Below are 57,409 nucleotides of genomic sequence, written 5' to 3'. Positions count from 1 at the left end.
CAGGCCGCTGACCGAGTCCTTGTAGACGCGCGCATCGGCGAGGAATTGCTGCTCGCGCTGGGCCAGGTCGATCAGGTGCTGCTGCGCAGCTGCCCGGTTGCCGCGCACCACGTGGCGCGTATAGCTGGGAATGGCGACTGCAGCGAGGATACCGACAATGGCGACGGTGATCATCACTTCAATCAGGGTAAAACCACGGTGGCTGGGGAGTTTCATCCTGGCTTCCGTTATGTGCATTATTAGTGAGTTTATTCTAGGTTTCGTGTTTCTGTGAGTCAACATTTAACTCGCTACTCTTCGTTACATTTGCGCCACAAAAAAAAGACGGGCCCCATGCAGCTTTGCATGGGGCCCGTCTTAGTGCTAGCGGAGGGGCGGCTTACTCGGCGGTAGCAGCCAGTGCCTCGCTTGGCGCCGCCTGGACTGGCGGATTCAGCGGGGATGGATTGGCCAGTTCACGCTGCAGGGTGTCCATGTCCAGTTCGCCTTCCCACTTGGCGACCACCAGGGTTGCCACGCCGTTGCCCACGAAGTTGGTCAGGGCGCGGCATTCGCTCATGAAGCGGTCGATGCCGAGGATCAGGGCCATGCCTGCCACCGGGATGCTCGGTACCACGGCCAGGGTTGCGGCCAAGGTGATGAAGCCGGCGCCGGTGATGCCGGAGGCGCCTTTGGAGGTCAGCATGGCAACGCCCAGGATGGTCAGTTGCTGCCACAGCGTCAGGTCGGTGTTGGTGGCCTGCGCTACGAACAGGGCGGCCATGGTCATGTAGATATTGGTGCCGTCCAGGTTGAAGGAGTAACCGGTCGGTACCACCAGGCCAACCACCGGCTTGGAGGCGCCCAGCTTTTCCAGCTTGCGCATCAGGGAAGGCAGGGCGCTTTCCGAGGACGAGGTGCCCAGCACGATCAGCAGCTCTTCCTTGATGTAGGAGATGAAGCGTGAGATCGAGAAGCCGGTGTACTTGGCGATCAGGCCGAGCACGATGAACACGAACAGGAAGCAGGTCAGGTAGAACGAACCCATCAGCTTGGCCAGCGGCAGCAGGGAAGCGATGCCGTATTTGCCGATGGTGAAAGCCATGGCGCCGAAGGCACCGATCGGGGCGGCCTTCATGATGATGTTGACCATGCCGAAGAAGGCATGCGATACCTCGTCGATCAGCTTGGTGACCGGACGGCCACGCTCACCCAGCAGGGACAGCGCAAAGCCGAACAGCACGGCAACCAGCAGCACCTGCAGGATGTCGCCCTTGGCAAAGGCGTCGAACACCGTGTTAGGGATGATGTTCAGCAGGAAGTCGGTGGTGGTCAGTGCCTTGGTTTTTTCCGTGTACTGGGCGATCGACTTGGTGTCCAGCGTATGCGGGTCGGCGTTGAAGCCGGCGCCAGGCTGCATGAAGTTGGCAACGGCCAGGCCGATCACCAGGGCGAAGGTGGAAACGATTTCGAAGTAGATCAGGGCTTTGCCGCCGACGCGGCCGATCTTCTTGACGTCCTGCATGCCGGCGATGCCGCTCACCACGGTACAGAAGATGACCGGGGCAATGATCATTTTGATCAGTTTGATGAAACCGTCGCCAAGCGGTTTCATGGCTACCGCGTCGGTCGGCAGGTAGGTGCCGAGCATGACGCCGCAGAAAATGGCGAACAGTACCTGAACGTACAGTACTTTATAGAAGGGTTTCTTTTCCATGATGAGGGGGCCTCGTTTGTCTCCGAATATCCCCATCATGGCAAACGGGTTGTCTTGCCGCTATTGTGTCTATCCCCATTGTGGAAAACCACAATCGGGTGGCTGCCGCAGCGCCGCAAGCCATATAATCCTGGCATGACCCTGCAATCCTACCTCGACACCTTCCCCCAACTGGCAGACGGCGTGTTCGTCCACCCGTCCGCGCAAATCATCGGCGACGTCAGCATTGGCCGCGATGCCTCGATCTGGTGCAATGCCGTGCTGCGCGGCGACGTCAACCGTATCACGATCGGCGCAGGCAGCAATGTGCAGGACTTTGCCATGTGCCACGTGTCGCACCGCTCGGCGGCCAAGCCTGAAGGCGCCGCCCTGACGATCGGCAAGCACGTGACGATCGCCCATTCGGTGCTGCTACATGGCTGCACCATCGGCGACGAATGCCTGATCGGCATGGGCGCGATCATCATGGACGACGTGGTGATCGAAAAGCATGTGATGGTGGGGGCGGGCAGCCTGGTCGCGCCCGGAAAAGTGCTGAAGAGCGGCGGGCTGTATGTCGGCCGGCCCGCGATGCGCATCCGCGAGCTGACCGAACAGGAGATCGCGCATTTCAAGTACTCGGCCGAGCACTATATGCGCCTGAAGAACAACTACCTGGCGCAGCAGGACTGATTACTGGGCGACCCAGCCGCCATCCATATTCCAGGCCACGCCGCGCATCTGCCGGGCCGCAGCCGAGCACAGGAAGACCGCCATCGCGCCCAGCTCGTCGGGCGTGACGAATTCGCCGGACGGCTGTTTTTCTGCCAGCAGTGCCGCTTTGGCAGCCTCGTTGGACAAGCCTTCTTTCTCGGCCCGCGCATCGACCTGCTTTTGCACCAGGGGCGTCAATACCCAGCCCGGGCAAATCGCGTTGCAGGTGATGCCGGTCTTGGCGGTTTCCAGCGCGGTGGCCTTGGTGAAGCCCACCAGGCCATGCTTGGCGGCGACATAGGCCGACTTGCCGGCCGAAGCCACCAGGCCGTGCACCGAAGCGAGGTTGATGATGCGGCCCCAGTTGCGCGCCTTCATGTGCGGCAGCGCCAGGCGGGTGGTATGGAAGGCGGAGGTCAGGTTGATGGCGATGATCGCGTCCCAGCGCTCGGCCGGGAAGTCTTCGATATTGGCCACGTGCTGGATGCCGGCGTTATTCACCAGCACGTCGACGCCGCCGAACTTGTCGGCGGCATAGGTCATCATGGCTTCGATGTCGGCCGGCTTGCTCATGTCGGCGCCGTGATAGCCTACCTGTACCCCGAATTCGGCAGCCAGCGATTCCTGCAGCCTGGCGATTTCACCCGCGTCGCCAAAGCCGTTCAAGATGATGTTGGCACCTTCCGTTGCCAGGCTGCGCGCGATGCCCAGGCCGATGCCGGAAGTCGAGCCGGTAACGAGCGCGGTTTTGCCGCGCAAAGTCGTGCTGACCATTTGGTCCCCTATAATTAGTTAGCCAATGTAGAATGTAGCGCAAAAACCAATAGTACGGGGAGCGAGGAACCGAATGCCAGAAGCTAAAATCAAGTCCGTTCAGTGTTTCTCCATGTCTGGCCTGCACCAGATGGCGTACAAGGAATGGGGCGAAGAAGACAACCCGAACGTGCTGGTTTGCGTGCACGGTGTGACCCGTGTTTCGGACGATTTTGACAATCTCGCACAGTCACTGTGCAAGGATTACCGTGTGGTTTGCCCCGACGTGGTGGGCCGCGGCCGCTCCGGCAGCCTGGTCAACCCGCAGCTTTACCGGCTTCCCCAATACGTGAGCGATATGGTGACCTTGCTGGCGCGCGTGCTGGCCAATGGCGAGCGCCAGACGGTCGACTGGTTCGGTACCTCAATGGGTGGCCTGATCGGCATGGGCCTGGCTTCGCTGCCGGACAGCCCGGTCAGCAAGCTGGTATTGAACGATATCGGCCCCACCTTGGACTCGGTGGCGATCCAGCGCATCGGCGACTACATTGCGCAGGAAGTGCGCTTCCCGACCTTCAAGGCTGGCGCCGAATTCGTGAAGATGGTGTCCACCACATTCGGCCAGCACACCGACGCGGAATGGCATAAGCTGGCCGCCGACGTACTGCGCCAGGACAGGGACGGCTCGTGGGTGCGCCATTACGATATGGGCCTGGCCTTGCCGTTCCAGTCGGTGACGCCGGAATCGGCCAAGGCCGACGAAGCGATGCTGTGGGCCGCCTACGATGCGATCCGCTGCCCGACCTTGCTGGTGCGCGGCGCTAATTCGGACCTGCTGTCGCGCGAGACGGCGCAAGCGATGACCCAGCGCGGCCCGCAAGCCAAGCTGGTGGAAATCCCGGACGTCGGACATGCGCCGACCTTCCTGCACGACGACCAGATCGCGATCGCCAAGGATTTTTTGTTGAACCACTAAGAAGGCAATATGGAAATCAATCGTTTTCACGTAGGTAAGCGCCTGTCCGAAATGGCAGTGCACAATGGCACCATCTACCTGGCAGGCATGGTTCCCGCAGTCGGCGGCGACATCCAGGCCCAGACCAAGGACGTGCTGGCCCAGATCGACAAGCTGCTGGCCGAAGCAGGCAGCGACAAGTCGCGTATCCTGATGGCGCAAATCTACATCACTGACCTGGCCAATTTCCCCGGCATGAACGAAGTGTGGGATGCCTGGGTCGTCGAAGGCAACACCCCTCCACGCGCAACCGTAGTGGCGCAACTCGCCCGTCCCGAATGGCTGCTGGAAATCGTGGTGACGGCCGCACAAAACTAAGCTGTATGAGGTAAGAAGTAATGGTTTCAATCGCGGCTCTCAATAGCGCAACGTCGGACCAGTTGGTGCAAGGCTTGTCCGGCGATGATGGGGCGCGCGTTCTGGCTGCGCTCGACCACGCCAGCCAGGCGTATAGCGGCCGTATCGCCGGCCACGGGCAGGATGCCCTGGAATTCGCCATCGGGGTGGCCAGCACACTGGCCATCCTGCGCACCGATGCGGAAACCCGCATCGCGGCACTGATGTTCGAGCTGACCCTGCTCGACGCCGATACCGCGCCATCCATCGAGCCGCGCTACGGCCAGGAAGTCAACGACCTGGTGGCCGGTGTGCGCCAGCTGATCCGCTTGCGCGAACTGACGCTGGCGTCCTCCGGCAGTGCTGCGCGCTCCAAGACTGCGGCGCAGCAGGCTGTCGCCCAGGTCGAGTCGCTGCGCAAGATGCTGCTGGCGATGGCCACCGATATGCGCGTGGTGCTGGTGCGGCTGGCTTCCTGCTGCACCACCTTGCGCTACTTCTCCGATATCAAGCGCTTTGATGAAGTCACCCGCGCTTACGGCCGCGAGACGCTGGACCTTTACGCGCCGCTGGCCAACCGCCTCGGCATCTGGCAGATCAAGTGGGAGCTGGAAGACTTGTCGTTCCGCTTCATCGAGCCCGATACCTACAAGCGCATTGCCAAGATGCTGGAAGAGAAGCGCATGGCGCGCGAGAGCTTCGTCACGTCTTCCATTGCGCGCCTGCAGTCCGAACTGGCCTCCGCAGGCATCAAGGCTGAAGTGTTCGGCCGGCCCAAGCACATCTACTCCATCTGGAACAAGATGAAGGGAAAGGACCTGGACTTCTCGGAACTGTACGATGTGCGCGCCTTCCGCGTGATCGTCGACGACGTGAAGACCTGCTATACGGTGCTCGGCGTGGTCCACAATATCTGGACCCCGATCCCGAAAGAATTCGACGATTACATTTCCCGCCCCAAGCCGAATGGCTACCAGTCGCTACACACCGTGGTGACGGCGGACGACGGACGTCCCCTCGAAGTGCAGATCCGCACCCAGGAAATGCACAACTTCGCCGAATACGGCGTGGCGGCGCACTGGCGCTACAAGGAGGAGGGCGGTTCCAATTTCAAAGGCCAGCAGTACGATGAGAAGATCGCCTGGCTGCGCCAGCTGCTGGCCTGGAAGACCGAGGTGGCCGATGCGGTGGTCAATAACGAAGACCAGCAGCGCGAGTGGGTGGAGAAACTCAAGTCCACCACGCTGGACGACCGCATCTTCGTGCTGACGCCGCAGGCGCGCGTGATCGAGTTGCCGGTCGGCGCCACGCCGATCGATTTCGCCTACCATCTGCACAGCGATGTGGGCCACCGTTGCCGCGGTGCGCGGGTGGACGGCCAGATGGTGCCGCTGAATACGCCGTTGAAAAGCGGGCAAACTTGCGAAGTCATTACCGCCAAAGGCGCGCCGGGCACGGCTGGCCCGTCGCGCGACTGGCTGAGCCCAGGCTATACCGTATCGAACCGTACCCGCACCAAGGTACGGGCTTGGTTCCACGCCATCGACGTGCAGGAAACTGTCGCCAATGGCCGCTCCCTGGTTGAGAAATCGCTGCAGCGGGAAGGCAAGACTGCTGTGAACCTGGAAGCGTTGGCGCAAAAGCTGGGCTTTGGCAAAGTCGATGACCTGTTCCTGGCGGTTGGCAAGGATGAGTTTTCCCTACGTCACGTCGAGGCCGCCTTGCGCGACCCGGCCGAGGAAGAAGATTCCACCGACCAGGTGGCGGTCAACAAGAGCCGTAATTCGAGCGTCGATTCGGGCGCCAAATCGGGCGTATTGGTGGTTGGTACCGATGGCCTGATGACGCAATTGGCCAAATGCTGCAAACCGGCGCCGCCCGATCCCATCGTTGGTTTTGTCACGCGCGGCAAAGGCGTTTCGATTCACCGCGCCTCGTGCAAAAACTTTGCCGAAATGCGCGCCAAGGCGCCGGAACGCGTAATCGTGACCGCGTGGGGCGCTGCCCGATCCGATACGGTATTCCCGGTCGATTTATTTGTATTGGCTGCGGACCGCCAGGGATTATTGCGCGACATTTCCGAAATTTTCTCGCGCGAGAAAATCAACGTCACCGGCGTAAATACCCAATCGGCAAAAGGCCAGGCCCGTATGACATTTACGGTCGAAATCGGCGCTACCAGCCAGTTGCAAAAAGCGCTGGCCGCGATCAGCGAAGTCACCGGCATCCTCGAAGCACGCCGCGCCTGAGGGGGAGCGGATCACCTCCCACTGAGCTCTTGCCCGCAACGTGCCAAGGCTTGGCGCGTTGCTGCCAGAAGCTAGCGTGCAGCGGTGCTGAACAGTTCTGCCAGCAGGTCGGCAGTGCGGCGCACGCGCTGCGATTTGCGGACCTCGTCGTGAATTACCATCCAGAGTTCGCGCTGCACCGGGCAGATAATGTCGGGGATAATCAGGCCGGCCGCAAGATAATCGGGCAAGGCTGCAATGCCTGCACCGAAACGCACCGCCGCCGCAATTGAGCCCAAATCGTTGCTGCTGAATACGAACGGCCGTCCTGCCGCAAATGCGTTTAGCCATTCCTGCTGCGGGGTTTCAGCCAGGCTCTCGTCGTAGCCGATAAACTCCCATTCGTCGGCGCTGCGTGAAGCAATATATTCCGGCGCCGCACACAGATGATACTGGACTGTCGCGACCACCCTTACCGCCAAATCGGGCGTTTGCGGTCGGCGAAAACGGATCGCAATATCGGCCTCGCGCCGCGATAGATCCACCAGGGCGGGCTCAGCGCCCAATTCGATTTGAATACCAGCCAATTGCATGCGCAAAGCGGGCAGGCGCGGCGCTATCCATTGCGCGGCAATTGCCGGCGGCGCCGAGATGCGCACAGTGCCGCCGCCAGCACCCACGCCCTGTGCCTGCCGCAACAGGCGTTGAATTTCTTCCTCCACGCGCCGGGCTTGGGGCAGCAGGCCTTCACCAGCCTCCGTCAACAACCAGCCGCGTGCGAAGCGGTCAAACAGCCGTAGGCCAAGGACGTTCTCCAGCGTCTCGATGCGCCGCGAAACCGTCGTGTGCTCGACGCCTAGCGAGCGCGCAGCCGCTGACAGCGAGCCGGCGGTGGTGACGGCGAGGAAATAGCGAAGGTCATTCCAGTCAGGGGTATCCATCGGTGCAATTATGCACATGTAACGCGAATTTTTTGCAATTTTGCTCCGCTGGCAAGCTGGCTATCCTTTGTTGCATGTCCAACGGAGGGAGGTTTGCAATGAGGAAGTTTGTTTTGGCTGCGTTAGCGTGGTGCGGTGCGGCGGCAGGCGCCGATATGCCTGCCACTACGGCGGGCTTGTCCGGCCCCTGGGAGCTGATTGGCGCCTATCGCGAGCATCGCGACGGCAGTCGAAGCGAGGACTACGGCGCAACGCCGAGCGGCACTCTGAGCATCGCACCCGATGGGCGCTATGCGCTTCAGATCTATCACGCCGAAAGGCCGCCGTTCGCAGGCGAATTCCGGGCGGCCGAAGCCCAGGAATACAAACGCCTGTTGCTTACCATGAGCGCACACTTCGGCATGGTTGCGGTGGAGGAGGGCCGGCTCGTCTTCCGCATCGCCGCCGCATCGAATCCCCAGTGGGATGGCAGCGTTCAACGCCGCGCGTATACGCTGAAGGGAGAGGTTCTTGAATGGCGCGTGCCGCCCAGGCCCGATGGTGATGTCCCTATTTCAGTTTGGCGGCGGCTGCGCTAGTCCCTCATGATTGTTGCGTCGGTTCGGCTTGCAGGGTGATGTGATCGATCTTGTGCTTCAAGAGGAGCATGGCTTTCACGTTGTGCAGGATTTGCGGCCATTCCTGCAGGTCGTTGATTTCGAGGTGGCCGATCAGGGCCGGCTGGCCTGGCGACATTTCCCACACGTGCAGGTCGTGCACCGACAGTACACCGGGCACTTCGGCCAGGTCCGCGCCGATCCGGGCGTAATCGGCGTTGTCGGGCACGCCTTCCATCAAATGGTGGAAAGATTCACGCAGCACGCCGATGGTCGATTTCAGGATCAGCAGTGAAACAAGCAAAGAGAGGATGGGGTCAATCTGCATCCAGCCGGTTGCCATGATCACGCCACCCGCGATCAGGGCAGCGACAGAGCCGAGCAAGTCGCCCATCACGTGCACCAGCGCCGCGCGGGTATTCATGCTTTCCTTGTCGCGCGACAGGCTCCAGGCCACGAGCAGGTTAACAGCGAGGCCGATGCCGGCGACCACCAGCACCGTGCCGCCTTGCACCGGCTCCGGCGATGCAAAGCGTTGCACTGCCTCGAACACAATCCAGCCCACCACCAGCAGCATGGCGAGCCCGTTGACGAAAGCCGCCAGCGCCTCGGCGCGGCCAAAGCCGAAGGAGTAGCGTGCGGAAGGGCGGCGCTTGGCAATCAATTGCGCCAGCAGCGCCAGGCCAAGTGCCGCGGCATCGGTCACCATATGTCCTGCGTCGGAAATCAGGGCCAGCGAATTGGCCATGAAACCGGCCGCCACTTCGACCACGGCAAAGCCTAAAGTCAGTGCCAATGCGGCTGCAAGCGCTGCCTGGCTGCGGTGTTCGTTGAAGTGGGCGTGTTGCGCGTCGCCGTCTAAATGCGCGTGAAGGTGCGTGGAATCGTGGTTTTGCATAGGCTCTGAATATAGCAGCAATGTTTTCTTCGGAAAACACTTGTCACAGAGGGAAGTGCTCTCTATAATGCTGGCTCTCGGGCGGTTAGTTCAGCTGGTTAGAATACTTGGTCGACATCCAAGGGGTCGGGGATTCGAATTCCTCACCGCCCACCAGAACATTTTTATGTAGTACCATTGCAAAAGACACGGGCGGTTAGTTCAGCTGGTTAGAATACTTGGTCGACATCCAAGGGGTCGGGGATTCGAATTCCTCACCGCCCACCAGACATTTTGTAAGAGCGAGAAAGGCACACCGGTTATGACACCGCGAACTACCATCAAGGTTGGTGAGTGACGCTAGTCGATCGGCTTTCTTTTGCTTGTTCAATTGAAGAAAAACGCGGCTAGCCCGCGTTTTTTTTCGTCCATTTTTTCCAGCATTACCTTTTTCTTCCGGAGATCCATGATGGTTTCAGTCCGACTGCCCGACGGTTCCGTCCGTCAATACGATGCCCCGCTGACCGTGGCACAAGTTGCGTCCAATATCAGCACCAGCCTGGGCAAGGCAGCCCTGGCAGGCAAGGTTGATGGCAAGGTCGTTGACACTTCCTTCCTGATCGAGAGGGACTCCGACGTCGCCATCGTGACCGACAGGGATCCGGAAGGCCTGGACGTCATTCGCCACTCGACCGCCCACTTGCTGGCTTACGCTGTCAAGGAGCTGTTCCCTGATGCGCAAGTGACCATCGGTCCAGTCATCGAAAACGGCTTCTACTACGACTTCTCGTACAAGCGCCCGTTCACCCCGGACGACCTGGTGGCGATCGAGAAGAAGATGGCGGAGCTGGCGAAAAAAGACGAGCAGGTGACCCGCAAGGTCCTGCCGCGCGACGAGGCCGTGGCTTACTTCAAGTCCATCAACGAGCACTACAAGGCCGAGATCATCGCGTCGATCCCGTCCAACGAGGACGTGTCGCTGTACACCGAAGGCAATTTCACCGACTTGTGCCGCGGCCCGCACGTGCCATCGACCGGCAAGCTGAAGGTCTTCAAGCTGATGAAGCTGGCCGGCGCTTACTGGCGCGGCGACAGCAAGAACGAGATGCTGCAGCGCGTATACGGTACCGCCTGGACCAAGAAGGAAGACCAGGAGCAGTACCTGTTCCAGCTGGAAGAGGCGGAAAAGCGCGACCACCGCAAGCTGGGCAAGCAGCTGGACTTCTTCCACTTCCAGGATGAGGCGCCGGGCCTGGTGTTCTGGCACCCGAAAGGCTGGACCATCTGGCAGCAAGTGGAGCAGTACATGCGCCGCAAGTACCAGGAAAACGGCTACCAGGAAGTGAAGGCGCCGCAGATCCTGGACGCATCGCTGTGGGGCAAGACCGGCCACTGGGAAAACTACCGCGAGAACATGTTCGTGACCGAATCCGAAAACCGTTCCTACGCACTGAAGCCGATGAACTGCCCGGGCCACGTGCAGATCTTCAACAGCGACCTGCGGTCCTACCGCGACCTGCCGCTGCGCTACGGTGAATTCGGCCAGTGCCACCGCAACGAACCGTCCGGCGCGCTGCACGGCATCATGCGCGTGCGCGGCTTCACCCAGGACGATGGCCACATCTTCTGTACCAACGACCAGATCGAGCCGGAAGTGGTGGCCTTCCACCAGCAGGCGATGGAAGTCTATAAAGATTTCCATTTCGAGAACATCGACGTCAAGCTGGCGCTGCGCCCTGATAACCGCATCGGCGACGACGAGGTGTGGGACAAGGCGGAAGAGGCGCTGCGCTCCGGCCTGCGCGCTTGCGGCGTGACCTGGACCGAGCTGCCGGGCGAGGGGGCTTTCTACGGTCCGAAGATCGAGTACCACCTGAAGGACTCGCTGGGCCGCCCATGGCAGGTCGGCACCATGCAGGTCGACTTCTTCATGCCGGGCCGCCTGGGCGCTGAATATGTTGCGGATGACAACACCCGCAAGACCCCGGTCATGCTGCACCGTGCTATCGTGGGCTCGCTGGAACGCTTCATCGGCATCCTGATCGAGAACTATGCCGGCGCGCTGCCGATGTGGCTTGCGCCTCAGCAAGTATCGATTCTCAATATCAGCGATGCACAGGCCGATTACTGCAAAGCGCTTGAATCCAGGTTGCGCAAACTGGGCTTCCGCGTTGCCGCCGATTTGCGCAACGAGAAGATTACGTATAAAATCCGCGAACATTCCGTCCAAAAAGTGCCTTTCATCCTCGTGGTGGGCGACAAAGAGCGGGATGCCAATACCGTGGCCGTGCGTGCCCGGGGTAATATCGATCTGGGCGTCATGTCGATCGATGCCCTGGTGGAGCGACTTGAGAAGGACGTCGCTACCAAAGCCTGATGCGTGAAACACCGCAACCGGCCGACTAACCAAAATTGAAGGAAACACCATAGCTACTGACAAGTCTTCCCATCGCATCAATGGCGAGATCAACCACCCTGAAATGCGTCTGTCGGGTGTGGATAATGAACCGCTGGGCATCGTAAGCCTGGCCGAAGCCTTCCGCTTGGCGGAAGAGGCCGATGTCGACCTGGTCGAGATCGCGCCGAACGCGACCCCACCAGTCTGCCGACTGATGGATTACGGCAAGTTCAAGTATTCGGAACAGAAGAAGGCGCACGAAGCCAAGTTGAAGCAGAAGGTGATCTCGGTGAAGGAAGTCAAATTCCGTCCGGGCACCGATGATGGTGACTACAACATCAAGCTGCGCAACCTGATCAAGTTCCTGGAAGAGGGCGACAAGACCAAGATCACCCTGCGTTTCCGCGGCCGTGAAATGGCCCACCAGGACATCGGCATGCGCATGCTCGAGCGTCTGAAAATGGACCTGGAGCCGCATGGCCAGGTCGAGCAGTTTCCTAAGATGGAAGGCCGCCAGATGATCATGGTGCTGGCGCCTAAGAAAAAGAAGTAATTGCCGCTTTGGCAAAGAAGGCAGACGTCAGTCTGCCTTTTTTATTTCCTGGACAGACATTGATGCCTTCCATTCGTCTTCCGCCTGCCGTGCTGGTGGCGACTTGTTGCCAGTTCGCTGATGCTGTCGTGATTACAGATACTGCCGGCTATGTCGCGGCGCTGGAGCGGGGCTCCCAGGAGATCAAGCGGGCGGAGGGTGACCCGGCGTATCCCGCGTGGAAACTGTTGCGCTCCTATTCCAGTGTCATGAGTATGGCGACGCTTGCCGGGCGCCCGGCCCAGGCCGTCGAGCTGGGGCGCCGCCAGGTGGTCCTCGCCGAGCGCAAAGGCAATGTGTCGGATCGCAATTCTGCCCTGCGTGAACTGGTTGAGGTGCTGTTGTGGTCGGGGGCTGCCGCCGAGGCGGTCGAGCCTGGTCGCCGGGCCCTGGCCTTGTCGGAACTGGAATACGGCCTGGCCGGGCCGCGGACTTTGCTTAACCTGGGTAATTTGGTGAAAGTCTATGTTGCGCTGGGCCGGCTGGACGATGCGGCGCCCCTGATGCGCCAGGGTCTGCAGGTGGCTGACGACATTCCTGCTCCAGCCTATGCAAAGAGCGAGTTCTACGACGTGGCCGTTAGCTATTATCGCGCCAGGGGCGAAACGGCAGCGGCTGAAAAAGTGCTTGCGAATGCGCCAAAAGAACGCCATGCGTTCGGCAGCACCCTCGTGCTGGATCCGCCAAGCCGGATGCCGGTGCCGGTCGATGGGGCGTGCAAACAGGTTTATCCGGACGAGGCCAAGGCCTACGGTCTCGAGGGCGAGGTCCAGGCTGATATCCATGTCGCGCGAGACGGGGCTGTGAAAGGCGTGGCACTGTCCCGCAGCAGTGGATGGGCCGTGCTGGACAAGGCGGCCGTGGCCGGTTTTGCCAAATGCCGATTTGTTCCGGCGGAGCGGGATGGGCTGCGGGTTGCCGAGAGTATGGCGATGAAGCATCGTTGGGTATCCGAGCGTCCCGCGCGCGCGATTCTTATTCCGGGCACCTGCGCCTGGGGCGAGTCCTTCGTTGCCGTTGATGCGGGGCGGCCGGCGGCGATACGAATTCGATTCAAGGTTGGTGCGAAAGGCAAGGTTGCCGAGCCGGTCATCGAGTACTCGCAAGCTCCGGACCGGGTCAGTGCGCAGGCGCTGCGCCTGCTGAAGGCGTGCCGCTACAAGGCGGCGGGCGCGGGCAGTGCCTGGCTGGACTGGAAAGGATAGGCAAGTTAGTTGCCCCGCGCCCGAGTTGTGCTATACTCCCGGGTTCCCGTGAGAGTAGGCGCCAAAAGTGCAGCGAAGTGCTGCCACCTACAATCCGGCATATTTGGAGCATTCACATGCCAAAAATGAAAACTAAGAGCAGCGCGAAGAAACGTTTCCGCGTTCGCCCAGGTGGTACCGTTAAATCCGGTATGGCTTTCAAGCGTCACATCCTGACCAAGAAGACCACCAAAAACAAGCGTCAACTGCGCGGCACCCGTAACATCAATGCGTCGGACGTGACTAGCGTTCTGCGTATGATGCCATCCGCTTAATCTCACACTCATTATTTAAGGAGCTACTATGCCTCGAGTAAAACGTGGGGTTACTGCACGTGCCCGTCATAAAAAAGTACTGAACCTGGCCAAGGGTTACCGCGGTCGTCGCAGCAAAGTATTCCGTATTGCCAAGCAAGCAGTGATGCGCGCTGGCCAGTACGCATACCGCGACCGTCGTAACAAGAAGCGCGTCTTCCGCGCCCTGTGGATCACCCGTATCAACGCGGCTGCCCGCGAACACGGCGTGACCTACAGCGTGTTCATGAACGGTCTGAAGAAGGCCGCTATTGAACTGGACCGTAAGGTCCTGGCTGATATGGCTGTGATGGACAAGCCTGCGTTTGCAGCGATTGTCAACGTCGTCAAAGCCAAGATCGCTGCTTAATTGCCAGTGATGTGCGCTGTCTCCGGGCAGCGTTCATAAGAAGCGGGACATGGCTTAGCTATGTCCCGTTTTTAATTTCCAAAACAGGAAAAAAGTCGGATGAACTCGCTCGAACAACTCGTCGTCTCCGCGCAGGCTGACTTCCTCGCCGCCGTAGACGCTGCAGCACTTGAAAACGCCAAAGCCAAGTACCTTGGCAAGACTGGCCAGATCACCGAAATGATGAAGGGCCTGGGCAAGCTGGACCCTGAAGAGAAGAAGGCGCAGGGCGCCCTGATCAACGCCGCCAAGGTGCAGATCGAGTCCGCGCTGACCGCGCGCCGCGATGCCCTGGCCGAAGCGCAACTGCAACTGCGCCTGAATGCTGAAGCGATCGACGTCTCGCTGCCGGGCCGTGGCCGTTCCAAAGGCGGCATCCATCCTGTGATGCGCACCTGGGAGCGCGTGGAAGAGATCTTCCGCTCGATCGGCTTCGACGTCGCCGCCGGCCCTGAAATCGAAACCGACTGGACCAACTTCACCGCACTGAATTCGCCCGAGAACCATCCTGCGCGTTCGATGCAGGACACCTTCTACGTTGAAGGCAACGACAGCACCGGCAAGCCGCTGCTGCTGCGTACCCACACCTCGCCGATGCAGGTGCGCTACGCCCGCAACAACAAGCCGCCAATCAAGGTGATCGCGCCGGGCCGCACCTATCGCGTCGACTCCGATGCGACCCACTCGCCGATGTTCCACCAGGTTGAAGGCCTGTGGATCGCGGAAGACATTTCCTTCGCCGACCTGAAGGGCGTGTACCTGAATTTTGTTAAAGCTTTCTTTGAGACGGACGACCTGCAAGTGCGCTTCCGTCCCTCGTATTTCCCGTTCACCGAACCTTCGGCGGAGATCGACATCGCCTTCGGCAGCGGCCCGCTGAAGGGCCGCTGGCTGGAAGTGTCCGGCTCCGGCCAGGTGCATCCGAACGTGGTGCGCAACTTTGGGCTCGATCCCGAGAAGTACATTGGCTTCGCGTTCGGCTCCGGCCTTGAGCGCTTGACCATGCTGCGCTATGGAGTCAATGACTTGCGCCTGTTCTACGAAGGCGACCTGCGCTTCCTGAAACAGTTCAACTAAAGAATACGAAGGCACAAGAACATGCAATTCTCTGAAAACTGGCTGCGCACGATGGTCGATCCGAAGATGACTTCGGATGAACTGGCACACATGCTGACCATGTCCGGCCTTGAAGTCGAAGACATCGATCCTGTCGCTCCGCCATTCACCAACGTGGTCGTTGGCCACGTGCGCGAAACCGCCAAGCACCCGAACGCCGACCGCCTGAACGTCTGCCAGGTCGACGTGGGCACCGGCACGCTGCTGAACATCGTTTGCGGCGCGCCGAACGTGCGCCCAGGCCTGAAAGTGGCATGCGCCATGGCCGGCGCCGTGCTGCCGCCGGGCGCCGACGGCAAGCCGTTCGAAATCAAGGTTGGCCAGCTGCGCGGCGTCGAGTCGCAGGGCATGCTGTGCTCCGCGCGCGAACTGAAGCTGTCGGAAGATCATGGCGGCCTGATCGAGCTGCCGGACGACGCGCCGATCGGCCAGAACATCCGCGACTACTTCGCGCTGAACGACCTGAAGTTCACCATCAAGCTGACCCCGAACAAGGCGGACTGCCTGTCGGTGCTGGGCGTGGCACGCGAGGTAGCGGCCCTGACCGGCTCGCAACTGAGCCTGCCGCAGAACCGCATCGTGCCGGTCACGCTGGACGAGAAGCTGGCGGTGAAGGTGTCCGCGCCGGACCTGTGCGGCCGTTTCGCCGGCCGTGTGATCCGTGGCCTGAACGCGAAAGCGGAAACCCCGGCCTGGATGAAGCAGCGCCTGGAGCGCAGCGGCCAGCGTCCTGTATCGGCGCTGGTGGATATCTCCAACTACGTGATGCTGGAGATGGGCCGTCCTTCGCACGTGTTCGACCTGGATAAGATCCACGGTTCGCTGGACGTCCGCTGGGGCAAGAAGGGCGAGCAGATCAAGCTCTTGAACGGCAACACCATCGAAGTCGATGAATGGGTTGGCGTGATCGCCGACGACAAGGAACTGGAATCGTTGGCCGGCATCATGGGCGGCGACGCCACCGCCGTGTCGGACGACACCACCAACATCTACCTGGAAGCTGCGTTCTGGTGGCCGAGCGCGATCCAGGGCCGCGCCCGCAAATACAACTTCTCGACCGATGCGGCACACCGCTTCGAACGCGGCGTGGACTTCGCCTCGATCCCGGAACACCTGGAGCGTATCACCGCGCTGCTGGTTGAGATCTGCGGCACCGCTGACACCAAGGTCGGCGCCATTGACGACCAGGTCGTCAACCTGCCGCAGCGCGAGCCGGTCAAGATGCGCACCGCCCGTGCCGCGAAGGTGATCGGCGTTGCGCTGAACGACGAGATGGTCGCTGACATCTTCAGGCGCCTTGGCCTCGAGTTCACGCTGGCTGACAGTGTATTCAGCGTCATCGCGCCAAGCTACCGCTTCGACATCGAAATCGAAGAAGACCTGATCGAAGAAGTGGCCCGCGTGTACGGCTTCGAAAACATCCCGACCATGCCGCCGGTGGCTGCAGCGGAGATGCTGATCGCGCCGGAAAACACCCGCTCGATCTTCGCCGTGCGCCACCAGCTGGCCGACCTGGGCTTCCAGGAAGTGGTCAACATGAGCTTTGTGGAAGCGCAGTGGGAGCTGGACTTCAACGGCAACGACAGCCCGATCAAGTTGCAGAACCCGATCGCATCCCAGATGTCGGTCATGCGTTCGAGCCTAATTGGCAGCCTGGTCGCCAATGTGCGCTACAACGTCAACCGCAAGCAGCCGCGCGTGCGCCTGTTCGAGGTGGGCGCCATCTTCAAGCGCGACGCTTCGGTGCAGGATGGACCGGTGACCGTGGCCGGTTACGACCAGCCGCAGCGCGTCGCCGCCATGGCCTACGGCCCGGCAGCCGACGAGCAGTGGGGCCAGAAAGCCCGCGACGTCGACTTCTTCGACGTCAAGGCGGACCTGGAAGCCCTGTTCGCCCCACGCCAGCTGCGTTTTGCCAAACTGGCGCACCCGGCCCTGCACCCAGGCCGTGCCGCTTCGGTGGAACTGGATGGAAAAGTGATCGGCTTCATCGGCGAACTGCATCCGCGCTGGCTGCAAAAGTATGACTTGCCGAAGGCGCCGGTCCTGTTCGAAGTTGACGCCGTTGCGCTACAGCAACGCGACGTGCCAGAATATGAAGAGATTTCAAAATTCCCTGGCACCACGCGCGACGTCGCCCTGGTGGTGAAACAAGCCGTTCCAGTGCAGGACCTGCTCGACGCCTTCAACGGCGCCGTCACGGCCCATGCTCAAGGGCGCATTGTGCAAGCCATTGTTTTGTTTGATGAATATCGCGGCCAAGGCTTGGAAGGCGACGAAAAATCGCTTGCTTTCCGCTTTAGCTTGCAAGATACTCAAAACACCCTGCAGGACGATGTAGTGGACGAGTTGATGAAGACTTTGACCGCCCATGTTGTCCTGGCACACGGTGCAAAACTGCGGGCTTGATTTAATTTTTCAGCAACACCAGCGAGTCCGGCACTGCCGGACTCATGTACTTTAAAAGGCAGGGCAGCAAAATTAACAATAACGACGTCGATTCCGCCGTACTTGAATCCGCATTGGACGCTGAACTGCACAGCGCAATGCAGAATGCCAAGGTACGCCAGGAAGCTGAAAAAGATTTGCCTACGCTGACCAAGGCAGAACTGGCCGAACTCTTGTTCGAACAAGTGGGCCTGAACAAGCGCGAGGCCAAGGACATGGTCGAAACCTTCTTCGACGAGATCCGCAACGCGCTGGAGCGGGGCGAAGCGGTGAAGCTGTCGGGGTTCGGCAACTTCCAGTTGCGCGATAAACCGCAGCGTCCCGGCCGCAATCCGAAAACCGGCGAGGAGATCCCGATCACGGCACGCCGTGTGGTGACCTTCCACGCCAGCCAAAAGCTGAAAGGCATGGTCGAAGACAGCGCCGGCACGGCGCGTGCATCCTGAGCTGCGCGGGTGCGTGAATGACCGACCGTCCTGGCAAGGCAGACCTGGTGGTGTTGCCGCCGATTCCGGCGAAACGCTATTTCACCATTGGCGAAGTGAGCGAATTATGCGGCGTCAAGCCGCACGTGCTGCGCTATTGGGAACAGGAATTCACCCAGCTAAAACCGGTCAAGCGGCGCGGTAACCGCCGCTACTACCAGCATCATGAAGTGCTGCTGATCCGCCGTATCCGCGAGCTGCTGTACGAGCAGGGCTTCACCATCAGCGGTGCCCGCAACAAACTCGATAGCCGCGCTGCCGATTCGGCGCAAGGCGAGTATGATGAAACTCCCGGCATGGCACACGAAGCGGCGCCGCTGGACCACGAGATGCTGCGCAGCGAGCTGCAAAGCATCCTCGCGCTACTAAAGTTGTAAGCAGCTGTAGCAAGGGCGCTTAGGCGTCCTTTTTTTCGGTTAGACTCGGCTAAACTGTTAAACCATTGGTGCTACAATATTAACGTTATGATTTTGCTAGTGATACTGCAGACGCTGGCTCCGTTCCCAAGCTAGGAATTCAAGAGGGAAGACAATGATTCGCGTAGCCATCTGTGATGACCACCAGATTGTACGGGCGGGTTTCAAGCAAATCTTTTCGTCGTCGGACGAATTCAGCGTAGTCGCCGAAGGGAGTACCGGGCGCGAGGCGCTCGACATCGCACGCAAGGAAGTGTGCGATGTGCTGTTGCTTGACATCGCCATGCCGGACCAGAGCGGTATCGATACTCTGCGTACCATCCGCCAGGGCCAGCCGGACTTGCCGGTGCTGATCCTGTCCGGCTATCCAGCCCAGCAATATGCGCTCAACCTGTTCAAGATGGGTGCCAACGGGTACCTGAACAAGGAATGCGAGGCGGAAGAGCTGATCAACGCCGTGCGCACCGTGCACCAGGGCCGCCGTTATGTCAGCTCGCAGGTGGGCGAGCTGCTGGCGCAGAGCTTCGACCGCGACCCGAATACGGCCCTGCATACGGAGCTGTCGGACCGTGAGTTCCAGGTGTTCCTGCGCCTGGCGCGCGGCGCCACCGTGTCCGATATCGGCACGGCACTTTCGCTGAGCATCAAGACTGTCAGTACGTATCGCACGCGCATTATGGAGAAGATGGGCTTGCAGTCGAATAGTGACTTGACGTACTACGCAATGAAGAACAACTTGCTGGACTGATACGTCTGGTTACATTTTTGCGGTGCTGCACAATTAGCTTTCCGTGCGGCAGCATCTTGCTGCGGGTCTATAATGGGGAAAATGTACTTCACCATCGAACCAGCGCCCCGGCACCGGCTGCCGCTGTATAAAACGCTATTGTGCGTCACTTGCGCGCTGATCCTGATCGTCAACGGTTTCAGCCTGTTCCATAACCTGCAATCCCTGAAGGGTGCCAATGAGCAATTGGCACTCAGCTCGCGCGTGGCCGAGCGCCTGCAGTACCTGAATGTGCTGGTCTTGGATGCCGACAGCAGCGCGCGCGGTTATTTCATCTCCGGCAAGGAGACTTACCTCGGGCCGACGCGCTCGGTGGTGACCGAATCCGAACACCAGTTCCGCGAGCTGGAGAAACTGCTCGCCAATAACCCGATCCAGCTGAAGAACCTGCAGCAGTTGCAGGTGCTGGTGCGCAAGCGCGTTGCCACCCTGACCCAGGCGATCGAAGTCTACAAGCACGGTGGGCTGGACGATATCGTCAACATCGCCAAGGTCAGCGACGAACGCAGCGGCATGGACGAGATCCGGCTGCAAGTGGTGATCATGGTGCGCGAGCAGGGCGAAGCGATGTCGGCGCGCGCCGCCAGCTTCTACCAGGAATACCAGAAGGCGGTCGTGATGGGGGCCGGCATCAATGCCATTGCCATTGTGGTGCTGGTGATGTTCTACCAGCTGGTGCGGCGCAGCTTCGTGCACCGGGCGGCGGTGGAGCATGCGCTGCAGCTGTCGAACGAAAGCCTGGAATCGATGGTCCAGCAGCGTACCGAGCAGCTATCCGTGCTGTCGCGCCACCTGATCTCGATCAGCGAAGAAGAAAAGATGCGCCTGTCGCGCGAACTGCATGACGAGATGGGGGCCAACCTGACCTCGATCAGCATGGATATCGCGGCAGTCGCGCACCAGCTGCAAAAAACCAACCCGGAACTGGCGGCCCAGTTGCGCCGTGCGCGCGGCACCCTGGTCGATACGGTGGAACTGAAGCGCCGCATCATCGAAGACCTGCGCCCAAGCCTGCTGGACAACCTGGGCCTGTGCGCGGCCATCGACAGCTACTGCGAAGACTTCACGCGCATGACCAATATTCCATGCGAGACCGAGATCGGCACCGATATCGATGCCGTGGCCAAGGCCGGCGACAGCAGCCTGTCGATCGCCTTGTTCCGCATCGTGCAGGAATCGCTGACCAATATCCGCAAATACGCCAAGGCTGGCCATGTCAACGTCTCGCTCAAGCTGCAACGCGACGATATGCTGGTGCTGCGGATTATCGACGACGGGATCGGGATTGCCGCGCCGACGCTGGCCAAGCCAATGTCGCATGGCTTGTTGGGGATGCGGGAGCGGGCTTTGTTGCTGGGCGGGATATTGAATATCCGCCGTGGGCGGGGTGACCGGGGAACCTGCATCGAGGTGTATATTCCCCTGAGGGGCCGGGGCCAGCGCCCTGCAGGCGTGCCCCCGGCAGTGCTGCATCCTAGCAGCAAGCTACATCAGCGAGCAGGCGATCATACTCAACTTTCGCCACCTTATAGCACTCGCCCGCATAACGTTCCAGACCTTCACGGTCAATGACGGTGATGTTGCCGCGGCGGTAGGTGATCATGCCGTCTTCCTGCAGCTTGCCGGCTGCGGCGGTGATCGATTCGCGGCGCACACCCAGCATGATCGAAATCATTTCCTGGGTCACCTTCAGTTCGTTGCTTGCCGAGCGGTCCAGGCGATCCAGCAGCCAGCGGCACAGCTTCTGCTCGATCGAGCTGTGGCGGCCGCCGACGGCGTTCTGGGCCATCTGGGCGAACAAGGCAGCGTTGTAGCGCATCAGCAGCTGGGGCAGGGCGCCGCCCTGATTGAAGGCGTCGCGCAGGGCTTGCGCCTTCAGGCGGTAGCCGTAGCCGGCGCTTTGCACCACGGCGGTGCTCATGGCGCGCTCGCCGGCAAACATCGACACCCCCACCACGCCCTCATGGCCGACCACGGCGATCTCGGTGGTCGCGCCGTCTTCCATCACGTACAGCAGGGACAGGATGGCGGTGGTAGGGAAGTAGACGTATTCCAGCTTGCTGCCGAATTCAAACAATTCCTTGCCGAAAGGCAATTGCACCAATTCCAGGTGCTCAAACAGGGCTTCCAGGGCTTCACGTGGGAGGGCTGCCAGCAATTCGTTTTGCTGGGCGCCGCTGTAGCTGACAACAGGCCGGGACGCAACTTTGAACTCCGTCGAACCAATCGGCATCGCTTGCGACAGCGAGTTCTTGGCAGAAACGCTAAGTTGAGTGTTGTTCATTTTATCCTCACAGAACGAAAGTACACGGTATTGCAGTCGGCATTCTTAGGGGTGCTGCTTGCCGATCGCGTTGGTAATACTTTAATTTTCTATGTGAGAGATGAACATAAGACCTGTTACCTCCATCATGTAGGCTGGCAACATGGCAGTTTGTCAGGCTAGTCCTACAACATTGTAATTTTGGCTGGCGCACTGTTGAAAAAATGGGGTCCGTCCCTCTTTTTCGAAAAATGGGGTACGTCCCTCTTTTTCGCGTTGGCGCCGCCATAATGATCCAGGGCAATTGTTGCCATGTGATGAATCGGGGCATAATGCGCGGTAATCAACTCATTCCACACTCCATGCACGTAATCCTGGTAGAAGACGACGCAGTATTGGCCGATGGCGTGGTGCGGGTCTTGTCCGGCCACGGCATGAAGGTGGAGCTGCTGCAAAACGGCACCGAAGCCGATGCCATGCTGCAGCGCCCGGGCCCGGTCGACGTGCTGGTGCTCGATATCGGCTTGCCGGGCCTGGACGGCTTCGAAGTGGTACGCCGCTTGCGCGCGCGCGGCAGCCAGCTGCCGGTGCTGCTGTTGACGGCACGCGATGCGGTGGAAGACCGTGTGCGCGGGCTTGAACTGGGCGCCGATGATTACCTGGTCAAGCCGTTCGCCACGCCGGAACTGGTGGCGCGTTTGCGCGCTTTGGCGCGCCGTCACGCGCCGAGACCCAGCGTGCTGCAAATGGGTTCCCTGGTGCTGGATCTCGGCGCCAAGCGCGCCCGCGTGCGCGACACGGTGATCGATCTCTCCGTGCGCGAATGGGCGGTGCTGGAATACCTGCTGCAGCATAGCGCGCGGGTAGTCAGCAAGCAGCAAATCATCGATGCCATCCTGCCTTGGGGCGAAGACGTGACGCCGAATGCGGTGGAAGTCTATATCTCGCGCATCCGGCAGAAAACGGCGGACGCGGGTATCAGCATCCGCACCATCCGCGGCTTCGGCTATATGCTGGAGGCGGCAAATGGGTAAGCCCGTTGGATAGCATCCGCCTGCGCCTGCTCAAGTGGCTGATCGGCCCGGTTCTCCTGTTGAACCTGGCCGGCGTGGCACTCAGTTATGCGCTGGCATGGATTCCGGCCCAGATCGCATTCGATCAGTCGTTGAGCGATGCGGCGGCCATGCTGGGGGCGCACGTCAGCGAGCGTGAAGGGCGGCTGGTGCTTGACTGGCCTGCGGCGGCCGAGCGCGCCCTGCGCGGAGACAATCTCGATCAGGTGTATTTTTCGGTGCGCGACAGCCACGGCCAGCTGGTTGCGGGCGATGCCGTGTTGCCGATTCTGCCGGCGCGTGCCGGCGCCCCTGTGGCGGATGGGGTGGTGGCGCGGAACCCGGTGCGCCTGGTGGCGCTGCCGGTGGTGTCCGGCCAGCAGCAGGGCATCGTGGTGGTGGCCAAGACTTTGCGCAAGCGCGGCCAAGCCCGCACCGCCATTGTGCGCGCCATGCTGCCGCTGGCGGCGGTATTCACCCTGGCATCGATCGGGCTGGTGTGGTTTTCGGTGACCAACGGCCTGTCGCCGCTGCACCGGGTGCGGGCCGGCATCCAGGCGCGCGGCGCCGAAGACGTGTCGCCGATTCCGGCCGGCGACGTGCCGCTGGAAGTAATGCCGATGGTGCATTCCTTCAATGGCTTGCTGGAACGCGTGCGCGAAGGAGCCCAGGCGCAGCAAGACTTCCTGGCCAATGTGGCGCACCAGTTGCGCACCCCGCTGGCCGGCATGCGCACCCAGATCGAGCTGCTGGCGGCGCAGGAGCGCAGCCCCGCTGCGGCATCGTCGCTGGCCATGATGCAGGCTGCCACCGAACGCATGATCCGCCAGGTCAACCAGTTGCTGGCGCTGGCGCGCGCCGAGCCCGGCCCGCTGCGCAAGACGCGCATGGAGCGCCTGTCGCTCGACCAGTTGCTGGAAGAATCGATCCAGAATTTCGTCGAGCAGGCGCTGCGCAAGGATATCGACCTCGGCTTCGATTTGCGGCCGACCAAGGTGACCGGCGACCGTTTCCTGTTGCGCGACCTGGTCGACAACCTGGTCGATAATGCGATCCGCTATACGCCGGCCAAGGGCAGCGTGACGGTGAGCTGTTTCCCGCACCTGGGCGGCGGCATGCTGACGGTGGAAGATTCCGGTCCCGGCATCCCGCCGGCCAAGCGCAGCGCGGTCTTCCAGCGCTTCCAGCGGCTGGACGAAAAGACCACCGGCAGCGGCATCGGCCTGGCGATCGTGCGCGATATCGCCACCGCCCATGGGGCCAGCGTCGCCATCGATACCCCTACCAGTGGGCAGGGCGCCCTGTTTTCCGTGTATTTCCCCTCCTAAAATTGTTGTTGTCAGGTGTTTGTCAGGTTTTCCTCAGGGAAATGCAAGCTTGCTTGTCTAAACTGGCAACATCTAATACCAGCATTGGAGCTAAAACATGGACCAGCAAAAGGCCGTCTCCTCCCGTCAGGCGGGCGTGACGCTGATTGAACTGATGGTGGCACTGGCAATTGTTGCCATTCTTGCCTCGGTGGCGATCCCAGCTTATACCGATCACGTCAAGACCGGACGGTTGCCGCAGGCCACCAACAACCTGGCAGCCATGCGCGCCAAGCTGGAGCAGTATTTCCAGGACAACCGCACCTATATCGGCGCCTGTGCCGCCGCCTCCAGCGCCGCGCTGCCGGCAGCGGACGACTTTACTTATACCTGTCCGACCCTGACGGCGAACACCTATATCGTCAAGGCGGAGGGCAAGAACGCGGTGGCCGGCTTCACCTTCACCATCGACGAGTCGAACAACAAGAAAACCACGGCAGTGCCAACCGGCTGGGGCACCGCGTCGGAAGGCACGCCGATTACCTGCTGGGTACGCAAAAAGGGTGGCGCATGTTAAGCCGCCGCCAACAGGGCTTGACCCTGATCGAGCTGATGATCGGCATCGTGATCCTGTCAGCGATGCTGGCCATGGCCATCCCGGCATTTTCCAGCTGGATCCGCGATACCCAAAACCGCACTGCAGCGGAATCGATCCTGAACGGCTTGCAGACCGCCCGCGCCGAAGCGGTGCGCCGCAACACGGTGGTGCGCTTCATGCTGACCGATAAGGATGGCCAGGTAAGCTGGACCGTCGGCTGCCCGACCGTGACCGCCACTTGCCCCGCTGAGATCCAGAGCCGTTCGGCGGCCGAGAGCGGCACGCTGGCCAAGGTGACGGTCAGCGCCGACGCGCTGCCGGTACCGGCACCGGCCGGCTATTTCAGCGCCACGATCTCTTCCGCCGGCGAACTGCCGGCCGAGGTCAACTTCGACGCGTTGGGCCGCGTGTTCACCCCGCCGGTCGGTGCAGTGTTCACGCGTGCCGACGTGACCAGCACTGCCAGCGAAGAAGCGCGTCGTTACGTCGTCGTGGTTGGAACCGGCGGCCAGATCCGCATGTGCGACCCGAAAATGGCGTTCGCGACCGATCCACGCGGCTGCAGCTAATGGAGAACAGAATGAAATCGCAACGTACATTGCGCCAGCAGGGCGGCATCGTGCTGGTGGAAGCCCTGGTGGCGATCGTCATCTTCGCCTTTGGCGTGCTGGCCATCGTCGGCTTGCAGTCGGCCTCGGTGCGCCAGGTGAGCGACGCCAAATACCGCATCGACGCGGCCAATGTGGTCAGCCAGTCGCTCGGCGCGCTGTGGGCGGACCGGGCCAACATCCAGGCGCATGCCGTCAAAGACCAGGCGGTTGCCTCGCTGCCGAACGGCAAACTCACCATCGTGGTGCCGGGACCGTGGTCTGCCGCTGCCGGCGTGACGGTCACGGTGACGGTGACTTGGCAACTGCCGGGTGAAAGCAAGGTTCACACACAGACCAGCGTGCAGTTCATCGCTGGTTAGAAGAAGGAATAATCCAAATGCACGATAAGCAAAACGGTTTTGGCCTGGTCGAGATCATGGTGGGCCTGGGCGTCGGCATGCTGGCCATGGTGGTCGTGATGCAGGTGTTCAGCCAGATGGAAGGGCAGAAGCGTACCTCGACCGGCGGCGCCGATGCGCAGAGCAACGGGGCCATCGCCTTGTCGATGATCGAGCGCGACGCCAAGATGGCGGGCTGGGGCATGGCGAACTCGATGTTCTCCGGCTGCAATACAACCTATTCCTACTGCGACGGTGATTTAAGCTGTGGCGGCAAGGAAGGGGCCATTGATGGCTTCTCCCTGGCGTCGGCGGTGATCACCGATGGCGGCGCCAAGCCCGACAGCATCCTGGTGCAATATTTCGCCAACCCGACCGAAGGCTCGTTCCGCTACCCGGCCAACACGGAATTGCGCAGCAATATGCCGCAGCCCTCGTCCGAGCTGAACGTCGGCAATACCTCCGGTTGCCGCGAGGGCGACCTGGTCCTGGTGCAGCAGGCGGGCAATTGCACGCTGATGCAGGCCACCCAGATCCAGGAACAGGCCTTGAAGATCCAGCACAACCCGGGTGGCAGTGGCCACTACAATCCACCGGCCAACTACCAGAACGCCAATAACTGGCCGAAGTACACCAAGCCGGCGCAGCTGTCCTGCTTCTCCGCACCGCCGGCCGGCGCACTGTACCAGCGTGGTTACAGCGTGAATGACCTGCGCCAGCTGCTGCGTTCGGACAATTCGGCCAATCCGGCCGTGGTCAATGAAGTCGTGGCGCCCGAGATCATCGATATGCAGCTGGAGTATGGTGTTTCGCTGCCCGGCCAGCCATCGGTCAGCTCCTGGCAGCCGGCGACCGGTGCCTGGGCCAAGCCGACGCCGGCCCAGTTCCTGCAGGTCAAGGCGCTGCGCGTCGCCCTGGTGGCACGCAGCGTGCAGTACGAAAGGCCGGCAGCCAACCAGGAATGTGTCACGACGTCCGCTACCGCAGTGACCAAGTGGTCGAGCTGGGCAACGTTCAACACCACCAACTATCCGGCCGACTGGAAGTGCTACCGCTACAAAGTGTTCGAGACCATTGTGCCATTGCGCAATGTCATTTGGGGATAAGACGATGAATCACAGCAAACGAGCCGGCGCATTCCGGCATGCATGGGAGCAGGGCGTGATCCTGCCCGTCACCCTGATCGTCCTGGTGGCGATGACGCTGGCAGGCATTGCGCTGCTGCGCTCGGTCGACACTTCTGCCGTTATCGCCGGCAACCTGGCCTTCAAACAAAGCGCCACCGCCAGCGGCGATGCCGGCGTGGAAGCGGCGATCGCCTGGCTGGTCCAGACGGCACCGACCGGCTCGCTGGACCAGGATATGCCGGGCAATGGTTACTACGCCACGCGCCAGGACGCACTCGACCTGACCGGCAACAAGCGCATTCCTGAGCCGACCGCGGACGACGACCTGGACTGGACCGATGGCGGCGCGGTGACCAAGCTGGCCACCGATGGTGCCGGCAACCAGGTGGCGTATGTCATCCACCGCATGTGCGACGGCCCTGGCGCCCTGGATGCGCGCACCTGTTCCACCCAGCAGGTGTTCAAGAAGGGCCAGGACGAAGGTGCGCAGGGCCCGATGGAGGGCTACCGGCCGCCGAGTTTCGATAGCTCCGCAACACGTGCTTTCTACCGTATTACGGCGCGGGTGACCGGGCCGAGGAATACCACCAGCTACGTTCAGGCTGTGGTCTCAATCTAACGCAGGAGAATTCAGATGGACTGGACCAATGTCCCACAGCCAGGCCTGCGTGCCTTGCTTGCATCGCTCGGGCTGAGCCTGGCGATGGCCGTGCAGCCAGTGGCTGCCGCACCAACCGAACTGGCCGATATCCCGCTGGCCAACGCGTCGACTTCCCCGATCTTGCCCAACATCATGTTGGACCTCGACAATTCAGGCAGTATGGCGTGGAGCTATATGCCCGATTATGTGCGCTACACCTCGCTGGGCAACTTCGGCACCATGTGCCGCGGTCCCAACAGCAGCAATACGCTGGTCGTGTGCGAACCGGGTGACGCGCCATTCTTCGCCAGCGCCTTCAACGGCCTGTACTACAACCCGGCGATCCGCTATTCCTGGCCGACCAAGGCGGACGGCAGCCTGCTGCCCGACCATAAAGGCAAGACCGTGTATGGCTCACCGTGGAATGCCGTGGCCAGCGACGGTTATGGCGTGCAGGCGATCGACGAGACCAATGCCGAACAGCCAAGCACCAACCCTTGCAAAGGGGTGGTCTCCGGCGGCAACTGCCCGCGCCTGTCGAAAACCGCTACGGTCAACCTGGTGACAGGCTATCCGGAGCGCGTATGGTGCAAGAGTTCCAACGATGTGCCGCCCAGCGCCAATTGCAAGTCCGAGGTGGTGAACGGCAGCTATTCTTATCCTGACGGCACTTACAAGAACCTGGTGTCGATCGATGGTGCGCCGTTCTACTACAACGTGAGCGTTGAGTGGTGCAAGACCGCGGATAACGCGCCCAACCAGAATTTCGGCAAGGCCGGCACCTGCCAGGCCAAGAAGACCAGCACCTACAAGTACGTGCGCTACTTCAACTGGTCGCGCGTCGACATCAAGCCGACCACGGTGTTCCCGGCCAAGGCATCCGGCCGTACCGATTGCGCCGGCACCAGCTGCAACTATGCCGAGGAAATGTCGAATTTCGCGAACTGGTATGCCTGGTACCGCACCCGTACCCAGATGACCAAGAGCGCGATCGGACAGGCCTTCAAGGACGTGCGCGGCACCCCGGTGTCCACCGATCCCGACGACTCGGCCTATCTGCATGCCCGCATTGGCTTGACCTCGATTAACAACCCGATCGCGCTCAATATCGAGAACTTCGACAAGGCCCAGAAGGAATCGTTCTACAGCGAGCTGTACAGCTTCGATCCGCTGGGCGGCACGCCGCTGCGCAACTCGCTCGATTCGCTGGGCAAGATGTATATGGGCACCAGCACCACGTACAAGGACCCGGTGCAGTATTCCTGCCAGAAGAACTTCACCATCCTGGCGACGGACGGCTATTGGAACGACAACTATAGCGGCGTAGGCGATGCCGACGGCGCGTCGGGCGTAACCCTGCCATCGCGGGATGCCCTGAAGACCTCCAACACGCTGGCCGACGTGGCGTATTACTACTACCACACCGACCTGCGCGCATCGTGCTCGGCGAAAGACGTCTGCACCGATAACGTGGCGGCATCGGGTGCCAACGCGGACGTGGACGACGTGGCCCAGCACCAGCACATGACCACGTTCACTATCGGCCTCGGGGTCGATGGCACGCTGACTTACGATCCGAACTACAAGACCAATACCTCGGGCGACTACTTCAACATCAAGCAAGGCGTCACCAAATGGCCGGCGCCAAGCAGCAACCAGCCCGAAACCATCGACGACCTGTGGCACGCCGCAGTGAACGGCCGCGGCACCTACTTCAGCACCCGCGACCCGGAAGCGCTGGAGGGCGGCTTGCGCCGTGCGCTGCGCAGCATCGACAGCGTGACCGGTAACGGTGCGGCGGCGGCAACCAGCGCGCTGCAGCCTACCGCGGGCGACAACTTCATTTACGTGGCGACCTACCGCACCGTGAAGTGGGACGGCGACGTGGCCGGCTACTCGATCAACCTGTCGACCGGCGAAATCTCGAAGACGCCTTTCTGGCAGGCCGAGCCACTGCTGCGCAACAAGATCGCCGCCACCGGCGATAGCGACACGCGTGTGATCTATACCGCCGACGGCACCAACCGTACCCTGTTCTCCACCGGCAAAGGCGGCCTGACCGCTACCCAGCTTGCCATGTTCGATACCAGCAAGCTGAGCCAGGCCAGCGAATGGTCCAGCACCCAGAAGACCGCCGCCACCGCGGCTTCCCTGGTGAACTACCTGCGCGGCCAGGACCGCAATGAAGACCAGGAACGCGACCTGAAATACGGCGCCTACGAGCGCCTGTACCGCGACCGCGAGAAAGCGCTGGGCGATATCGTTCACGCGCAGCCGATCTATGTGAAAGCGCCGCCGTTCAACTTCGACGACGATGGCTATCTCGATTACAAGGCGGCCAATGCCGACCGCCAGCCAATGCTGTACACCTCGTCCAACGATGGCATGCTGCACGCCTTCGACGGTGAGACCGGCCAGGAGCGCTGGGCCTACGTACCGCCAATGGTCTTGCCAAACATGTGGCGCCTGGCCGACGGCAACTATTCCAGCCAGCATAAATACTACCTGGACGGCCCGCTGGCCATGAGCGATGCCAAGATCAATGGCAGCTGGAAGACTGTCCTGATCGGCGCCATGGGCAAGGGTGGCCGCGGCTACTTTGCGCTGGACGTGACCGACCCGGACGATCCGCGTCCACTGTGGAACTTCACGGCAGATAACAATGCGAAAATGGGTTACAGCTTCGGCACCGCTTTCATCACCAAGATGGCCGATGGGCGCTGGGTGGCAGTGCTGCCATCGGGCTACAACAACGTACCGGAAGGTACGAAGTATGCCGGCGGTGACGGTGGCGGTTATCTCTTCATCCTCGACCTTGCCAACGGCACGCTGCTGAAAACCATTGCCACCGGCGTTGGCACCAGCGCGAATCCAAGCGGCCTGGCGCGCATCAACGTCCGTTCGCCGGACTTCACCACCAATAACACCGCAGTCGGCGCCTACGGCGGCGACCTGACCGGCGTGATGTGGCGATTCGACCTGGAGAAGGGCACTGCCAGCAAGCTGGTGAACTTCCCTGGCAAACCGATCATGGTGGCGCCATCCATCGGCCAGATCCAGGACAAGCTGGCGGTCTTCTTCGGCACCGGCCGTTACCTGGGCCAGAGCGACCTGGACGACGTGGATACCCAGTCCATCTACGGCATCAAGGATGACGGCAGCAGCACCGTGACCGACAATAGCAAGTTGGTGAAGCAAACCGTGACCACCAGCGGCACCACGCGCAACATCAGCAGCAATGCCGTTGAATGGTCCAGCAAAATGGGCTGGTACCTGGACTTGCCAGATGCCGGAGAACGGATCACCCTGTCGCCGCAATTGTTCCTGGGTACGCTGATTTTCGCGTCCACGGTACCATCGGTGTCGGCATGCCAGCCTGGCGGCTATAGCTGGCTGTACCAGCTCGACTACAGGACCGGCGGCAACGTGCAGGTGAATGTGCCGGGCGCGTTGAAGTACACCTCGCCGATCGTCGGTAACAGCGTGGTCAAGCTGCCTAACGGTACCCCGATGATCTATCCGGTCGGTGCATCGACCGGCATGGGCGTCCCGCAGGTGCTGCGCGTCGGTCCGGATGATCCTAATTCGGCCAAGATCCGCGTCCTGTGGCGCGAGATCACCGACTGACAGGACGACTGATGCAGAGCCGTCTGCGGCCCTGGCTGGCGCTGGCAGTTTCAGCGCTGGTGCATGTTGGCCTCGCACTGTTCCTGCTTGGCCAGGCAAGCCGTGTCGCCAGCAACGGCGGTAGCGCGGCGGCACCCGGTCCGGCCATGATGGTGCGCCTGGTCAGTGCAACACGGCCGGCGGCGCTGGACAGTGCGCCGCTGGCCGCTGCCGCGGCGCCCGCCGCTGCCGTGCCGCCGCGTACTGAAGTTGCCGGCGGTGGCGGCGCCGAGACGGTCGAGAAGCATTATTTCGGCGCCAGTGCCATGACCCAGCAGCCGGAAGCGGCAGAGGGCCTGGTGGCTGGCAAGCTGTTGGTGGTGCCGGGCATCACCCCGCAAACCGTAGCGCTGCAGGTCTGGATCAGCGACGAAGGCACCGTGGAACGCGTCGCCCTCGATTCGCCCATGTCAAAAGAAGAAGAACAAATGCTGCTGGCCGCTTTCGCCAGCGTGCGCTTCCAACCGGGACGCATCGGCCGGATTGCCGTGCGCGGCCGCCTGGCCATGCAAATCATGCTGGACGATACCCTCCGGATGTGAGGGCAGTGGTGGTAAAATAGCGGGTTTTCCGTCTGCGCCAACCGCTGGCTGCCATCATGTCTGACGATATCCAAATTCAAACTTCGGGCAAGACCCCCGCGCTGATTGCGCGCGAAGTCGCTCGCCGCCGTACTTTCGGCATCATTTCCCACCCGGATGCGGGTAAAACCACGCTGACCGAGAAGCTGCTGCTGTTCTCGGGCGCGATCCAGATGGCCGGTACCGTCAAGGCGCGCAAGAGCGGCCGCCACGCCACCTCGGACTGGATGGAAATCGAGAAGCAGCGCGGCATTTCCGTGGCTTCCTCGGTGATGCAGTTCGAGTTCCGCGACCACATCATCAACCTGCTCGACACCCCGGGCCACCAGGACTTCTCGGAAGACACCTACCGCGTGCTGACCGCGGTCGACTCCGGCCTGATGGTGATCGACGCCGCCAAGGGTGTGGAAGCGCAGACCATCAAGCTGCTCGACGTCTGCCGCATGCGCAATACGCCGATCGTCACTTTCATGAACAAGCTGGACCGCGAATGTCGCGATCCGCTGGAGCTGCTCGACGAAGTGGAATCGGTGCTGAAGATCCAGTGCGCCCCGGTGACCTGGCCGATCGGCATGGGCAAGAACTTCCGCGGCGTGTACCACCTGATCAACGACGAGATCCTGCTGTTCCGCGCCGGCGAAGAGAGCGTGCAGGCCTTTGAAGTCATCAAGGGCATCGACAACCCGCGCCTGCAGGAGATGTTCCCGCTGGAGATGGACCAGTTGCGCATGGAAGTGGAACTGGTGCACGGCGCCTCGCATCCATTCAGCCTGGAAGACTTCCTGGCTGGTAAGCAGACCCCGGTATTCTTCGGCTCGGCGATCAACAATTTCGGCGTGCGCGAGATCCTGTCCGCGCTGGTCGATTGGGCGCCTGCGCCGGAATCGCGCGATGCGTCGGTACGCACCGTGCAGCCGACCGAAGAGAAGTTCTCCGGCTTCGTGTTCAAGATCCAGGCCAATATGGACCCGGCGCACCGCGACCGTATCGCCTTCCTGCGCGTGTGCTCCGGCCGTTTCGAGCGCGGCATGAAGGTCAAGCACCTGCGCCTGAACCGCGAGGTCAAGGTGTCGTCGGTGGTGACGTTCATGGCGTCTTCGCGCGAGCAGGTGGAAGAGGCTTACGCCGGCGACATCATCGGCCTGCCTAACCACGGCAATATGCAGATCGGCGACTCCTTCTCGGAAGGCGAGATGCTGCAGTTCACCGGCATTCCTTACTTCGCACCGGACTTCTTCCGCCAGGTGCGCATCCGTAACCCGCTGAAGATCAAGCAGCTCCAGAAGGGCTTGCAACAGTTGGGCGAAGAGGGCGCAGTGCAGGTGTTCAAGCCGGTGCAGGGCGGTGAAGTGGTGCTGGGCGCGGTTGGCGTGCTGCAGTTTGAAGTCGTGGCTTCGCGCTTGATGAACGAATACGGCGTGGACGCGGTGTTCGAGGGCACGTCGATCAGCACGGCGCGCTGGGTATCCAGCGACGACAAGAAGGCGCTGGCCGACTTTGAAGCAGCACTGGGTCACAACGTGGCTTATGATGCGGCGGGCAACCTGGCCTACCTGGCAACTTCAGGCGTCAACCTGCGCCTGACCCAGGAACGTTGGCCGAAGCTGACTTTCCACGCAACCCGCGAGCACGCGACCAAGCTGGACTAAAACCGGTAGTTCAGTGTCTGACCCGCAGGGTCAGACACTGGAGATGCGCGGGCCGCAGGTTTGGGTTTTGCGACCTTGATGTTCGTCGAGATTCAAGGCACCAGATCAAACTCGTAACAGCGCCGCAGTCAGTGTCTGACCCTGCGGGTCAGACACTGGTTTACCGGTTTGCTAAGCCGCCCACAAGCGCCTCTCCCGCAGCAGCGCCTCCAGCTTCTCCGCCGGCATCGGCCGCGCAAAGTAATACCCCTGCATCACATCGCACCCCGCATCCGACAGGAACGCCACCTGTTCCTCGGTCTCCACACCCTCCGCCACCACCGTCATATTCAGCGAATGCGCCATTGCAATGATCGCCTTCGCAATTGCAGCACCATCGCCCGGCACCGCATTGACGAAGCTGCGGTCGATCTTGAGCTGGTCGATCGGGAAGCGCTTCAGGTAAGCCATTGAAGAATAACCAGTCCCGAAATCGTCGATCGAGAGATGAATGCCGGCCGCCTGTATCTTGTGCAGCAAGGCGATATTGGCATTCACGTTCTCCATCAACACGCCTTCAGTAATCTCCAGCTCCAGCAAGCGAGGCGGCAGGCCCGTCTCCATCAACAAAGCCTGCACCTCGTACATCAGCTGCGCGTCCTTGGTCTGGCAGGCCGACACGTTCACCGCCACGTGCTCGATGTCCTCCATCAATCCCTCCTTGCGCCAGGCTGCGGCCTGACGGATCGCCATCTGCAGTACCCAGCGCCCCAGGGGCACGATCACGCCGCTTTCCTCCGCCACCGGAATAAACTCCGCCGGGCTCACCATGCCACCCAAGGCCTCGCAATGCCAGCGCACCAGCACCTCCATGCCGATCATGCGCCCGCTGCGCACATCGATCTGCGGCTGGTAATGCAAGGACAGCTCATTGTTCTGCAACGCCTTGCGCAGGTTCGCCTCCAACGCCAGGCGCTTGCTGGCCCGCTGCGCCATCTCCGCATGGAACACCTCATAGGCGTTCTTGCCCTTGTTCTTGGCGTGGTACATCGCGATATCGGCGCAGCGCACGACGGCCGCCGCATCCGGCGCATCCTGCGGATACACGCTGACGCCGATGCTGGCGCTGACAAAGAGCTGGTGGGTTTCCACCATGAAGGGATCGGCCAGCGCGCGCAGGATCTTGCGGGCCACCTGGTCCGGTTCCAATTCATCTTCGGCCGGCTCGACGATCACCACGAATTCGTCGCCGCCGATGCGGCAGATGATGTCCGTGCTGCGAAGCGTCTGTCCGAGCCGTTCGGCCACCTGGCGCAACAGCATGTCGCCAATGTCGTGCCCCAGGGTGTCGTTGACGACCTTGAAGTTATCCAGGTCCAGCAACAGCAGGCTGACGCTGGTCTCCTGCCGGTCGGCGCGCTTGAGCGCATGGGCCAGCCTGTCGTTGAAGGCATTGCGGTTCGGCAGGCAGGTCACCGGATCGATGTGCGCCAGCACGTGCAGGTTCTGCTCCGCCTGCGCCACTGCCGCGCGCATGCGCCGTACCAGCAGCCAGGCCAGCGCAAAGGAACCCAGCGTCGCAAACGCGGTGAACGAGGCAAAGGCCAGCGCGCGGCGGTATAGCGGCAGCAGGGTAGCACGGATCGAAACGCTGCCGATCAGCTTGTGATCGACCGTGATCGGCTCCTGCACCTCGATATAGTCCATGCCGTATTCATGCAGGGGCTCGCCTTGCTCGCTGATCGGCAGTTCCGGCACCGACGCGTTGTTGCGGCGGAATTGCGCCAACGGCGTGCTGCCGAGGATGATGTTTGCGCTCTGCACGCTGGGCGAGGCCGACAGGCCGTTGAGGATTTCCTCCGCGGCACGGGCATCGCTGAAAAGCAGGGCGGCCGTGCTGTTGTTGCCGACGATCCGGGCCTGGACTTGCAGGTCAAGCAGCAAGGTACTGCGCAAAGCCATGAACTGGAACACCACCATCAGCATGCCGGCCAGGCACAGCGCCGTACCCGCCGCAAGCATGGTGGAACGGACTACCTTGCTGCCGATCGGCAGCAGCGCGATGTGGGCGCGCGACTTCATTGCACACTCCTTGCCAGCCGCAGCAGCTTGGAGCTGAGCGTCAGGCGCGCCTGGCGCACCGGCACCAGGTCCACGTCGAAACCCACGCGGCGATTGTCGATACCAAAAGAAATCATGGCGCCGTTGGCGCCGATGATCCTGTCGTCCGCGACCGTCAGCACGCTGCTGGTCGCCAGGTCATGTTTGAGCAGGGCCCAGCGCTCCCGGTCCTGCGCATCCAGCACCAGCAGGTGGCAGGCCGCCAGTTGCGCGCCGCCCGGCGCTGCAGGCAACGTACGGATCGAAACGCGATGCCCGTTGACCTGTTTTTCCTGCAGCCCGCTCAAGGCAGTCAGCAAGGCATTGCCCTGGAAGACGCACAGGCGCAACGGCGCGCTGGCGGGCAGGGTGTCCGCCGGCCACTCGGTGAACAGCGCAAAGTTGTACAGGATCGCCGCCTTCAATTCTCCCTCGTCCGCGCCGCCAGGAAGCTGGGCGCGTGCTTGTCCTGCCGCTATGAGCAGCAGAAGCAGCACGGCGAACAGGTGGCGCATCATCAGTAGGCCGCCTTCAGCTTGAGGTATACGCGGCGGCCATCCTGTTCGATGGAACGCTGCAGCAGGCCGAGCGAAGACGGATCCGCATAGCGCCGGTCGAACACATTCTGTACGCCGATCGAGGCGTCCAGGTGGCGGGTCAGGCCGACGGTAAAGAAGTTGACGTTGGCCAGTACGAAGCCTGCCGTTTCGCCGCCATCGAGCAGCCTGCGCGGGCCAACGTATTGGCCCTCGACGCCGACATGCCAGGCGCCGGCCAGCCGCCCCGTTGCGTTGAACTTGGCAAGCCACCGCGGCGAATTGACCTCGCTGGTCCCGCCGGTGACACGCTGCCGCGAAACGCTGCCACGCAAGCTTGCGCCGTTCTTGAACGAGCGCTCGTATTCGACTTCGATTCCGCGCGCGCGGGCGCGTCCAAGGTTGCGGAAGATAGGCAACCCGAATTCTTCGTCTTCGACTTCTGTCACAAGGCCGGAAGCCGCGTTGGCGTAAGCAGCCAGCGTAAGGCGGGCATTGGCGCCCAATTGCCGCACCATCGATAGCTCATGGCTTCGAATGCGTTCCCGGCCCAGGTTGGGGTTTGCCAGTTGGCCGCCTTGACTATCGATGCCGTAGAACAGTTCATAACTGTTAGGCGTGCGGAACGCGCTGCCGTAGATTGCCTTCACCGTTGTTGCAGGCGAGAGCTCGGCAATCAGTGCCAGGCGCGGATTGAATACGCCGCCAGTGCTGCTCTCGCGGTCGTAGCGCAGGCCGGCGTTCAGCAACAGGCCTGCCGCCAACGTGATCTCATCCTGCACATAAATGCCGAAGCGCTTGCTTTGCGAACGGTCATCCAGGTAACTGACGAATGGTGTCGTATCGAAGTTCTGCTGCACCACATCGTGGTTGTACTGGTAATCCGCTCCGACGACCACCTTGTGCGATTCAACCAGCTGCAGGAACAGATTGACATCCGCACCCCACCATTTGGCGCGGGTCCGGTCCAGGTTGATGGTGCCGAATGGATCCTGGTTGACGAAATGCCCGTCGTACAAGTATTCGGAATGGTAAAACCGCGCCGAAAGCTCGCCATGCAGCGGCAGCATCGCATTGCGGTAACCCACTTCCGCCAGTCGAAGTTCGTCCATCGTCAGCCCGCCGGGAATGTTGAATGGCTGGCCGTAGGAAGCGGTAGGCATGCCTTTGGTACGCTTGCCATCGATCAGGGACAGCGACCATGCGCCGAACTGGCCGCGCGCATAAAAGCGGGAGTACCGCTCCCAATCCAGTCCTTGCGCAGTGCCGCCGAACTCGGGGAAATAGAGGTCGCGACCATCGCTAAGGCCACGGTTTGCGGCCAGCAGCAGTTCGGCGTCGCCGTTGCGCCAGCCATAGCTCGCGCTGGCTGCACGCGTACCTGCCTGCCCAGCTTCCAGTGTGGCGCGCGTACCCTCCAGGTCGGGCGCGCGACGCGTGATCACATTGATCACGCCGAAGAATGCGTTGGTGCCGTAGATCGACGACCCTGGCCCAGGCACGAACTCGATGCGGTCAACCAGTTCAAGGTCGAGCGGGAACTCGGCGCCAAGTTGCGCCTGGTCGAACACCGGATCGTTGATGCGCGTGCCATCGATCTGCAGCAGGAAGCGCGTATTCAGGTCGCCCGGCCGCAAGAAGCCGCGCGCGCCGAGGTAGCTGTAGCTGCGGTCATTGCTGGTGTACAGGCCGCGAATGCTGCGCAACGCGTCGGCGAGCGTACGCCATCCGTAAGCTCGGATATCGGCCGAGGTCAGGACAGTTACGTTCGAAGGAGCTTGCGTCGCTTTTTGGTTAAAGCGCGACGCGCTATACACCTCCAACGACATCAATTGCTCAAGCGGCAAAGTAGTCAAGTCGGCATCTTGCGCGCATGCGTTGGCCGCCGCGAGCAGCAAGACTGCCAGCGGCCTGTAGCGAAGGCCTTGCAGTGCTGTGAATCTCATCCCGATGGTGTGCTTTTTTAGGTGTGTTCACATGGTGGCATTGCCCTGAGGGAATGTACAGCCCGGCAGGTCCGGCCAGCACTATTAAACAACAACCGTTAGCTGTCGATTAATGCACGCCAGGCACTCGGCGCATGGCCTGCCACCTGCTTGAAGGCGCGCCGGAACACGGCCTCGTCGCTGAAACCGGTTTCAATTGCAATGCGCCGCAAGCTGACGTTTGGTTTTGCCAACATGCGCTTGGCTTGCTCGATACGGCATTGAAGAATGTACTGCAGCGGCGTGCGGCCCAGCGCCGCGCTGAATCGCCGCGCCAGGTTGCGCTGGCTCATGGCAATGTGCCGCGCTACGTCGTCCGGTGTGATGCCCGCGCAGCAATGTTGTTCGATATAGCGCTGTGCTGAATGAATGCGGGTGTCACCATGTTCGTGCCCGCTTGCCATGCCGACGTCCGTCAGCTGGCGCGCTGAATTCGCATAGCGGGCGAATTTCAATGCGGCCTTCTCGCCGTGGAATCGCCGCACCAGATGCGCACAGGCGTCGATGGTAGGCGTGATGCTGGCCGCAGTGATCAACCGGTCATCCACGACCAGTGGCGACTGTGGCGACAGGCGAACTGCGGGCCGCGTTGCTGCGATTGCGCGTCGGTCGGCCAGGTTGCAAGTCGCGTCGCGGCCATCGAGCAAACCTGTTTCGGCCAGCAGCAGGACGCCGCTCGCCGACGCGAGGATGCAGCCGCCAGCTTCGTAATGCCTGACGATCCAGCGCAGCAGGGCAGGGCTGGCGGGCACGTCGCCGTAGAAGGATGGCAGCACCAGTACCTGCGCCCGCTGCGCATTCCGCAGGCTGCGCTCCGGCAGCAACGCCGGTCCTGTGAAGGAGCGAACCGGCTGCAAGGTCGGTCCGACCAAGGTCACGTCGAACATTGCCGCAGTCTGCAAATCAGGCTCACGCGCGTTAAGCGTGCCAGCGACAGCGAGCAGTTCACGAATCAGCATGACACCGCCCGCCCAGCAATTGTGGTCGATATAGATATTCGTCTTTATGGCCGAAAAAGTATGTTGCATGGCGGTTAATGTACCATGCGGCGCAAGGTCCAGGGCTAGGATGACCACATGAACATCCTCTCCTACATCGACAAGCAAGAGCTTAGGTCCTTCACCACGGCAGACAACTGGCGTGCTACCAGGGTCGTAATCGTCAATGTGGCGCTGGTCGCCGCCGGATTCGCGCTGCCTGCGCTGTGGCGTCATCCGATCGCCTGGGTACTGGCCAGCGTGCTGCTCGCCGGGCGCGCGCTCGGCTTCGCGATCTTGACGCACGACGCGGCGCACCTGAACTTCTTCACGTCGCGCAAGGTAAACCAGTGGATGGGAAAATGGGTTTTCGGCGCATTGCCGAATGTTCCTTATGCGGCCTATCGGCGCGGGCATTTGGAACATCACCGTACAGCAGGCACTGGCGACGACCCGGATTTGGCGTTCGTCACCAGCTACCCAGCGACCCGCGCCAGCCTGGTCCGGAAGCTATTGCGTGACATCTCGGGCGTGAATGGTGTGAAAGGGATCGTCTACCAGTTCCAACCGACCGATCGCGGCGCACTGTATCCGGTGTTCGTCATGCACGGACTGATCATCGCCGTGCTGTGGACATTGGGCGTGCCAGAGGTGTACGCCTGTTGGTGGCTTGGCCAGTTGTTCGTTTTCCCACTACTTCTGCGCCTGCGCGTGATGGGTGAGCACGGCGGCGTTCCTGACCACATGGACCGCGATCCTCGCCGCAATACGGCTACGACCTTGGCCGGGCCGGTAGCCCGCTTACTGGTCGCCCCCAATTTCGTCAACTATCACGTTGAGCATCATATGGCCGCGACAGTGCCGGGCTACAAACTGCCAGAGCTGCATAAGCTGCTCCGCCAACGCGGCTATTTTGAGGGCACACAATGCCTGGCCGCATCTTATTGGGATGTGATTCGACGCTGCACGGCAGCCAATGGAAACACCGCGGTACGCCGAACTAGCGGCGCCTGCGGCGCTTTGGATAATATGCGCTGACAGTCAGCCCGGTGCTACATGCTCTTGCTTGTAGGAGTTCATCTTAAAGATCTCGGTCTCGTCAACGGCGAGCTCGAAGTTCTCAATCCTCAAAATGGCACTCCTTTCAGGGCGGTCTTAGAGTTGAGCATAGGAGAACGATAGCCCTGGTTGCTCTAACGTCCGTTTTAACGCAAGTTTATTGGCCTGGATCGTTGCCTTGTTCCGGTTCTAGCATGACCATTGCTATCGGACCATCGCCCAGTTCGAATTGACCTGGATCGTTAGCCACCTCTGGATCCACATCGAACTCCAGTGCATCCGAATCTTTAAACTTGATCGTAAGATTTAGGACTTCTTTAAAGGTGTTGGCATCTGTCATGACCATCAGCTTCCCGCTTTGACTGATTGTCGGCGGACTAATTTGCTCTGGAACTTTACCTTTGACCTTCAATGATTTGAATTGAACACCAGCAGGGGTCGGCGCAACTAGCTGATAGCTCAGAATCGTATCCGGTTCAGTCACCTTGATTGATTCAGGCGTAAAAGTTGTATCGTACTTTACCTTTTGAGTTTTTGGGTCGACGGACGGAGTCGCGACGACTTGCACCTGAATAATCGGTGCTGCGACGGATGCGTTTTGGATTTTAGACATTTGAGCCTCTTTTTATCTTTACTGTGACGAAATAATTCGAAGATAGCGCTCGTCACGGTACGCTATCTGGGTTAGTTTGTTTCTTTCTTCGGCAAGTTCGACGGTATTCCCAAGGCAACGATGGGCTAAAGCCTTAGGTACTATGAAATGATAGTCCCGGAGGTCGCCGTTTGATCTTGTCAGCGTGAGGAGCGCTTGGCCACAGTCTTGTTGGGATTCTGGCTTCCCCCACCCACGTGCTTGAGCTCGTCCGAGTTGAGCTAGGGCGTAATTTTCGAGCAACAGAGCATCAGACTTATTCTTGCCCAGCAGCTTCTCCAATTCCGCAGTAGCGACGTCAAAAGAATTCAGGGCCTCGGAATTGCGATTCGCCATCAGCAGTACCTCGCCCTTCAAAGAGTTGATACGTCCTTTCAATGCTCCGGCTCGCGCCATTTGAGGTTCGGCGGTCCGGGTAGGCGAAATATTTTTAAGCAGTAGGTCGAGATTGGTCAATGACGCCAGTGGATCCTTGGACGAAATTTCCTCCCGAATGATGCGCAGCTGGTTTTCCGCCAATGTGTAGAACCATTCTTGATTGCTGGAGTCTTGGCGGACAAGTCGTGTCAGGATGACACTTGCCTCGCGATACTTCTGGGTTCCCTGAGCTGTCTGACCCATAGCAATATTCAATTCTCCTTGGAACCGCAGCGTATTGCTTAGCCTTGTTTGCCAAGTTGCGTCGTTGGGGCTTTGCGAGTGAAGCTCCTTAAGCAGTTCTTCCGATTGCTTATAAAGGGCGAATGCTTCTGAGAGGCGCCCTAACCGGACCTTTACGGAAGCTAGTCCCGCGATACTATTGGCCAGGCCAGCCGTAAGCTCTTCAGTCTTGCGTTTGTTAAGGGCCTGCTCTTTTAGTTTGATTGAGGTAGTAAATGATTCGGATGCACGCTCCAGGTTTCCTTGCCGCAAGGCAACGGTACCCAAGTTGCCATGGCTATACGCTAGTTCGATTATCGCGTCTACGTTTTCAGGGGCTATGGACCGCCATCGCTCACCCGCCCTCTTGTACTCGGTAAAGTACATTGCTGCCGTTTCAAATTCTCGTTGAATTAAATAGACCGAACCAAGCCAGTAGGCATTCGCACCGAGCGTTTTAATATGCTCTTCCGTGTTTGTGGGAGCACCAGTCGAGTGCAAGAGCTCGCGCGCGGCCAACAAGGCTTCCTTAGCTTTTGCCGGGTTTGCCCGAGCTACATTGACCTCTGCAATCACCTGCAGAGCTTTAGCGTTTTGGATTAAGGATTCGGGTGTCGCTGTAGAGTATTTGGTCGCGGTTAAGTATTGAAGCGCTCTTGCGCTCACATCATCGAGTAACTCAAGCCGCCCCAAGGGCCGAACCTTTTCGACGAATTCACCCAACATATAACCCATCAAGCCTTCAGCTTCGATTCGATGTTCTTCGGATTCACGCTGGGCGTTTCGTGCGCTGAGGCCGAGAACTGTAGCGAGGACCGCAAGGAGTAAAATTGTGGCGACTACGGTAATATTGATGCGTTCGCGAAGCTTTGCGCGTGAAATCGAGTGCCGAATGAACTCAAGCTCAAGAGGGGCGATCGCGAAATCGCGGAGTTGAAGTAATTCAGCGGCCTGTTGCGTTTGCATACCTTGAGGTAAGAGTAGGTCGGGCCGCCTCATCGCTTGTTCCCAACGTTCGGCCTGTCCGCGTAAGCGTGTGCACAACTGCAAGGCTTGACGATGCCCCTCAACCCAAGCTGATACCCGCGGCCATCGCCGTAACAGCGCTTCATGCGCGACACCAAAACTTGGGACCTCGCCTGCCAATTCGCTTACAAACAAGCGCGCCTCAACCATAACACGTACAAGTTCGCGCTCATCTTCAGTGCGAAGCATAGATAATGGACTACGACGGGAAGTGACCGAAGCTTGATCTTCGCCAATGTTCACCAATAGAGAAAGAACACGAGGCAATGCATCAAGTTGGGGTACGGTTAGGCGCCCAACGACCTGTTCAGCCCGCACGCCAACCGCCCCGTCAATGCCTCCAAGTTCGTGATAGACCGCGAACTTGAGTTGACCTTCCTCACTGCGCAGACGGTAAAGCTCATTCAAGCAGTACTGGAGAAGGGGGAGGGTATCAGGGTTGCCGCGAGACGCATCACAGAGCACGTCGTCAAGGCTGGCCCCAGTTGCTTCATCGCGCTCAAAACTCAAGTTGGCGGCAACTGCCGGTCGGCGAACGATTTGAGCTATTTCGGCACCATCCGGCGGCAGGACGTCAAAGTGGCCGCCGCGCGACTTCAGAGCGAGCAAGACGGGTTGTGCCATCACTTCAGGGTAGAAGTCGTTGCGGCATGCCATCAGTATGAGCAGACAGTTCGACTTGGCAAGAGCATCAAGTACTTGCAAGAAGCGATTAGCATCGCCTGGCTGCGCACGGAAGACTGCTTCGAGGCGGTCAACGAATACGCCAACCGCCGTACGTTGGCAGGCGCGTTCGCGCAGTTCGGCGGACACAGCGTCAGGATCGGAGGCCAAGCGCTGGCCGAGGCTGTCTGCGCTAGCGCCGGGGAACAGCGGCTCGCCGTTAATCTCAGCGTCGATCAAGGCACCGGCTAAAGCTTGAAATAGTGTGCCGCTGCCGAGGTCGGCGCAGTCGAGGTAGACCGTGCTGGATAGGCCAATTGGTTCGTCCGATCGAATGGATCCGGCCATTAACTGAGGCAGGAGGCCGGCGCGGACCAGCGAAGTTTTCCCAGAGCCGGAAGGACCGAGCACCAATGCCATAGGGCAACCATGGGCCGCCTGTGTAAGGACCAATTCACGCAACTGGGCGGTGGCTTGCACCCGGCCGAAAAAGATGGCGGAGTGATTTTCTTGAAATGCCTCCAGGCCACGGAATGGTGAGCCGCTTTCCCAGGTTGTTGCAGGTGGGGCAGCAAAGGTAATAACAGGCGCGATCGCCCGATATCCGCGCTTGCGGATCGTCTCAATATAGCGCGGCTCGGTGCTCGAATCGCCGAAGGCGCGGCGCAGTTGGGTGATGGCTTTGTGGACCGGATTGTCGCCCAGCTCGCTGCTTCCCCAGCAGGCCTGCAGGATCTCTTCCGCTGGAATTACCGCCCCTGGGTGGCGGCAAAGATAGCGCAGCACAGCCATCACGCGTGGCTCGAGCTGCGTCTTCGCATCCCCATTGCTGACGATATTGGCTTCTGGGCTGACCACCCAGTCGCCGAATTGAAACTCCATGGTCTGTCCAACCTTCTTTTTATCTGTCTCTTATAAATCAATGACTTAGAAACCTTCCGGAGCATTTCTTCCGGTCCGGAAGGTTTTCTTCCGGCCTCCGGAAGGTTGCCGGAAGGCGCGGGAAGGATTTTTTTCTTACAGTGCAGTCATTGCCAAACGGCCAAATCTTAACATTCTTAAAAGCAAAAATGGTCACAACTAAAGCGGTATTTTTTGAAATCGGCGCCGACACTACCACTTCGGTGCAACAGCTGTCAGCCAGCTGGTTCACCTCTGGAAAGTTCCTCGAGAGCACGATTGACGCCTTGCGCGCCGCCGGAGAGTTTCCTAATGACATCCGCTACGGGAGCATGGAGGTGGGTAGCCTGGCCCTCGGCGGCGAAGGCGACGACAAGGCCGAGCTTCGTCCGGTCGAAATCCGTTACGACTCGGCGGCGCCAACGACCGCTCAACTGACATTGACCCTTGCATCCGGGAATTTGCGTTTTTACAACGCTTACGGCCGGCACGAGATCCTGCGCCAGTCGGTCGCTGGCTGGCGCCTCGAGTTCACGGCCGCGGTTAACGAATATGGCGGCCTGGTGTTGCAAGCGGCCCTGTGCGATGTGGACAGGTCTCACTTGCCATGCGACAACGGCCCGCTGAAGGAGTTCTTTATTACTGCTGTTGGGCACTGGCTGCGCAGCCAGGCGCCTGCAGTGCTCAAGAAAACGGCGATGCGCCGTGCCGTGATCGGGCGCGAAAGCTTCCTGCGCCAATACATCTATCCGATGGTAGTGGAAAAACTGCAGCGCCGCCTGGATTCGTTGCCGGATTACGTCGCTTCACGCGACGACGTGGCACATGTCAATAAGCAGGCATGCCAGAACGAGAAATCGGGTGTTGAGGCGACCATGAGCAATGGCGAGCGTGCCCGCTTCATCCGCAACAGCAATGGCTGGACTTATCGCGATCACGTGCTGCTGAACTGGCAGGAAGCCAACCGTACCTTGCATGACCGCGAGTCGGAGCAGGACCTCCAGTGCACGGTGACCATGGGCCGCCAGGCCGGCCCGGACGGGGTGCCACGTCCGACCATCGATATCAGCAGCGTGCTGGGCCGCTATGAGTGGGACAGCGTGAAGCAGGAATTGCCTCTGTCGCGCCAGCGCAGCTATATGGGCAAGGCATGGGCGCGCGCCACGCTGCAATGGTCGTTGCGTCTGCAATGGCATGCCGAGAACGGCCGCGTGGGTGTCGTAGCGCTGGCGCGCAAGGGCGTGCCTGCCGCAGATGCCGGAACCACGGGCATCTACGTGGTGTCGGACCCGCTGCCGCACCTGCTGAACGTGCAGCGCGTGAACCTATGGTGGGAGGGCAATGCCGCCAGCCTGTCTTCGGTTCAGCAGGATATTGCCGGTTTCCTGGCAACGGCCACGGGCGACATGTTCGCTGCCGTTGCCGAGGGACTGGCCCCAGGACGCAAGCTGGGCTGCCGTGACTTGCGCATCAACGAGTCTGGTGACATAGAAATCGAACTGGGGGAATGAAGCATGTCTGTTCTGATGACATCTGTGCCGGTGGCGCAGGTACGGAAGTGGGGCGGTGCCAGTGCGTCGGGTGCCTTGAGTTTTGCTGCCGCGCGCGTGGCGCGCATTGTGCTGCAACGTGAACCGATGGCCAGCGAGGCGCTGTCGTGGACTACTCTTTATAGCTGCCAGGGCGAGGCCGTGCGCGGCCGCGCCGAATTGGCGCTGAATTTGCTGGCACGTCCGGAACTGGCGGAGCTGGATGTGAAAGAACGTCTGCTGCGCGCCTACAACGCGGTGTTCGACCGCTACGATGGGTCGCAGCCGGCCGACATGGCTTATTGGCGCAGCCAGGTGACGGCCGGCCGCGAGCTGCCGGCGCTGGTGCGGCAGGAACTGGTGCCGCTGTACGAGTCGGGCTACCGGTCCAGCCCCTGCGCGGCGCCGGCCATGGCACGCTCGCCGCTGTTCGTGGTGCGCGACGCTTCCGGCTTGCCGCTGGTCTTCACCGTTGGCGCCAACCGTTCGCTGTATATGTTCCGCCGCACGCCTTTCGGGCGCTGGTCGCAGACGGACCTGAGCGCCATGCTGCCTTTGAACCAACCGGGCAAGGTGCAGGCGCTCGACGTGCAGCAGGCGCCGGACGGCACGATTGCGCTGGCGCTGGCAGTCGCGCCGTTGGGCAGCAATGGCGGGCCGAGCTTGCATGTGGCGGTCGGTATTCCCAATCACCTCGACGAGGCAGCTTGGGTCGAGACTATGCGCGGCATGGCGCCGCGCCACGTACCGGAGGTGGAGGACGACGTCACGCGCATCTCGTTCGGCCTGCTGCAGTCGGGTGCCGTGCCGATGGTGCTGGTGACGGCCGCGAATACCTGGTATTTCAACGCTGCCGTGGAAGGTCCTTTGACCGCTTGGGAAGAGCAGGAGGACGAGGATTCATTGGCGACGGCAATCGGCAGCTATCGCGTGCCGGGCGCCTGGCGCTTGAGCGATACGCCATGCGGCCGCACCTTGCGCTTCAATAGTTTTGCGCGCGCTGCTGCGTGGGGCATCGCGATCGATTACCAGGGCTTGCCGCGACGTGCGACCAACCTGCATTTGGCGCCATCCAACGTGCCGAACGTGCCTGATGTTTTTGTCGCCGGCGACAGCATCGTGGTGTATCGCGGCGGGCAGTCGGTACCGCAACCGGTTGCCAATATCGGCGGGGCTTGCGTGGTGTGGAGCGAGTCCAATGCAATCGGCGAGCACCTCGCTTACGCCGATGGTGCCGGCGGCCTGTGGCTGGTATGCAGGAAGCAGGGCGGCCGCTGGGGCATGCCGGTGCCGATTGCCAGCACACTGGTGATGGCGGCCCTGTTGGCGGCGCCGAACCACGGAGGGGTGCACGCGATTGGGGTGACGCCGGGCGGCGCGCTGGCTTGGCTGCGCTTTAACTCCGATGGGGCCCAGGTGGGGGCGGAAGAAATTACCCAGGCTGCGGTGTGGGACGACCAGGCGCAGGATGTGCAGCGCGCCACACGGGTGGCGCGCAGCGTCGCTTAAGGCTTGTCGCGCGTCAGCAGGGCGTCGACGATGCTGGCGATCCAGCAGGCGAGCAGGATCCAGCCTGCGATGGAGGCTCCCGGCACGACGCTGGCCTTGGTCAGGCGCTGGGCGATCAGGATCGGGTCGGGCGGCAAGGCGCCGCTCAAGGCTTCGTCCATCAGGACAGAGGTGGCTTTCCATACGCCATACATCAGCCAGCAGAAGACTGCCGCTGCCGGCAGCATGAACACCAGGCCGCGCGCGGTCCGCTTCAGGACAAGCATTTGGCCAAGGCCGGGGAAGCCTAGTCCGGAAAACAGGGCTGCTTTGCTAGATTGCTTCATTCAGGTTCCATAAAAAAACGCCGGCACCTAACGGTACCGGCGTTTGTCGTTTCAGGCAAGCGTTCGCTTATGCGTAGTCGCTGACTGGAATGCAGGCGCAGAACAGGTTGCGGTCGCCGTAGACGTTGTCGGCGCGGCCGACCGGCGGCCAGTACTTCTGCTTGCGCAGCGAAGGTACCGGGTAGGCTGCCACTTCGCGGCTGTACTTGCGGTCCCATTTGTCGGACAGCAGCACTTCCGCAGTATGCGGAGCGAACTTCAGCGGGTTGTCCAGCTTGTCGAACTCGCCCGATTCCACTTTGGCGATTTCGGCGCGGATGGCGATCATGGCGTCGATGAAGCGGTCCAGTTCAACCTTGGATTCCGATTCGGTCGGCTCGATCATCAGCGTGCCCGGAACCGGGAAGCTCATGGTCGGGGCGTGGAAGCCGAAATCCATCAGGCGCTTGGCTACGTCTTCGTTGCTGATGCCGGTGGCATCGGTCAGCGGACGCAGGTCCAGGATGCACTCGTGCGCCACCAGGCCGTCGTGGCCCGAATACAGCACCGGGAAATGCGGCGCCAGGCGGCGCGCGACGTAGTTGGCGTTCAGGATCGCGGTTTCGGTTGCCGCGGTCAGGCCTTCACCGCCCATCATGGCGATGTACATCCAGGAGATCGGCAGGATCGATGCGGAGCCGAACGGTGCGGCCGAGATCGAGCCGATGCCGTCTTCGCTGCGCACGTAGCCGTTGGAGCGCTGGTTCGGCAGGAACTTGGCCAGGTGTGCGCCAACGCCGATCGGGCCGACGCCCGGGCCGCCGCCGCCGTGCGGGATGCAGAAGGTCTTGTGCAGGTTCAGGTGCGATACGTCGCCGCCGAACGCGCCCGGGCCGGCTACGCCAACCAATGCGTTCATGTTGGCGCCGTCCACGTAAACCTGGCCGCCGTGCGAGTGGATGATTTCGCACAGTTCGGTGATGCCGTCTTCGAACACGCCGTGGGTCGACGGGTAGGTCACCATCACGCAGGCCAGGTTCCTGGAGTGCTGTTCAGCCTTGGCTTTCAGGTCGGCCAGGTCAACGTTGCCCTTGTCGTCGCAGGCGGTGACCACCACCTGCATGCCCACCATGGCGGCGGAAGCAGGGTTGGTGCCGTGTGCCGAGGATGGAATCAGGCAGATGTTGCGGTGGCCTTCGCCACGCGATTCGTGGTACTTCTTGATCACCAGCAGGCCGGCGTATTCGCCTTGCGAGCCGGCGTTAGGCTGCAGCGAAACGGCGGCGTAGCCGGTCACCGCGCACAGCATTTCTTCCAGCTGGGCGATCATTTCGCGGTAGCCGACGGTCTGGTCGTTTGGCGCGAACGGGTGGATGGTCGAGAACTCAGGCCAGGTCACCGGGATCATTTCGCTGGTGGCGTTCAGCTTCATGGTGCAGGAGCCCAGCGGGATCATGGTGCGGTCCAGCGCCAGGTCCTTGTCGGCCAGCGAACGCAGGTAGCGCAGCATTTCGGTTTCGCTGTGGTAGCGGTTGAAGGTCGGGTGCTCCAGGTAGGCGGAGCTACGCACCAGCGCTTCCGGGAAGCTGGTACCGACCGATGCTTCGACTGCGTCGAAGTCCGGGGCAGCCTTGCCGCCGCTGAACACGTTCCACAGTGCTGCCAGGGTGTCGCGGTCGCAGGTTTCGTCCAGCGATACGCCCACGTGCTTGGCGTCGATCTTGCGCAGGTTGATGCCGGCGGCAACAGCCGCTGCGTGCAATTCGTTGGCCTTGTCGGTGGCGACGGTCAGGGTGTCGAAGAAGGATTCGTTGACCGAGTAGCCCAGCGACTTCAGGTTGGCGGCCAGGATCCCGGTGTAGCGGTGGGTGCGCTCGGCGATCTGCTTCAGGCCTTTCGGGCCGTGGTAGACGGCGTACATCGAAGCCATGACGGCCAGCAGCACCTGTGCGGTACAGATGTTGGAGGTCGCTTTTTCGCGACGGATGTGCTGTTCGCGGGTTTGCAGGGCCAGGCGGTAAGCCTTGTTGCCGTTCTGGTCCACGGTCACGCCGACCAGGCGGCCCGGCATGGAACGCTTGTATTCGTCGCGGGTCGCCATGTAGCCGGCGTGCGGGCCGCCGAAGCCCAGTGGTACGCCGAAGCGCTGCGAGTTGCCGACCACAACGTCGGCACCCCATTCGCCTGGAGGGGTCAGCATGGTCAGGGCCAGCAGGTCGGCGGCAACGATCACCATGGCGCCGCTGGACTTCACGGTTTCAACGGCGGCGCGGTAGTCGCGCACAACGCCGTTCACGCCTGGGTATTGCAGCAGCACGCCGAAGGCGTCGGTCACGCCGGCCAGTTCGGACGGGTCGAAAGTCTTGACAGTGATGCCCAGCGGCTCGGCGCGGGTCTGCACCACTTCCAGGGTCTGCGGCAGCACGTCGTTGGCGACGTAGAAGGTGTTCGACTTGGACTTGCCGACGCGCTGGATCAGGGTCATGGCTTCGGCAGCGGCGGTGCCTTCGTCCAGCATGGACGAGTTGGCGATGGCCATGCCGGTCAGGTCGATCAGCACCTGCTGGAAGTTCAGGATCGCTTCCAGGCGGCCCTGGGAAATCTCCGGCTGGTACGGGGTGTAGGCGGTGTACCAGGCTGGATTTTCGAAGATGTTACGCAGTACCACGCCCGGGGTATGGGCGTTGTAGTAGCCCTGGCCGATCAGGGATTTCAGCACCTTGTTCTTGGCGGCGATGCCTTTCAGCTTGGCCAGCGCTTCGTTTTCCGGCAGCGGCTGGAAGAATTGGCCCAGGGGCAGGGCGCTCTTGTTGCGGATGCCTGGCGGTACGATGGCATCGATCAGGGCGGCGCGGCTTGCGTAGCCGAGCACGTCCAGCATTTGCTGCTGTTCTGCGGCTTCCGGGCCGATGTGGCGGGCGATGAAGGCATCGCGGGCTTCAAGTTGGGTCAGGCTGGTGCGGGTCATGGTGGGAAATCTCTTGGCCAGAATGTGAAAAGGGCCCGCACACAGCGGGCCCGATAATGCAGTAATTAGTGTGCTACGTTGCCGTAAGCAACGGCGTCCAGCAGACCGTTGATGGCGTTGGCGTCGCTTGGCTTGATCTTGAACAGCCAGTTTGCATAAGCATCGGTGTTGATCGACTCAGGTGCGCCGACCACGGCGTCGTTCACGGCAACCACTTCGCCCGATACCGGCGCGTAGATGTCGGAAGCGGCTTTCACCGACTCCACCACGGCAGCGTCGTCGCCGGCGGTGAAGGATGCGCCTACTTTTGGCAGCTCGACGAACACGATGTCGCCCAGGGCGTCTTGCGCGAATTCGGTGATGCCGACGGTCACGGTGCCGTCCGCTTCAGCGCGTACCCACTCGTGGGACTCGGTGTACTTCAGGTCTGCTGGAATGTTGCTCATGTTGGCTCCAAGGCTAAGGTTATTGTTTGGGTATTCTGCTCAGTTCTGGCTCAAGCAACCAGGATTTTACCGTTACGGACGAACGGCAGCTTCACCACGGTGGCGGCCAGTTTCTTGTCGCGGATTTCCACGTGCACAGTGTCGCCCACGTTCACGCCCATCGGCACGCGCGCCAGCGCGATCGCCTGCTGCATGGTCGGCGAGAAGGTGCCGGAAGTGATTTCACCGGTTGCGCCGTCGGCGGCGATGACTTTCTGGTGGGCGCGCAGCACGCCGCCTTTTTCACGCAGGATCAGGCCGACGAATTGCTGGTTCTGGCCTTTGGCTTGCAGGGCCGCCTTGCCGATGAAGTCGCGCTCGGAGACCAGGTCGATGGTCCATGCCAGGCCTGCGTCCAGCGGGTTCACGGTTTCGTCCATGTCCTGGCCGTACAGGTTCATGCCGGCTTCCAGGCGCAGGGTGTCGCGCGCGCCCAGGCCTGCCGGCTTGACGCCAGCGGCGTTCAGCGCGTTCCACAGTTTTTCCGCCTGTTCTGCCGCCACGCCGATCTCAAAACCGTCTTCACCGGTGTAGCCGGTGCGGGCAACCATGGCTTCGCCGAAGGCGGTGCCCGGCACCAGGGCCACGTTGAATGGCTTCATTTCGGCGGTGGCAGCTTTGGATTCCGGAATGACTTCCCAGACCTTGGCGCGGGCGTTCGGGCCTTGCACGGCGATCAGGGCCATGGCGTTGGCGCCGTCGCGGCGCTGGGTGATGGTCAGGCCAGCGTTGGTGGCTTGATTCTGCTGGTTCATCCACGCGATGTCTTTTTCCGCGGTACCGGCGTTGACCACCAGGCGGAACCACTCTTCGTTGATGAAGTAGATGATCAGGTCGTCGATGACGGTGCCTTCCGGGTTCAGCATGGCGGAGTACAGCGCCTTGCCCGATACCTGCAGCTTGTCGACGTTGTTGGCGACCAGGCCGCGCAGGAAGGAACGTACGTTGGCACCCTTGATGTCAACCACGCACATATGGGCCACGTCGAACATGCCGACGTCGGTGCGCACGGCGTGGTGCTCTTCGATCTGGGAGCCGTAGTTGACCGGCATGTCCCAGCCGCCGAAGTCGACCATGCGGGCGCCAAGGGCACGATGAGCGTTGTTGAGTGGGGTTGCTTTGAGCGTCATTGATACCTCAGGGCAGAGAATAGGGGTTAATAAACGTAAACATGAATACGCCTACCCCTCTGTCCTTGGTACCTGAGAGATAACGGGAAGGTATTCCCGCACGCCCCTTCGGTGGGCCCCGCGCCGTGGCGGGCCGCTCTCCAGAGTTTTAGCCCTTGCGGGCCCTTGTTCGGTCCTTTTGCCTGAGAGTTTCTGGGTAATGCCCCTTCGGCGCCAGCGTGCGCTGGTCTCTCCCGATCAAGACTTGAGACTATATGACAGGAGGACAATAAAGTCAAACTTGACGCCCCTTTGGCGCGGCCTGCGCTAGAATGGTCGGACATCCATTTCCATAGTGGAGCGACCATGAGCGAAGAAAAGCAAAAACGCGATACGGAGGCCTGGTTCACCCTGTCCGGAGACGTGAACAGCGATATGGTGCACCGCGTGTTCGACGCGGTGGCGGACATGACGGAAGACGGCATCGAAACCGCCCACATCCTGATCCAGTCCAACGGCGGTTACGTCAGCGACGGCCTGTGCCTGCACAATTACCTGCGCAACCTGCCGATCAAGATCATCACCTACAACGGCGGTGCCGTGGCCTCGATTGCCGTGATCCTGTTCCTGTCCGGTGAAGAGCGCTATGCCAGTGAAACGGCGCGTTTCATGGTGCACAAGTCGCACGCCAGCGCGCCGCACGGCGCCCGGCCGGATGCGCTGCGTATCATCGTCGAAGGCTTGCAGGCCGACGACGCGCGCACCGAGTCCATCCTGCGCAAGCACGTCCGCCTGAGCGACGAGCACTGGAATATCCACGCCTATTCCGACCTGCACCTGACCGCCCCGGAGGCCGCCAAAGTCGGCATGGTCAACGAAGTGGCCGACTTCAAGCCGCCCAAGGGCAAGCGCGTAACGAACATCTGAAGCGCGCTACCCCAAACGACAAGGGCCTGGAAGCACGCTCCCAGGCCCCTCATGTGCTGCCGCTCATCTAGCGATTGCCGCTACGGCTGGCGGGCGTTTTCTTGTCCGTCTTACTCTGGCGGCCGGTATCGGACTGCTGGCTAGCCGGCTGCGCAGCCGAACGCGAGCCCTGGTCGGCACTCTGGCGCGTGCCCGAGCTCGAACTCTGCTTGCTGGATTTTTGCTTGGATTTCATGATAGTTCCTTTCTGAAGGATCGGAACTTCATCATGCTTTGTGCAATAGTAAAGGTGAATCGGAATGCAACGGCCAGGTTTGTAGGACTAGTCCTGCACCATCGTGGTGCAAACTCAACAATTTCTCCACGTCACCCTAAATATTTCGAAATTCTCTTCGTTTACCTATTGCCACTTGGCAATAATCTGCGACAATGTGAATAACCACCAAAGCCAGGCCAGACCATGCTTCCAGAAAACCCAACATCTTCGGCGCTCAAAAAAGCGGTCACGCCGCGGCATGCCTTGCTGGAAAACCTGATCAGCCTGGTGAACAAGCACATCAGCGAGCAGTTCGTCGAACTGTCGACGCATTGGGCGGCCGAACTGGTCGACGCGGATCACGCGGTCGACGTCAAGACCTTGCAGGCGCGCCTGCGTGCCGGGAATCGCCTGCGCACCGATCATTACGCCTTCCTCGGCATCTTCGCCAAGCAGCTCGAAAGCGACCTGCGCGTGGAAATCGCCCAGCTGGCCCCTGGCCAGAAGGCTCCGGCGCGCAAGATGTCCGACGCGCTGTCGCTGGTGTCGATGGAGGAAATGGACACCAAGGTCACCTTGGGCAGCTATAGCAAAGCGTTCGAGGTCAAGTACTCCGATGGCCTGGCCACCCTGAATGTGCGCCTGGCGTTCCTGTTGGACCGCGAGATCCTGCGCATCAACCAGAATCCTTTCCGCCCCGAGGTGTTCCTTGGTTCGTTCCAGCAGGCGTGGATCGATTTCGTCAAGGACGAAGAAGCGCATGAGCTGATGAAGCCATTCCTGCGCCCTGAAGGCTTCTTCAATTTTGGCGCGATGCTCGAAGAGCTCAGCTCCGCGCTGGAGCGCAAGGGCGTGGGCCCGGGCTCGGTGGAAAAACACAAGACGCGCCGTGCCGACTCGCACGACGCTTCGCAAGCGCCTTCGCGCAAGAAAAACCAGCAAGCTGCCCTGGCGGAGCAATTGCGCCAATTCTTCTCGGGCGCGGGCGACGCGCCTGGCGGCGGCAGTGCGGGGCCATCCGGGTTCGAACAGTTGGGCGACCTTGACCTGTCGTTGCCGACGCTCAGTGTGACGCCGGGCCTGTACGGCACTCCGGCGCATACCACGGATACGTCCGCTGCCGCGGCGGCGGCCATGGGAGTGGGGCCGATGGCCGCTCCCGGCCAGGCAATGCCGGCACCTGGCTTCGTCCCAGGCGCAATGCAGGCTGGCGTCGGCATGATGCCGGGAGCTGTCGGCGGCGGTGTGGCGCCAATGATGGCGGGCATGCCGGGTGTCCCGGCAGCCGGCGGCATGATGATTCCTGCCGGTGGCGTAGTGCCGGGCGGCGGCATGCCGATCATGCCCGGCGCCGGCGCGATGGACATGGGCGTGCCGGGCGGCGTCCCGGGCGGGATGTTGAGCGGAGTCGCAGTGCCTGGCGTGCAGGGCGGCGTGGCGGTTCCTGCCGGCGGCTGGGTGCAGGGTCCGGCGCAAGGCTTCCATGGCGGCGCGAATAATGAAGCGGCCCAGCGCGCATCGCTGATCAGCGCCAAAGAACCGCTGATGAATTTCCTGGCCCAGCTGCAGCGCGGCGTGCCGTCGGGGACCGTGTTTGCCAGTGCCGATCCGGGCGCAATGAACGCTCCGGGCATGCAGGTCAACCTCGCGCCGGGCTTCGCTGTAGGTCCGGTCCAGGCTGGCGGCGGCGCGATGCCGGCGCCTGGCTTCGCGGCGGGCGGCGGTTCGATGGGTAACGTATTCCTGCTGCCGCAGATCAAGGAACAAGCGCCGGCAGGCAGCCTGACGCGTGCCGACGAAGGCACCATCGACCTGCTGTCGGCGGTGTTTGAGTCCGTATTCCGCGACGAGAGCATTTCGCCGGAAATCCGCAACCTGATCCGTTTCCTGCAGATCCCGGTGCTGAAGGCTGCGCTGGTCGACAAGAATTTCTTCTTCCAGGAAGCGCATCCGGCGCGCCGCATGATCGACCTGCTGTCGCGCATGGGCTGGGAGAACCGCAAGGACCCGGAAGACCCGCTGTACAAGGCCATGCAGCGCAGCGTGGAAAAGGTCAGCGAGGATCACGAAGAAGAGATGACTGTCTTCACCGAGGCGGTCAACGAGCTGGAAGCGTCGATCAAGGCGGAGGAGGCTGCAGCGGCGGCCGCCATGGCGGAGCCGATCGCCCAGGCGCTGAAGCAGGAGAAGATGTCGGTGGCCGCCAAGTCGGCCAAGGATGCCGTGGCGCTGCGCATCGGCACCGGTGAAGTGGTGGCGATTGTCGAGGCCTTCCTGGAAAACAAGTGGGTGTCGGTGCTGACCATCGCCTACAGCGTTGAGGGCGAGAAGCCGGGCGCCGTCAATAATGCCACCCAGACCATGGATGACCTGATCTGGAGCGTGCGTCCAAAGATTACCCAGGACGAGCGCAAGAAACTGATTTCCAAGCTGCCTACCTTGCTGTCCACCCTCAACAAGTGGCTGGACGTGATCAAGTGGCAGGACGCCGACCGCCTGCAGTTCTTCGCCGAACTGGCGGAGTGCCACGCGTCGATCGTGCGTGCGCCAATCGAAATGTCGCCTGAGCGCCAGGTTGAACTGGCGCTGGAAGTGGCGAAGAAGGATGCCGAGCGCCGTATGCAGCTGCAAGCGGTGGCGGAAGTGAAAGCTGAGGAAGCGCCGCCGCCGGACGACGATGCAGCGATCGAGGTGGATAGCCTGGCCCGCGGCATGTGGCTCGAGTTCGACCAGGGCGAAGGCGGCAAGCGCAAGGTCAAGCTGGCCTGGATCAGTCCACTCAAGACGCTTTACATCTTCTCCACCACGGGTCGCCAGGAGGCGTTCTCGATCACGGGCGAGGCCATGGCGGAGCAGTTCCGCAAGGGTACCGTACGCCTGATCCGCACCGAGGGTGTGGTCGCCGCCGCGCTGTCGGTGGCAATGGGTGGTGTCGCCGCCGTCAACGACGACCACCACGACTTGCCGGCCAACGGCACTTCGGCCTAAGCTTAGGCCTAAAGCTTAGGCCTATGTCTTGCGCAGGGCGGCCAGCAGGCCGTCCGATGCGTCCTCGATGTAATCCAGCACCGTATCGAAGCCATTGGCGCCGCCGTAATACGGATCGGGCACCACGTCCGATCCCGAGCGCGAGGCGAATTCCATGAACAGCCTGACCTTGTGGCGGAATTGTGCAGGGCAGGCGCGCTGCAGCATTTCCAGGTTGTCGCGGTCCATCGCCAGCACGTAATCGAAGCGCTCAAAGTCTTCGGCGGACACTTTGCGGGCGCGCTGCGTGCTCAGGTCGTAGCCGCGGGCTGCGGCGTGGTGGGTCGAGCGCGGGTCGGGCGGATTGCCAATATGGTATGCATGGGTGCCGGCCGAATCGATATGCAAATCGAGCCCGGCGGCCTGGGCGCGGGCGCGGAATACACCCTCCGCGGTCGGGGAGCGACAAATGTTACCCATGCATACAAACAGGATGGCGGTTCTGGTCTTCATTTTGTTCTTGCTATACAGGGAAAATGGTATGATTAGCCACTTTTTTAACACGTCCCAGCGGGCGAAGTACAGATAAAACGTGCGTCTATCTTCCATTAAATTGTCGGGATTTAAGTCGTTCGTCGATCCCACCAATTTCCAGGTACCGGGGCAGCTGGTCGGCGTGGTTGGTCCAAACGGTTGCGGCAAGTCCAATATTATCGACGCTGTGCGCTGGGTGCTGGGCGAGTCGAAGGCGTCCGAGCTGCGCGGCGAGTCGATGCAGGACGTGATTTTCAACGGTTCCACCCATCGCAAGCCAGCCGGCCGCGCTTCCGTGGAACTGGTGTTCGACAACAACGAGGGCAAGGCGTCCGGCCAATGGGGCCAGTACGCCGAGATCGCAGTCAAGCGCACACTGACGCGCGACGGCACCTCCACCTACTACATCAACGGCCAGCCGGTGCGCCGGCGCGATATCCAGGACATCTTCCTGGGTACCGGCCTTGGCCCGCGCGCCTACGCGATTATCGGCCAGGGCATGATCTCGCGCATCATCGAGTCGCGCCCGGAAGAATTGCGCGTGTTCCTGGAAGAAGCTGCCGGCGTATCGAAGTACAAGGAACGCCGCCGCGAAACGGAAAACCGCCTGCACGATACGCGCGAAAACCTGCTGCGCGTGGATGACATCCTGCGCGAGCTGAATAACAACCTGGAAAAGCTGGAAGGCCAGGCAGCGGTGGCGACCAAGTTCCACCAGCTGCAGTCCGACCAGGAGGAAAAACAGAAGCTGCTTTGGCTGCTGCGCAAGAACGAGGCGCTGGCCGAGCAGGCGAAGTATTCCCGCGAGATGGAGCAGGCGCAGAACGACCTGGAAGAGCAGACCGCCAAGCTGCGCAATGTGGAGCTGACGCTGGAACAGATGCGCCAGGCCCACTTTGCCGTCGGCGACCGCCTGCACCAGGCGCAGGGCCACCTGTACCAGACCAATGCCGAAATCGGCAGCCTGGAAGCGCAGATCAAGTTCGTGATCGAGTCGCGTACCCGCTTGCAGCAGCAGCTTGCCACCCTGACCGCGCAGCGCGACCAGTGGGCGCAGCAGGCCGAGGAGTACGGCGGCCAGGTCGCCGAAGCGGAAATCAACCTGGAAGA

At 61.2% G+C, this 57,409-nt stretch carries 50 protein-coding genes, 2 tRNA genes and 2 riboswitches (2 of these 54 only partly in view); of the genes, 34 read left to right on the top strand and 18 right to left on the bottom strand.

The window, feature by feature from the left end:
* Together BM269_RS07485 and BM269_RS07480 are read right to left on the bottom strand one after the other, a co-directional pair.
* Window positions 1-216, bottom strand: partial view of a type IV pilin protein gene (locus BM269_RS07485; protein ID WP_170860310.1) — the 5' portion only. The gene continues 177 nt to the left of window position 1, outside the view; only the first 216 of its 393 coding nucleotides appear in the window; it begins with the start codon at window positions 214-216; its stop codon lies off the left edge, out of view.
* Window positions 217-379: 163 nt separating this feature from the next.
* Complete coding sequence (locus tag BM269_RS07480) at window positions 380-1,696, bottom strand: dicarboxylate/amino acid:cation symporter (RefSeq protein WP_090436392.1); 1,317 nt, start codon at window positions 1,694-1,696, stop codon at window positions 380-382.
* A 135-nt stretch (window positions 1,697-1,831) separates the two neighbouring features.
* Between BM269_RS07480 and BM269_RS07475 the strand changes: the two genes are divergently transcribed.
* Complete coding sequence (locus BM269_RS07475) at window positions 1,832-2,368, top strand: gamma carbonic anhydrase family protein (protein ID WP_090436615.1); 537 nt, start codon at window positions 1,832-1,834, stop codon at window positions 2,366-2,368.
* Here BM269_RS07475 and BM269_RS07470 read toward each other — a convergent pair whose 3' ends face one another.
* A complete protein-coding gene (locus tag BM269_RS07470) occupies window positions 2,369-3,163 on the bottom strand; it encodes a 3-hydroxybutyrate dehydrogenase (RefSeq protein WP_090436391.1) in 795 nt (264 codons plus the stop codon). It lies immediately after the preceding gene.
* 73 nt (window positions 3,164-3,236) lie between these two features.
* Between BM269_RS07470 and BM269_RS07465 the strand changes: the two genes are divergently transcribed.
* Genes BM269_RS07465 through BM269_RS07455 form a run of 3 tightly spaced genes read left to right on the top strand, consistent with a single transcriptional unit; the run spans window position 3,237 to window position 6,742 of the window.
* Window positions 3,237-4,118 carry an alpha/beta fold hydrolase gene (locus BM269_RS07465; RefSeq protein ID WP_090436390.1) on the top strand — a complete coding sequence of 294 codons (882 nt, stop codon included), beginning with the start codon at window positions 3,237-3,239 and terminating at the stop codon, window positions 4,116-4,118.
* A 9-nt stretch (window positions 4,119-4,127) separates the two neighbouring features.
* Window positions 4,128-4,475, top strand: a complete 348-nt coding sequence (locus BM269_RS07460) for a RidA family protein (protein WP_090436389.1) — start codon at window positions 4,128-4,130, stop codon at window positions 4,473-4,475.
* A gap of 20 nt (window positions 4,476-4,495) precedes the next feature.
* Window positions 4,496-6,742, top strand: a complete 2,247-nt coding sequence (locus BM269_RS07455) for a RelA/SpoT family protein (protein ID WP_090436388.1) — start codon at window positions 4,496-4,498, stop codon at window positions 6,740-6,742.
* A gap of 71 nt (window positions 6,743-6,813) precedes the next feature.
* Here BM269_RS07455 and BM269_RS07450 read toward each other — a convergent pair whose 3' ends face one another.
* Window positions 6,814-7,662, bottom strand: coding sequence for a LysR family transcriptional regulator (locus BM269_RS07450; protein ID WP_229204534.1), 849 nt, complete (start codon window positions 7,660-7,662; stop codon window positions 6,814-6,816).
* Between the two features lie 98 nt (window positions 7,663-7,760).
* Here BM269_RS07450 and BM269_RS07445 point away from each other — a divergent pair, with 98 nt between their 5' ends.
* The gene (locus BM269_RS07445) at window positions 7,761-8,240 is read left to right on the top strand and encodes a lipocalin-like domain-containing protein (protein ID WP_170860309.1); all 480 of its coding nucleotides are present in this window, start codon (window positions 7,761-7,763) and stop codon (window positions 8,238-8,240) included.
* 4 nt (window positions 8,241-8,244) lie between these two features.
* On the opposite strand, the gene BM269_RS07440 is transcribed toward BM269_RS07445, so the two are convergent.
* Complete coding sequence (locus BM269_RS07440) at window positions 8,245-9,156, bottom strand: cation diffusion facilitator family transporter (protein WP_090436385.1); 912 nt, start codon at window positions 9,154-9,156, stop codon at window positions 8,245-8,247.
* 79 nt (window positions 9,157-9,235) lie between these two features.
* Between BM269_RS07440 and BM269_RS07435 the strand changes: the two genes are divergently transcribed.
* The 13 genes from BM269_RS07435 (at window position 9,236) to BM269_RS07375 (ending at window position 20,895) form a co-directional block, all read left to right on the top strand.
* Window positions 9,236-9,312 (top strand) — tRNA-Val (locus BM269_RS07435).
* A 34-nt stretch (window positions 9,313-9,346) separates the two neighbouring features.
* Window positions 9,347-9,423, top strand: a tRNA-Val gene (locus BM269_RS07430).
* A gap of 181 nt (window positions 9,424-9,604) precedes the next feature.
* A complete protein-coding gene (thrS, locus tag BM269_RS07425) occupies window positions 9,605-11,512 on the top strand; it encodes a threonine--tRNA ligase (RefSeq protein WP_090436384.1) in 1,908 nt (635 codons plus the stop codon).
* A gap of 49 nt (window positions 11,513-11,561) precedes the next feature.
* A complete protein-coding gene (gene infC / locus BM269_RS07420) occupies window positions 11,562-12,086 on the top strand; it encodes a translation initiation factor IF-3 (RefSeq protein ID WP_090436383.1) in 525 nt (174 codons plus the stop codon).
* 8 nt (window positions 12,087-12,094) lie between these two features.
* Complete coding sequence (locus BM269_RS29000; protein WP_170860308.1) at window positions 12,095-13,330, top strand: TonB family protein; 1,236 nt, start codon at window positions 12,095-12,097, stop codon at window positions 13,328-13,330.
* A 116-nt stretch (window positions 13,331-13,446) separates the two neighbouring features.
* On the top strand, window positions 13,447-13,644 hold the full coding sequence (gene rpmI / locus BM269_RS07410; RefSeq protein WP_057262756.1) for a 50S ribosomal protein L35: 198 nt from the start codon (window positions 13,447-13,449) through the stop codon (window positions 13,642-13,644).
* A 28-nt stretch (window positions 13,645-13,672) separates the two neighbouring features.
* Complete coding sequence (rplT, locus tag BM269_RS07405) at window positions 13,673-14,032, top strand: 50S ribosomal protein L20 (protein ID WP_028101213.1); 360 nt, start codon at window positions 13,673-13,675, stop codon at window positions 14,030-14,032.
* A 99-nt stretch (window positions 14,033-14,131) separates the two neighbouring features.
* Entirely contained in the window at window positions 14,132-15,148 is a 1,017-nt protein-coding gene (pheS, locus tag BM269_RS07400; protein WP_090436382.1) for a phenylalanine--tRNA ligase subunit alpha, read from the top strand.
* Window positions 15,149-15,169: 21 nt separating this feature from the next.
* A complete protein-coding gene (gene pheT, locus BM269_RS07395) occupies window positions 15,170-17,596 on the top strand; it encodes a phenylalanine--tRNA ligase subunit beta (protein WP_090436381.1) in 2,427 nt (808 codons plus the stop codon).
* Between the two features lie 137 nt (window positions 17,597-17,733).
* Window positions 17,734-18,081: an integration host factor subunit alpha gene (locus BM269_RS07390; protein ID WP_055925271.1), complete on the top strand. Its 348-nt coding sequence runs from the start codon at window positions 17,734-17,736 to the stop codon at window positions 18,079-18,081.
* A gap of 17 nt (window positions 18,082-18,098) precedes the next feature.
* Window positions 18,099-18,497, top strand: a complete 399-nt coding sequence (locus tag BM269_RS07385; RefSeq protein WP_090436380.1) for a MerR family transcriptional regulator — start codon at window positions 18,099-18,101, stop codon at window positions 18,495-18,497.
* Between the two features lie 154 nt (window positions 18,498-18,651).
* The gene (locus BM269_RS07380; RefSeq protein WP_028101218.1) at window positions 18,652-19,284 is read left to right on the top strand and encodes a response regulator; all 633 of its coding nucleotides are present in this window, start codon (window positions 18,652-18,654) and stop codon (window positions 19,282-19,284) included.
* Between the two features lie 81 nt (window positions 19,285-19,365).
* Window positions 19,366-20,895, top strand: a complete 1,530-nt coding sequence (locus tag BM269_RS07375) for a CHASE3 domain-containing protein (protein WP_090436379.1) — start codon at window positions 19,366-19,368, stop codon at window positions 20,893-20,895.
* On the opposite strand, the gene BM269_RS07370 is transcribed toward BM269_RS07375, so the two are convergent.
* Window positions 20,798-21,607, bottom strand: coding sequence for a Crp/Fnr family transcriptional regulator (locus BM269_RS07370; RefSeq protein WP_090436378.1), 810 nt, complete (start codon window positions 21,605-21,607; stop codon window positions 20,798-20,800). The genes BM269_RS07375 and BM269_RS07370 overlap by 98 nt on opposite strands.
* A gap of 341 nt (window positions 21,608-21,948) precedes the next feature.
* Between BM269_RS07370 and BM269_RS07365 the strand changes: the two genes are divergently transcribed.
* The 10 genes from BM269_RS07365 to BM269_RS07320 all read left to right on the top strand — a co-directional run bounded on the left by BM269_RS07365 (window position 21,949) and on the right by BM269_RS07320 (window position 33,194).
* On the top strand, window positions 21,949-22,620 hold the full coding sequence (locus BM269_RS07365) for a response regulator transcription factor (protein WP_090436377.1): 672 nt from the start codon (window positions 21,949-21,951) through the stop codon (window positions 22,618-22,620).
* Window positions 22,621-22,625: 5 nt separating this feature from the next.
* Window positions 22,626-23,966 carry a sensor histidine kinase gene (locus tag BM269_RS07360; RefSeq protein WP_090436376.1) on the top strand — a complete coding sequence of 447 codons (1,341 nt, stop codon included), beginning with the start codon at window positions 22,626-22,628 and terminating at the stop codon, window positions 23,964-23,966.
* Between the two features lie 97 nt (window positions 23,967-24,063).
* Window positions 24,064-24,522, top strand: a complete 459-nt coding sequence (locus BM269_RS07355) for a type IV pilin protein (RefSeq protein WP_090436375.1) — start codon at window positions 24,064-24,066, stop codon at window positions 24,520-24,522.
* A complete protein-coding gene (locus BM269_RS07350) occupies window positions 24,516-25,112 on the top strand; it encodes a GspH/FimT family pseudopilin (RefSeq protein WP_090436374.1) in 597 nt (198 codons plus the stop codon). Before BM269_RS07355 ends, BM269_RS07350 begins: the two co-directional genes overlap by 7 nt.
* Before the next feature lie 11 nt (window positions 25,113-25,123).
* Complete coding sequence (locus BM269_RS07345; RefSeq protein WP_090436373.1) at window positions 25,124-25,513, top strand: type IV pilus modification PilV family protein; 390 nt, start codon at window positions 25,124-25,126, stop codon at window positions 25,511-25,513.
* Window positions 25,514-25,530: 17 nt separating this feature from the next.
* Window positions 25,531-26,637, top strand: a complete 1,107-nt coding sequence (locus BM269_RS07340; RefSeq protein WP_090436372.1) for a PilW family protein — start codon at window positions 25,531-25,533, stop codon at window positions 26,635-26,637.
* A gap of 4 nt (window positions 26,638-26,641) precedes the next feature.
* Complete coding sequence (locus tag BM269_RS07335) at window positions 26,642-27,277, top strand: pilus assembly PilX family protein (RefSeq protein ID WP_090436371.1); 636 nt, start codon at window positions 26,642-26,644, stop codon at window positions 27,275-27,277.
* A gap of 15 nt (window positions 27,278-27,292) precedes the next feature.
* Window positions 27,293-30,925 carry a pilus assembly protein gene (locus BM269_RS07330; RefSeq protein ID WP_090436370.1) on the top strand — a complete coding sequence of 1,211 codons (3,633 nt, stop codon included), beginning with the start codon at window positions 27,293-27,295 and terminating at the stop codon, window positions 30,923-30,925.
* A gap of 11 nt (window positions 30,926-30,936) precedes the next feature.
* Window positions 30,937-31,506: a hypothetical protein gene (locus BM269_RS07325; RefSeq protein WP_090436369.1), complete on the top strand. Its 570-nt coding sequence runs from the start codon at window positions 30,937-30,939 to the stop codon at window positions 31,504-31,506.
* 56 nt (window positions 31,507-31,562) lie between these two features.
* Entirely contained in the window at window positions 31,563-33,194 is a 1,632-nt protein-coding gene (locus BM269_RS07320; RefSeq protein ID WP_229204531.1) for a peptide chain release factor 3, read from the top strand.
* 171 nt (window positions 33,195-33,365) lie between these two features.
* Here BM269_RS07320 and BM269_RS07315 read toward each other — a convergent pair whose 3' ends face one another.
* The 4 genes from BM269_RS07315 to BM269_RS07300 form a co-directional block, all read right to left on the bottom strand.
* Window positions 33,366-35,255: a putative bifunctional diguanylate cyclase/phosphodiesterase gene (locus BM269_RS07315; protein WP_090436368.1), complete on the bottom strand. Its 1,890-nt coding sequence runs from the start codon at window positions 35,253-35,255 to the stop codon at window positions 33,366-33,368.
* The gene (locus BM269_RS07310; protein WP_090436367.1) at window positions 35,252-35,791 is read right to left on the bottom strand and encodes a YfiR family protein; all 540 of its coding nucleotides are present in this window, start codon (window positions 35,789-35,791) and stop codon (window positions 35,252-35,254) included. The genes BM269_RS07315 and BM269_RS07310 overlap by 4 nt, the downstream gene beginning before the upstream one ends.
* Window positions 35,791-37,755, bottom strand: coding sequence for a TonB-dependent receptor plug domain-containing protein (locus tag BM269_RS07305; protein ID WP_090436366.1), 1,965 nt, complete (start codon window positions 37,753-37,755; stop codon window positions 35,791-35,793). The genes BM269_RS07310 and BM269_RS07305 overlap by 1 nt, the downstream gene beginning before the upstream one ends.
* Window positions 37,756-37,853: 98 nt before the next feature.
* A complete protein-coding gene (locus BM269_RS07300) occupies window positions 37,854-38,753 on the bottom strand; it encodes a GlxA family transcriptional regulator (protein ID WP_170860307.1) in 900 nt (299 codons plus the stop codon).
* A 117-nt stretch (window positions 38,754-38,870) separates the two neighbouring features.
* Between BM269_RS07300 and BM269_RS07295 the strand changes: the two genes are divergently transcribed.
* The gene (locus BM269_RS07295; protein ID WP_090436613.1) at window positions 38,871-39,809 is read left to right on the top strand and encodes a fatty acid desaturase family protein; all 939 of its coding nucleotides are present in this window, start codon (window positions 38,871-38,873) and stop codon (window positions 39,807-39,809) included.
* Window positions 39,810-39,987: 178 nt separating this feature from the next.
* Here the strand turns inward: BM269_RS07295 and BM269_RS07290 are convergent, their stop codons facing one another.
* Window positions 39,988-40,443 carry a hypothetical protein gene (locus tag BM269_RS07290; protein ID WP_090436364.1) on the bottom strand — a complete coding sequence of 152 codons (456 nt, stop codon included), beginning with the start codon at window positions 40,441-40,443 and terminating at the stop codon, window positions 39,988-39,990.
* A gap of 18 nt (window positions 40,444-40,461) precedes the next feature.
* Window positions 40,462-43,692 (bottom strand): nSTAND1 domain-containing NTPase, encoded by a 3,231-nt coding sequence (locus tag BM269_RS07285; protein ID WP_090436363.1) that lies wholly within the window; start codon window positions 43,690-43,692, stop codon window positions 40,462-40,464.
* Between the two features lie 188 nt (window positions 43,693-43,880).
* On the opposite strand from BM269_RS07285, the gene BM269_RS07280 reads away from it, so the two are divergent.
* A complete protein-coding gene (locus BM269_RS07280) occupies window positions 43,881-45,221 on the top strand; it encodes a hypothetical protein (RefSeq protein WP_090436362.1) in 1,341 nt (446 codons plus the stop codon).
* Window positions 45,222-45,224: 3 nt separating this feature from the next.
* Window positions 45,225-46,748: a hypothetical protein gene (locus BM269_RS07275; protein WP_139232680.1), complete on the top strand. Its 1,524-nt coding sequence runs from the start codon at window positions 45,225-45,227 to the stop codon at window positions 46,746-46,748.
* Here the strand turns inward: BM269_RS07275 and BM269_RS07270 are convergent.
* The 4 genes from BM269_RS07270 to gcvT form a co-directional block, all read right to left on the bottom strand.
* Window positions 46,745-47,074, bottom strand: coding sequence for a hypothetical protein (locus BM269_RS07270; protein WP_090436360.1), 330 nt, complete (start codon window positions 47,072-47,074; stop codon window positions 46,745-46,747). The genes BM269_RS07275 and BM269_RS07270 overlap by 4 nt on opposite strands.
* Window positions 47,075-47,141: 67 nt before the next feature.
* Window positions 47,142-50,021 (bottom strand): aminomethyl-transferring glycine dehydrogenase, encoded by a 2,880-nt coding sequence (gcvP, locus tag BM269_RS07265; RefSeq protein ID WP_090436359.1) that lies wholly within the window; start codon window positions 50,019-50,021, stop codon window positions 47,142-47,144.
* 65 nt (window positions 50,022-50,086) lie between these two features.
* Window positions 50,087-50,467 (bottom strand): glycine cleavage system protein GcvH, encoded by a 381-nt coding sequence (gene gcvH, locus BM269_RS07260; RefSeq protein ID WP_090436358.1) that lies wholly within the window; start codon window positions 50,465-50,467, stop codon window positions 50,087-50,089.
* Window positions 50,468-50,517: 50 nt separating this feature from the next.
* Window positions 50,518-51,636, bottom strand: a complete 1,119-nt coding sequence (gene gcvT, locus BM269_RS07255; protein WP_090436357.1) for a glycine cleavage system aminomethyltransferase GcvT — start codon at window positions 51,634-51,636, stop codon at window positions 50,518-50,520.
* A gap of 49 nt (window positions 51,637-51,685) precedes the next feature.
* A riboswitch (glycine riboswitch) is annotated at window positions 51,686-51,790 on the bottom strand.
* Between the two features lie 6 nt (window positions 51,791-51,796).
* Window positions 51,797-51,882, bottom strand: a riboswitch (glycine riboswitch).
* 99 nt (window positions 51,883-51,981) lie between these two features.
* Here gcvT and BM269_RS07250 point away from each other — a divergent pair.
* Entirely contained in the window at window positions 51,982-52,542 is a 561-nt protein-coding gene (locus BM269_RS07250; protein ID WP_090436356.1) for an ATP-dependent Clp protease proteolytic subunit, read from the top strand.
* A gap of 67 nt (window positions 52,543-52,609) precedes the next feature.
* On the opposite strand, the gene BM269_RS29380 is transcribed toward BM269_RS07250, so the two are convergent.
* Window positions 52,610-52,777 carry a hypothetical protein gene (locus BM269_RS29380; protein WP_170860306.1) on the bottom strand — a complete coding sequence of 56 codons (168 nt, stop codon included), beginning with the start codon at window positions 52,775-52,777 and terminating at the stop codon, window positions 52,610-52,612.
* Between the two features lie 225 nt (window positions 52,778-53,002).
* Between BM269_RS29380 and BM269_RS07245 the strand changes: the two genes are divergently transcribed.
* On the top strand, window positions 53,003-55,786 hold the full coding sequence (locus BM269_RS07245; RefSeq protein WP_090436355.1) for a DUF1631 family protein: 2,784 nt from the start codon (window positions 53,003-53,005) through the stop codon (window positions 55,784-55,786).
* A 21-nt stretch (window positions 55,787-55,807) separates the two neighbouring features.
* Here the strand turns inward: BM269_RS07245 and BM269_RS07240 are convergent, their stop codons facing one another.
* On the bottom strand, window positions 55,808-56,278 hold the full coding sequence (locus BM269_RS07240) for a low molecular weight protein-tyrosine-phosphatase (protein WP_090436354.1): 471 nt from the start codon (window positions 56,276-56,278) through the stop codon (window positions 55,808-55,810).
* 79 nt (window positions 56,279-56,357) lie between these two features.
* Between BM269_RS07240 and smc the strand changes: the two genes are divergently transcribed.
* Window positions 56,358-57,409 carry the start of a chromosome segregation protein SMC gene (gene smc / locus BM269_RS07235; protein ID WP_090436353.1) on the top strand. It continues 2,485 nt past the right edge of the window, so the window shows 1,052 of its 3,537 coding nt (coding positions 1-1,052); it begins with the start codon at window positions 56,358-56,360; its stop codon lies beyond the right edge, outside the window.

The organism is Duganella sp. CF458 (assembly GCF_900113115.1).
Taxonomy (GTDB): Bacteria; Pseudomonadota; Gammaproteobacteria; order Burkholderiales; family Burkholderiaceae_D; genus Rugamonas.
This window is presented reverse-complemented; position numbering and strand designations above follow the sequence as displayed.

Coding starts and splice junctions, on each gene's coding strand:
- BM269_RS07355 (WP_090436375.1), top strand. CDS start 24,064: ATGGACCAGCAAAAGGCCGTCTCCTCCCGTCAGGCGGGCGTGACGCTG.
- BM269_RS07475 (WP_090436615.1), top strand. CDS start 1,832: ATGACCCTGCAATCCTACCTCGACACCTTCCCCCAACTGGCAGACGGC.
- BM269_RS07280 (WP_090436362.1), top strand. CDS start 43,881: ATGGTCACAACTAAAGCGGTATTTTTTGAAATCGGCGCCGACACTACC.
- BM269_RS07465 (WP_090436390.1), top strand. CDS start 3,237: ATGCCAGAAGCTAAAATCAAGTCCGTTCAGTGTTTCTCCATGTCTGGC.
- BM269_RS07305 (WP_090436366.1), bottom strand. CDS start 37,755: ATGAGATTCACAGCACTGCAAGGCCTTCGCTACAGGCCGCTGGCAGTC.
- BM269_RS07335 (WP_090436371.1), top strand. CDS start 26,642: ATGAATCACAGCAAACGAGCCGGCGCATTCCGGCATGCATGGGAGCAG.
- BM269_RS07340 (WP_090436372.1), top strand. CDS start 25,531: ATGCACGATAAGCAAAACGGTTTTGGCCTGGTCGAGATCATGGTGGGC.
- rpmI (WP_057262756.1), top strand. CDS start 13,447: ATGCCAAAAATGAAAACTAAGAGCAGCGCGAAGAAACGTTTCCGCGTT.
- BM269_RS07370 (WP_090436378.1), bottom strand. CDS start 21,607: ATGAACAACACTCAACTTAGCGTTTCTGCCAAGAACTCGCTGTCGCAA.
- BM269_RS07295 (WP_090436613.1), top strand. CDS start 38,871: ATGAACATCCTCTCCTACATCGACAAGCAAGAGCTTAGGTCCTTCACC.
- pheT (WP_090436381.1), top strand. CDS start 15,170: ATGCAATTCTCTGAAAACTGGCTGCGCACGATGGTCGATCCGAAGATG.
- BM269_RS07345 (WP_090436373.1), top strand. CDS start 25,124: ATGAAATCGCAACGTACATTGCGCCAGCAGGGCGGCATCGTGCTGGTG.
- BM269_RS07320 (WP_229204531.1), top strand. CDS start 31,563: ATGTCTGACGATATCCAAATTCAAACTTCGGGCAAGACCCCCGCGCTG.
- BM269_RS07325 (WP_090436369.1), top strand. CDS start 30,937: ATGCAGAGCCGTCTGCGGCCCTGGCTGGCGCTGGCAGTTTCAGCGCTG.
- BM269_RS07245 (WP_090436355.1), top strand. CDS start 53,003: ATGCTTCCAGAAAACCCAACATCTTCGGCGCTCAAAAAAGCGGTCACG.
- BM269_RS07460 (WP_090436389.1), top strand. CDS start 4,128: ATGGAAATCAATCGTTTTCACGTAGGTAAGCGCCTGTCCGAAATGGCA.
- BM269_RS07390 (WP_055925271.1), top strand. CDS start 17,734: ATGCAGAATGCCAAGGTACGCCAGGAAGCTGAAAAAGATTTGCCTACG.
- BM269_RS07480 (WP_090436392.1), bottom strand. CDS start 1,696: ATGGAAAAGAAACCCTTCTATAAAGTACTGTACGTTCAGGTACTGTTC.
- BM269_RS07240 (WP_090436354.1), bottom strand. CDS start 56,278: ATGAAGACCAGAACCGCCATCCTGTTTGTATGCATGGGTAACATTTGT.
- BM269_RS29380 (WP_170860306.1), bottom strand. CDS start 52,777: ATGAAATCCAAGCAAAAATCCAGCAAGCAGAGTTCGAGCTCGGGCACG.
- BM269_RS07365 (WP_090436377.1), top strand. CDS start 21,949: ATGCACGTAATCCTGGTAGAAGACGACGCAGTATTGGCCGATGGCGTG.
- BM269_RS07445 (WP_170860309.1), top strand. CDS start 7,761: ATGAGGAAGTTTGTTTTGGCTGCGTTAGCGTGGTGCGGTGCGGCGGCA.
- BM269_RS07300 (WP_170860307.1), bottom strand. CDS start 38,753: ATGCTGATTCGTGAACTGCTCGCTGTCGCTGGCACGCTTAACGCGCGT.
- thrS (WP_090436384.1), top strand. CDS start 9,605: ATGGTTTCAGTCCGACTGCCCGACGGTTCCGTCCGTCAATACGATGCC.
- pheS (WP_090436382.1), top strand. CDS start 14,132: ATGAACTCGCTCGAACAACTCGTCGTCTCCGCGCAGGCTGACTTCCTC.
- BM269_RS07470 (WP_090436391.1), bottom strand. CDS start 3,163: ATGGTCAGCACGACTTTGCGCGGCAAAACCGCGCTCGTTACCGGCTCG.
- BM269_RS07275 (WP_139232680.1), top strand. CDS start 45,225: ATGTCTGTTCTGATGACATCTGTGCCGGTGGCGCAGGTACGGAAGTGG.
- gcvP (WP_090436359.1), bottom strand. CDS start 50,021: ATGACCCGCACCAGCCTGACCCAACTTGAAGCCCGCGATGCCTTCATC.
- BM269_RS07285 (WP_090436363.1), bottom strand. CDS start 43,692: ATGGAGTTTCAATTCGGCGACTGGGTGGTCAGCCCAGAAGCCAATATC.
- BM269_RS07450 (WP_229204534.1), bottom strand. CDS start 7,662: ATGGATACCCCTGACTGGAATGACCTTCGCTATTTCCTCGCCGTCACC.
- BM269_RS07455 (WP_090436388.1), top strand. CDS start 4,496: ATGGTTTCAATCGCGGCTCTCAATAGCGCAACGTCGGACCAGTTGGTG.
- BM269_RS07375 (WP_090436379.1), top strand. CDS start 19,366: ATGTACTTCACCATCGAACCAGCGCCCCGGCACCGGCTGCCGCTGTAT.
- BM269_RS07385 (WP_090436380.1), top strand. CDS start 18,099: ATGACCGACCGTCCTGGCAAGGCAGACCTGGTGGTGTTGCCGCCGATT.
- BM269_RS07290 (WP_090436364.1), bottom strand. CDS start 40,443: ATGTCTAAAATCCAAAACGCATCCGTCGCAGCACCGATTATTCAGGTG.
- BM269_RS07310 (WP_090436367.1), bottom strand. CDS start 35,791: ATGATGCGCCACCTGTTCGCCGTGCTGCTTCTGCTGCTCATAGCGGCA.
- BM269_RS07315 (WP_090436368.1), bottom strand. CDS start 35,255: ATGAAGTCGCGCGCCCACATCGCGCTGCTGCCGATCGGCAGCAAGGTA.
- gcvH (WP_090436358.1), bottom strand. CDS start 50,467: ATGAGCAACATTCCAGCAGACCTGAAGTACACCGAGTCCCACGAGTGG.
- BM269_RS07330 (WP_090436370.1), top strand. CDS start 27,293: ATGGACTGGACCAATGTCCCACAGCCAGGCCTGCGTGCCTTGCTTGCA.
- BM269_RS07270 (WP_090436360.1), bottom strand. CDS start 47,074: ATGAAGCAATCTAGCAAAGCAGCCCTGTTTTCCGGACTAGGCTTCCCC.
- BM269_RS07250 (WP_090436356.1), top strand. CDS start 51,982: ATGAGCGAAGAAAAGCAAAAACGCGATACGGAGGCCTGGTTCACCCTG.
- BM269_RS07380 (WP_028101218.1), top strand. CDS start 18,652: ATGATTCGCGTAGCCATCTGTGATGACCACCAGATTGTACGGGCGGGT.
- BM269_RS07440 (WP_090436385.1), bottom strand. CDS start 9,156: ATGCAAAACCACGATTCCACGCACCTTCACGCGCATTTAGACGGCGAC.
- gcvT (WP_090436357.1), bottom strand. CDS start 51,636: ATGACGCTCAAAGCAACCCCACTCAACAACGCTCATCGTGCCCTTGGC.
- rplT (WP_028101213.1), top strand. CDS start 13,673: ATGCCTCGAGTAAAACGTGGGGTTACTGCACGTGCCCGTCATAAAAAA.
- BM269_RS07350 (WP_090436374.1), top strand. CDS start 24,516: ATGTTAAGCCGCCGCCAACAGGGCTTGACCCTGATCGAGCTGATGATC.